Below are 56,915 nucleotides of genomic sequence, written 5' to 3' on the forward strand. Positions count from 1 at the left end.
CGCTGTCGAGGATGTAATTCTCCAGCCCCTGCCACAACTGCTTGCCCTGGTTCAGCAGCGAATGCTGCGGCGCCGCGTTGGTGTAATGGAACGTATCGCTGTCCGCCTGGGCAGCCTCATCGCCCCAGTTCGGGTCTTCGCGACGCACCATGTGACCGCGATCGATGCTCTCGTTCTTGTAGGCCTTCTGCCCGTGCTGGAATGTCTTGTCGATGCGGCCGTCGAAAAACCACTTGTCGCCGACGCGCTTGATACGCACCGACTTCTCGCCGTCGATGTTTACGGCGGTCAGGACCGGCAGCTTGAACGTATTGGAGAACTTCACCCCGAAATGGGTGTAGCGCAGTTCGTTCGGGCGAGCCGCGGTGGCGTCGGACGGCTTGGCCAGATCGGCTTCGATCGAAGCGGGCAGCGTTGGCCACGGCGCGGCGAGATCGGGCCCTAGAAAATCCGGATCGAAACCTTGACGATCGGCGAAATCGCCGGGGTTGTGAAGACCATCTGCGGCGGCTTCGGTGGCCGCCGGGCTTTCCATGCCCCCGACCGGCACCAGCGAGCCTTTGAGGAGCTGCTTGATTGTTGTAACTCCCACGGCGCTGTTCGAGATGCCGTAGGAGCCGGCGAAATGCAGGCCGACCGCGGCCTTCTGCTCAAGGCTTATCAGCGAGGAGCCGGAATTGCCGCCCAGCGACGTGCAATCATGGCTCAGCACGCTGTCCACAGTGGTTTTCATGACGCGACCGGGAGCGAACCGCTTGACGTCATAAAGGTCGCGAAAATAGCGATCCATGACGTTGGCGTCATTGCGCGAATCGTAGGCCGGATAGCCGACCAGCGCCACCAGTTCCTGATCCACCGCCTCCTTGACCGCGAGCGGGACCGGGTCGGGCATCGACCACACGCCATCGGCGACCTTTTTGATCTTCAGCAGCGACATGTCGGCGCCGACATCGTCGGCGAGATAGACGATCTCGAAAGCTTGTGCGACGCGAGCGTCGGTCGGCTTGGCGCCGACTTCCTCGTTGAAGTCGACCTGCGCGCCATATTTTACGCCGGTGACCGGCGAACGCATGTATACGGCCTTGCCGTCCGCGCTGCGCTTTGCCACGAGTTTGGCGACGTGGCGGTTGGTCAGTACGATATGTCCGTCAGCTTTCTTGTCGACCACCCAGGCCGTGCCGCCCCATGGCATGTTGTAATTGATGAATTCGACGCGCCCGATTGAGGGCACGAACGGCTCAACGGCCTTGATCATGACGTCGGTGCCGACGGGAAAGTCCTCCAGCGGTTCAAGCACCACGGCATTGTTCTCCACCAGCAGGGGTGGCCTGCCTGTGAGCTTGACGATGGCCTCCAGGGCCATCGAGTTCACGGCCATCGATTCCAGCTTGTTCGGCGGCGCTGTAATCGCATCGGCGAGCTGTTGCTTGGACAAACCAAAGCGCTGCGGATCGACCCGGCCTTCGGCCACGGCCTTACTGGCGGCCTTCAGCATGCCCGGCTTGGTAGCACGGATGGCTTCGAGACGATTGATGCTGTCTTCTTGCATGATGTTCTTCCTCATGGATCTTGTTTCAGGGCAGCAAGGGTAGCGAGTGCCGGAACGAACGCCGCCGGCGCCCCGTAGCGCGTCAGCGCGCGCGCAGCCGCAAGCGCGCGCTCAACGCCTCTGCGGCGTGCTGTCGCTGCTTTGGCGCGCGCAGCGAGTGTTGTCAGCCGGGCGCGGAGCTTGTCGGGCAATTGGTCTTTCTGCCCTGTCCACGCCACGAGGAACGCCCGGCTCGACGCGACCGGGTCTTCGGCGGCGGCCAATTCCAGCACCCGCGCCCAAACCGAGGCGTCGAGCTCGTCGGCATAGGTGGCGCCGCTCCAGTTGGGGGGTGAACGACCGTAATCCCAACGCCCCGCCGTTACCCGCCGCCAGCCTTCCGAACGCTTGGCGACCAGGGCCAGATCGCCGCTACGCAGTGAGAAAGCGGCGGCTGCGGCCCACTCCGCGGCCAGCCCGAGGTCGGCGAGCATCTGGATCGATGCCGGCGATTCGTCGCTGAACGGAAGTTCGCCGCCGCGATTGGCGCCATTCCACCATCCCGTGGCGCGGGTCAGTCCCGCCAGCGTCGCTCGGGCATGCGGCGCGAGTTCATGGCTGGCGTCAAATTGCGCCAACAGCTTAAGCGGACTCGCATAGGGCGAATGCACCGCCAATTGCCGGGCCGCCGTCGTTGTCCTGAACGCATCCGGGTCGGTCATGAAGCCGGGCGGCTCGATCGGCTCGGCCAGCAGCGCCGCGTTCATCATGCGCTCTTGAGCAACGGAGAGGGCGTTCTCGAGCTCAAAGCCGGAAAGACCCGACCACAATTCGCGGGTGGCGCGAACCGGATCGGTGCGACGCGATGAACTCTCGATCGGGATGTTCGCCACGCTCAGCGCAAAGCCCAGCGCGCCGGTGCTCATGTCAGTTTTCGATCCCTGACTGGCGACCTGCTGCGCGCGATTGCGCAACTGGCTGTCGGCCGAGAAGCGACGCACGAGATCCGCGAAGCCGAATTCGGCACGCATTTCGAGACGCACCAAAGCATCGTCCGACCGCAGATCGAACAGGTCGCCGTCGCCGGATTTGATGGCGTCGAGTTGGCGCAGACTGTTGACGGCTTCGGTCCAGCGGCCAACGCGCCAAAGAAACGTGCGGGCGGCATGGGCCACTTCGGATGCCGGCTCCAGTTTCGCCGGCGCGATCGCCCGCGCGTACAAGTCGGCGGCTTCCATCCAGTCGCCGCGCTCGGTGACGGACTGCAGATCCTTTACCGCGCGGGGATCGACCGGTCCCGCCGGACCTGGTCGGCCCTTGACACCGCGGCCGACGGCAGAACGTTGCCCGCGCGTTTGCAGTACGCGGTCTCGTGCCTGGTTGGGAAGTTCGGACAGCGTCGCTTCGTCGAATTGTATCGCTAGATCACGATCGATGCGGGGCGCTGTTCCGCCCCGCCGCATCAATTGCAGGCGGTGGTACAATGCTTCAATCGCCAGCGGAGGTTCGGACCGATTCTCGAACCAGGCAGCGGCAGCGCGATCGATCTTCGCGCACTTCGCCGGCTTGCTCGCATAGAACAGCGGCACCAGTTGCGCCCGCATGGCGGGCCGTTGCCGCAGCCAGCCTTCCGCCATCGGATCGCGCTCGACCAGCCAGTTCTGCAGCTCAAGTTCTGCCATCAAGTGCCTGGCGTGCGCATCGCCGATCCGTTTTAGGCCAAGCTCAGGCGCCATTACATCGCGGATCACCTCGAAATTGAGACGCCGCACCAGAAGCCCGGGGTCGGCGATCCTGCGCAAATCGGGATCTGCAATCCGCGATAGCAGGAAGCGATAGAGGTGCGCGGCTGCCAACCCGTCCGAGCGGTGTTTCGATCGTTTTTTTCCCAGTGCCGTTGCGCCGGGTTGCGTGACCGCGGTGCTTGCGAGTTGCAAAAGCAGCGGATTGCCCTTGGCGAAGCTATGAATATCGGCGCGTGCGGTTTCCGGAACACCCTTCTGGTCCAGAATCTGGTCAACGGCGGCCGGCGTAAGGCCACCAAGGTCAAGCCGCTGTCCGATTCGCGCGGCGACAGTGTCCAAGGCGTCGCCGCGTCCGGCGGCAATCACCGCCATCGGCGCGAGACCGAACGCGAACAGTTGATCGAGCCACTCGAACAGCCGCTGAGGATGCGTCTCGCCGCGACCGCGCAGCACCTCGCAGGTATCCAGCACCATTACTACAACCCGGCCAGACGACGTCACGATCCGTCCAAGCGCGGAGGCGAGATTCGAAGGGACCATGTCCCGGCCGCGGCCCTTGAGCTCTTCGTCGCGGGCGCCCGACGCCTTCAGCCGCATGTCGCGCATGTCGCTTGCAAGATCGGGAAGCTGAGCCGCGATCTGCCGCGCCGCCTCCAGCGTAAGGCCGACCTGGTCCAACACATCAAGCACCGGCCGGTCGAAATCGAGGCGCACGACCAGCGGTGCATGCGCGCCGGATGCGGCTTCGCGGATCGCGATCTCCAGCAGCGCCGACTTACCGATCCCCGGCAGCCCGGTAACGAAAAGCGCCTTTACCGGGGCCGTTCCCGCAGCATTGGCGATCCAGTCGGTCAGCACTTTACGCTGGTCCTCGCGGCCGTCAACGCCGTGCGCAAGAATGGTCTCGGTTCGCAGCTTGTCGTCGAGCCGGTTCAGCAGCGCGCGAAGCCGTTCGAGTTGCGCGTAGCCGGGTGCGGCCGGTCCGGCCCATTCGAGGGCGTAGGCCAGTTGTTGCAATTCGGCGCGATGCTGATCCGGCAAGTCGGTCGATCCGGCGGCGAGCTTCGCCTCCAGCGCCGCCGGGCTGAACGCATCTGCTCCGCGCAACGCTGCGACGACGTCTCTTGCCGTATCGTCAAAAGGCGTTTGCTCGCTCCGCCATGTCACGGCGTCGGGAAGCCGGCCGCTTTTTTGCAGGCCGTCAATGTCCCAACGGCGTTCGCTGCCACGCATCAGCCATTGCGACCCCGTCGGTCCGGCGTGGGTGTCGCAAGCCGTTGCCAGCCGCGCGGCGACCGCAATCGCGGCGGCGGCCTGGCCGCTTTCGGCCACGCTTGCCTTGAGCGCGTCTTGCGGATCGAACGGTCCCGACAGCGCCGCAAACCACCGCGCCCGTTCCACCGCGGAGGCAAGGTCGGGGGCGTCTGTCATGGTTGCGCTCCAGCTACTTGCTGCAGGGAGGCCAACTGCTGGGTGGCGCGTCCGCCGACTGTCTGCAGGTCGGCGGCCGAATATTGGCCGTTGATCGAATTCAATCCCAGCAGAATTTGGCTGGCGCGGTCAGTGATCACCGCCGGGTCCACCGTCAGGCCGAGATCCTGACAGGCGCGCTTGAGCAGTTGCTCGACGTCACCGCGACTGAACAACCCGAAATACTCCACCACCACCCCCGGCGCGCCGTCGGTGTCCGCCATGCCGGCGTTGACGAACTCTTCGCCGGGCGTGGAGATGGTTTCATAGCCCGCAAGCGCCAGCCGCAGCCGAGGCTGCTTCAAAGCGGCGCCGATAAATCCTTCAAACGTGTATCGCTCGGCGTCGTTCAGTCCGACCGGCGGATTGTCGAACAGGAACCACAATAACTGTCCGCTGCTGTCGGACGCGGCGTTGAGCTGCACAGCTAAATTCCGTGAGCGGTCATTGATCGCCGCTTCCAGCGTGGTTTCGCCCACGCGCGCCCCGGCACCGGCCTCGACGGGTGGAATATCAAGGCCCGCCGCCCGCGCGCGTTGGCGGATATCGTCGATCAAGTCGATATAGGGCGGTTCGAAGTTGATGCGGATCGTGCGGTGCGCGCCGGGATTGCGCGCCAGCACCTGCATCAACATCTCAAGCGAGAAAGCTAGCCCGGTGCTGCCCTGCGTCACGTCCCGCCGTTTGACGCGAACGCCGCGAACCCGGCTGGCGGGACGCGTCGCCGCAGCCACGGCTTCGAAAAATAGGTCGCGCCCGACCACCAGCGGGCCCTGGATGGTGCCGTCGAGCGACCACAATAGCGGCGGCGCGACGTCGCGCTCGACCAGTTGGCGAATGTCATCGGCGAACAGCTTGACCGGTACCAGCCGCCGCTTTGCGACAAACTTGCCCTGATGCAGGCCGACCAGTGCAAAACGGGTGTTGAAGCAAGGCCCCCCTGAGGAGCCGGCATCCGCATCAACGTCATGTGCCCACCTCGCCGTCACCTTGGGAAAAGCTTTTGAAATCTTGCCGAATCCGAATCCAAGGTCGGCGCCTTGGGGAAAATGCAGCAGCATGATCGACGATCGCGATTTGATATCCGGACTAGGGCTCGGTAACGAGGCAAAGCCGAGCCGCGAGCCGTCGGGCCGTTCCAGTTTGATCAGCGCGACATCGTTGAAGCCCTTGAAATCGTCATCCTTGGTCGGGAGATCGCCCAGAAACTCCGCACCCGTGGATGTCGAAACATAATAGGGTTTAGCCGCCGCACGCCGCCTGGTACTATCCGACAGCAGGACTTCGATCAGATGATCGGCAGGATCGGTCTGGCCCGGCGGAGCCGTGGCGATCACATGCCATGCGGTGAGAACGAGGCTCGGTCCGATCAGACACCCTGACCCGGTCACGTTTCGATCGACCGCGATGCGACAGCGGAACGCCTCGCCGCGCGATAGAAATTTTCTCAGCAAATCCGGAGGAAACTGGGTGTCCTTGAGCTCGACATTCTCGATGTCGATCATGACGCCGCGCGCCTTCAAGGCGAGCGCGAATGCCTCGTTCAGATTGAGCCGCTCGATTTCATCGGCGGCAATGGTTTCCACCGGCTGGTGCAGCGCGTCGGCCGCGGCTTTGATCGCGTCCATGCTGACCGGCGCCGCCGACCCGGCTTGAATGGCGAGCAAGGCCGCGGCGGCCTCTCCGGGCGAGTTTTTGATTGCGTCGACGATATCAGCCTTGTCGACCACCTCTCGGCGCTCCTTCTTAAATACGATTTGTCCGATAAATGCGGCAACGTGGCATTGCTCGCTAACGTGCTCGCCTGGGTCGGACGCGTTCCGGCTGAATTAGACAATGATGCGCAAGCAAATAGCGTGTGGCAATATCGGTAAGGTTTCAAATACCAGAGAGGGTGTACATTGAACGAAAATTCAACAGCCCTCAAGGTAGGCAAGACGAGGGGATCGACTTCAATTCACCCCTCCCTTAAGTATTTGAATTATAAAAATAATTTTGAGTATAATGAGTGGTATGCGGTCAATCCTGGTATCCGGCTGGGCCGGATCTTGCATTACAATCATGCGCTCGCCGGCGATCCACAACCCTTGCTTCCAATCAGGCCGGCTCTACCCTATCTATTTCACATCATGTGCGCAGTGCGCCGGCCGTGCGGATCGGACAGTCCGTGGAGACAATGAGTAGGCCATGACAATGGGTAAGGGACTGCAGCCGCGCAATCTTTCGGCGGTCGAACTGCGCGGAAAATATCTGAAGTTCTTCGAAGAGCACGGCCACGCCGTGATTCCGAGCGCCTCCCTTGTGCCCGACCGGGACGGATCGGTCCTGTTCACCACCGCAGGCATGCATCCTTTGGTTCCTTACCTAATGGGCCGCGAGCACATGGCCGGCGTGCGCCTGGTCAACTGCCAGAAATGCGTGCGCACCAGCGATATCGAGGAGGTCGGCGATCTCACCCATCTCACCTTCTTCGAGATGCTTGGGAACTGGTCCTTAGGCGACTATTACAAGCAGGATTCGATCCGCTGGAGCTATGAATTCCTGACGCGCGACGATTTGCTCGCAATTCCACCTGACCTGCTTTGGGTGACGGTATTCGAAGGCAACGACGTGGCCCCGCGCGATGACGAAGCTGCCTCGGTGTGGCGGGCGCTGGGCATTCCGGAAGACCGCATCGTCTTTCTCGGCGTTGAAGATAACTGGTGGGCCGCAGGTCCGGAGGGCCCCTGCGGGCCGGACACCGAAATCTTCGTGGATCGTACCGGAGAGCCCTGCGCGAAGGGCGCCGAGCTTTGCAAGCCCGGACACTGCGGTTGCGGGCGGTTCGTCGAAGTCTGGAATAACGTATTCATGTCGTATGAACGGCAAGGAAACCAGGTCACCGAACTGCCGCGCAAGAATGTCGATACCGGCATGGGCCTGGAGCGCACCCTTGCGATTCTGAACGGGGTCGAGAGTGTCTACGAGACCAGTCAATTCCGGCCTATTCTCGACCGGATTATCGCGCTATCGGGCCTGTCCGAGCAAGCGATCCGGACCGATCCAAAGAAACTCAAGGCGATCCGCGTCCTGGCCGATCACATCCGTGCCTCGACGTTCATCATCGGCGACGAGATGGGCGTGAAACCATCCAATCAAGGACAGGGCTATGTGCTTCGCCGGCTGATCCGGCGCGCCATCCGCTATTGCGAAACGCTGGGAGTCCGTGCCGACGACTGGGTGGACCTGTCGCAGATCGTTATTGAGCAGAATGGCGGGCAATATCCCGAACTGAACTCCAACCGCGATACCATCCTGAGCGAACTCAGGCTGGAAAAAGACCGGTTCGAGAAAACGCTCGCCAAAGGGACCAAGATGCTTGCCAAGGAAATCGAGCGTCTCCAAGAAACTGGCGGCACGATGCTTGAAGGCGAGATCGCCTTCCGCCTCTATGACACCTACGGTTTCCCGGTCGAGTTTACCAACGAACTGCTCAGGGAGGACGGCCTGAGCGTCGACATGCAACGCTTCCATGATTCATTCGCCGAGCACAAGGAGAAGTCGAAAGCCGAAGCCGCCAAAAGCGGTCTTGCGGATGACAGCGAAGAGAGCGTCAAGTACCACACCGCGACTCACCTTCTGCACGCGGCGCTGCGATCGCAGCTCGGCGAGAGCGTCCATCAAAAGGGGTCGAACATCAATCGCGAACGAATGCGCTTCGACTTTACCTTCGATCGCGCGATGAAACCGGACGAGGTCAGACAAATCGAAGGCATGGTCCAACAATGGATCGACGCTGATTTGCCGGTCGAACGCACCGTCATGCCGCTGAAGGAAGCGCGCGCCTCGGGTGCGATCGGCTTGTTCGCAGACCGTTATGGGGATGAAGTGTCGGTCTATAAAATCGGCGACGTGTCGCTGGAATTCTGCGGCGGTCCGCACGTCAACAGGACCTCGGAGATCGGTCGGTTCAAGATCAAGAAAGAACAGTCGTCGTCGGCCGGCGTCCGCCGCATCCGCGCGGAGATTTCCTGACGCCGACCATCGGTCGGTGTTGTCGCAGCGACGGATCCCGTCCCAAGCACGGTGCGGCGTGAAGTGTCGCTTCGCAGAACCAAGGCCCGTGTTTCACGAACATTGGTACGCTTGAGCGGACCCGGCGCGGCATCGCTCCGTGCCGAAGGGGCGATGCGTCAACGTTGTACGATTCTTGGGTAAGACTACCCGCTAAAGTCTGATGTGAAATAGATGGGCAGCCGCAGGGTTATAAATTAACCTGCCAAGAACAGAAACTTCGGGAGATGAAAATGGCATTGGGATTTTGGTCGGCGGCCGTGGCGGCATGTAGCCTCATGGTGGCCGCCCCGGCGTCGGCGCAGGGCGTTAAGATCGGCATTCTCAACGATCAGTCCGGGGTTTATGCCGATTACGGCGGCAAGTGGTCGTTCGAGGCCGCCAAGATGGCGGCTGAGGATTTCGGCGGCAGCGTGCTCGGCCATCCGATTGAAATCATCTCCGCCGACCACCAGAACAAGCCTGATCTGGCAACCAGCATCGCCCGGCGGTGGTATGAGATCGAAAATGTCGACATGATCACCGAACTGACGACCTCCTCGGTCGCGCTGGCGATTCATGATTTGTCGAAGCAGATGAAGAAGATCGACATTGTGGTTGGTGCGGCGACGTCGCGCCTGACCGGCGATGCCTGCCAACCTTATGGCTTTCACTGGGCTTACGATACCCACGCGCTTGCGGTCGGAACCGGCGGCGCGCTGGTAGAGGCGGGCGGTGATACCTGGTTTTTCATGACCGCGGATTACGCGTTCGGCTACGCGCTTGAAAAAGACACCGGAGACCTCGTCAAGGCCAAGGGCGGCAAGGTACTTGGCGCAGTCCGCATCCCCCTGAACTCCTCGGATTTCTCGTCGTTCCTGCTGCAGGCCCAGAGCTCGAAGGCGAAAATCATCGGGCTCGCCAATGCCGGTCTCGACACCACCAACTCGATCAAGCAGGCGGCGGAATTCGGTATCGTCAAGGGCGGACAAAAGCTCGCCGGCCTGCTGCTGACGCTGGCCGAAGTCCACGGCCTCGGTCTGGAAGCCGCGCAAGGCCTGGTGCTGACCGAGGGTTATTACTGGGACCGCGACGACAAGAGCCGGGATCTCGCCGATCGCTTCTTCAAGCGTACCGGCCGGATGCCGAACATGATTCAGGCCGGCACCTATTCAGCGACGCTGCAATATCTCAAGGCCGTCAAGGCCGCCGGCACCAAGGACACCGAAGCCGTCGCCAAGAAGCTGAAGGAGCTTCCGGTGGACGATCTATTCGCGCAGGGCGGCAAGGTGCTCGAAAACGGCCGCATGGTGCATGACCTTTATTTGTTCGAGGTGAAGAAGCCGTCGGAATCCAAAAAGCCGTGGGATTATTACAAGATGCTCGCCACCGTGCCCGGCGACAAGGCGTTTCCGACCGCCAAGGACAGCGTCTGCGCGCTGACGAAGTAGAATATCGACAACAGATCGCCAATGACAGTTGGCTTAATAACCCGTCATCTCAAGATATCCAACGCCGGTGTGGCTGCCGCGAAAGCTGATCGGCCCTTCCCAATAGGGGAAGCTCGTTGCCATCCAGCTCCGCGCATTCAGCGGCGTGCTTTGGATATTCAATCCGCGCGAAGGAATGATGATGGTCCATTGCGTCGGCGCGCTGCGGCCCGCAACGTCCGTCGATGCCGTCGGCGTCATGGTGATTGCATCGGATGCGATCTGAGTGGATTTCCCGTCGTTCGTGATCCAGTTGCCTGAAAAATAATTCTGGCCATCCGTCTGCCGCAGCCGAAACAGCATGAGTTTCTCGCCTTGCTCCAGATGCAGCGAGAACCAGTCCCAGCCGGTCTGGTCCGAGGCCAGCGGCTGGCTGCTCCACTCCCGATCTAACCACGCCAATCCAGCAAGCTGCACGGGTTTGTCGTCGATGGTGGCGATACCCTGAGCTTTGAAGTACGGCTGGCTGTAGTAGTACGACGCTTGGCCGCGTTCCGACTTCCTGCTGAATCCGGCGTCGCCTTGCAGTACCAGCGGCCGCTCAGCGTCGAGGCGCAGCACGTAACTGAAATCCGCGCCCGATGCCTTCAACTCAAGCGGCGCAACCGTTGTGTCCGATATGCCATCGAGCCCGCGCATCTCCCAGGAATCGATCCAGGCGCGAAACGGCTTTGCCTCGACCCCGGCCTGACCGACGCCACCGCGGGCGAATGTCTCGCTGAAGCGATGGGTATCGGCGCGGGTCATGGCGGCATGGCCCATCCAGATCTGCGGACTGGCCCAGCCCTGCTGCTGCGCGCCTGGCGCCAGCGCCTGCCGAAACAGCGTCCACTGCACCCCGTAAGCAGCGTCATTGGAATCTTTAAGATTAGCGGTGATGTACCACCACTCGATGCGAAACTCCGGATGCGGGCCGAGATCGCCGGGAAATGTCAGCCGGTTGCCGGGAACGACGGAGGCAAATCCACCGGCATCAGTGCCTAGTCCGGCAAAGCCTTGCGCGAAGGACGACTTGGCGCTCAACGCCAGAAAGGCCAGTCCTCCGGCAAAACCGCGGCGCGAGAGACGGAAGTCAGCGCTCATTGGAAAAAATCTTCACAAGTGCGGCGGGCTGCATGCGTGCCAGCCTGAGAACAGGGAACAAAGCCGCCAGCAGCGCCGCCAGCATCGCCACTGCCAAAAACTCGATCAAGTACAGCGGAAAGACATGGAACGGCAGTCGCCAGCCGAACGCTTTTACATTCACGATGGCGATCAGACACCACGCCACCAGCAGGCCGAGCGGCAGCGCGAGCACGGCCGTGATCAGCGCCACCGACATGGTCTTCATCAGTTCGATTGCGGCAAGCTTTCGGCGGGTGATCCCGAGCGCCCACAGCGGCGCCAACTGCGGCAGGCGGGAATTGCTCAGCGTGAGCAGACTGGTGAGCAAAGCGACACCGGCGACGCCGAGCGTGAAAGCGTTCAGCGCGGTGGTGACCGCAAAGGTGCGGCTGAAGATTCGCTTCGACTCGGCCTTTAACGCCGCCTGGTCCGCAAGATTTCGGCCGTCAAGACCGAACTTGCCTTGTATGCCGGCGATCAATGCGGGTACCGCGGCGGGCGCAGCACGCAGGCCCATCCTGGTCTGAGGAATCTCCGGAAAACGCCGCAGCATGGCATCGATGTTGACGCCGATCTGGCCCTTCGGATTGCCATAGTCGGCATAAATCGCGGCCACCTCGAGGGGCCAGCCTCCCGCGCGCACCGGCACTGAAATACGATCGCCAAGATTGAGTTTCGCGCGCCGCGCGAATTGCTCGCTGATCAATGCGGCGTCGCCATTACGCACGCGGTCCCAGACGCCAGCGGTAGACTGCAGCAGCGGCCAGTGGTCGCGGTACGTCGCGTGATCGGCGAAGCCGAGAATTTCGATCGGCCAGCCGTCGATCTGCACCTCGGCACGGCCGCCCGGCAGGATCGCATCCACCTCGGGACGCTGACTCAGCCATGCCTTGATCTCCACGGCTTGCGCGTCGTCGGCGGCGTTGAGATAAACATCTGCCGCCAGCCGGCCATCCAGCCAGCCGGTGAACGTCCGGCTGAAACTTTCCACCATGGTGCCGACGCCTACATTGACCGCCAGCGCCAGCAGCAACGCCATCAAGGCCAGCGACAGTCCGGACAATTGCTGGCGGCTGTCGGCCCAGAACCACGCCGCAAGCGGCCGGCGCGTGCTGCGCTGGCCGAGGTACAGCGCAAAGCCCAACAGCACCGGCAGACCGAGCGCCGCACCCAGCAGCAACGCCGCCAGCACCGCAAATCCCGCAATCAGCGAGTCGCCGCACCACAGGAAAGCGGCTGCGGCGGCGAATATTGCGACTGCAAGCGCGCCTTGAAACGTCAGCCACCGGTGCTGTGCCCGCTGCCAGGCATAGGGCTGCGCGGCCGCGAGCACGGGAAGACGAATTGCCTTGATCAGGCTTGTTGCGGCCGCCGCCAGCGCGCCGAGCACGCTGATGGCGAGGCCGGCAGCCCACCATTCGGGTTTGAGCGTCAACTGTCCTGGAATCTGCGCACCGTAAAGTCCGCGCAGGCTCGCCGCGACGTCGGGCAGCAACGATGCCGCGATCAGGTACCCGCAGACCAGTCCGATACATCCCGATACCAGAGCGATCGTCACCAACTCGATCAGCAGCACGGTGTTCAGCAGGCGCGACGACACCCCGCAGGCGCGCAACGTGCGCAGCATCGGCAAACGCTGTTCGAAGGCAAGGCCGATCGCCGAGTTGACGATGAAGAGTCCGACCAGGAATGACAGCAGGCCGAATGCCGTCAGGTTCAAATGGAAACTGTCCGTGAGTCGTTCGAGATCGCTTTCGGCATCCGGTTCGACCAAACGGAGCCGGTCTCCGGCGACCGTTTCGAACGGAACCCGGTTGCCTTTGGCCTTGCCGATCAACAGCCGCGAAACCTGATCCGGCATCTTCAAGATGCGCTGGGCGAAGCCGATATCAACCACCAGCACCTCCGGCACGAGTTGCGGCTGTAGCTTCAGCGGAGGCAACGGGATTGCGCCCGCGGCTGGAGTTGCGCCTTCCGGCAGGCTAAGATCGGATAAGGTTTCCGGAGCGATCAACGTTTCACCCGGCGGCAGAACAAATGATTGCAGCGCCGTCCTTCCGATTGCCGGCGCCGACGACGCTTCCGCGGGAAAGGTGACCGGCTCGATGCCCAATAGTCGCAACGATCGCCCGCCGATCTGGACGCGGCCTTCCAGAACGGGAGATACCGGCCAGCCGGCGCGACGCAGATCAACGAAGAGCTGTTGCGGAAAAATCGTGCCTTCCCGGCTGACAAGCATCGCTGTTCGCGCGCTGCCGAACGTCGCCGCGGCGCGGTCATAGCTCAGCCGCGCCTGCTGGTTCAGCGCCTGCACCCCGCTCCACAGCGCGGTCGCCGAGATAAGCCCGACCAGCAAGGTCGCAAGCTGCATCGGATGTCGTCGCCAGTGGCTCAACAACACCTGAAGAATCCAGCTTGCGCGAGTCATGCGACGAGTCCGGCGTGGAGATTTACCTGCCGGTCCAGCGTGGCGGCGAGACGCACGCTGTGGGTGACCATCAGGAAGCCGCATCCGGTTCGCGCCACCAGATCATGGGCAAGGCTGAGGACCTCGTCTGCCGTCGTCTCGTCGAGATTTCCGGTGGGCTCGTCCGCCAGCAGCAGAAGCGGTTTTATCGCCAGCGCGCGGCCGATCGCGACCCGCTGCTGCTGACCGCCGGACAATTGCTCGGGATAACGTTTTAATAAAGCGCCCAACCCCAGCCGTTCCACAAGCTCAGACTGCCAGGCGGCGTCGTGGCGCGCCGCGATACGCGATTGAAATGCGAGATTATCGGCAACGTTCAGGCTCGGGATCAGGTTGAATTGCTGAAATACCAAGCCGAGCCGATCCCGGCGCAATGCTGCGCGACCGGCATCGGACAGTCCCGAAACCAGCGTTTCGTCGAGCCAGATCTCGCCGCCATCGGCCTGATCGAGGCCGGCGATCAGATGCAGCAGGGTACTTTTGCCGCTGCCGGATTCTCCGGTCAGCGCGACGCTCTCGCCGGCGGCGATGTCAAGATCGACGCCATGCAATACCGCCAGCGGTTCGCCGGCCGAGCGATAGGATTTGTTCAGATTTCGAATGCGCAGCATATGTCAACCATTCGCAATAGGCAGAAAACACATCAGACGATGCCTTGAATTGACGGAGCCGCGAGGACGCCCGCGCCATGCAAGATATCCTCATGTTGCAGCCCAACATATCGATGCGGCTGCAACAACGCGGTTTATGGTCAAAATGTCCGATTGCATTCGCGTCGATGCAACGGGTAGCATTGTGGCAGGCTCGCTCACAGGGCTGCGAAGCAGAAAAAACGCGACTTTCGGGGGTTTCGATCATGACTGCGCAACCGACGCCAAAAGGCGCCTGGAAGATCACATTTCTGCTGTTCCTTTTCATGCTGGTGAATTTCGCAGATAAGATCGTAGTCGGGCTGGCCGGCGTGCCGATCATGACCGAGCTGAAACTCGAGCCGGAACAATTCGGACTGCTGGGATCGTCGTTCTTCTTCCTGTTCTCTATCGCCGCCATCATCGTCGGCTTCATCGTCAATCGCGTCGCGGCGCGCTGGGTGCTTCTGGCGCTCGCTCTGATCTGGGCACTGGCGCAGTTTCCGATGGTCGGCACCGTTGGCTTCACCACGCTTTTGATCTGCCGCATCATCCTCGGCGCCGGCGAGGGGCCGGCCTTTTCGGTCGCGGTTCACGCTGTCTACAAGTGGTTTCCCGACGAAAAGCGGACCTTTCCCACCGCCGTCCTCTCGCAAGGTTCGGCGTTTGGCGTCATTCTCGCCGTGCCGGCGCTGAATTGGGTGATCGTCAATTATTCCTGGCATCATGCTTTTGGCGTGCTCGGAGTGGTCGGGCTGATGTGGGTGGTAGCGTGGCTGATCCTCGGCAAGGAAGGGCCGCTGGTACATACCGTTGCCATGACCGAGGCCGATCCTCGCGTGCCTTACTTTCAGCTCCTGACGTCGCGCACCTTCATCGGCTGCTGCGCGGCGACCTTCGGTGCCTATTGGGCGCTGTCACTCGGCCTGACCTGGTTCACGCCATTCATTGTCAAAGGCCTGGGCTTTTCGCAAAGGGACGCGGGATGGATTTCCATCCTGCCCTGGGTGTTCGGCGCAGTCGTGGTGTTGCTGACCGGCTGGATCTCGCAGGTGCTGATGGCGCGCGGCATGTCCACCCGAAGCGCGCGCGGCGTGCTTGGCGCGACACCGTTGGTGATCGGAGGCTTGTTCCTGGCGGCGCTGCCGCATGCCGAAGGGATCGGCTTGCGGATCGCGCTGCTGGTGATCGGCTCCGGACTTTGCGGATCGATCTATGTCGTCTGCCCGCCGATGCTCGGCGAATTCACCCCGGTGGCGCAGCGCGGCGCCGTGATTTCGATCTACGGAGCGATCTATACGCTCGCAGGCGTCCTTGCGCCATTCGTGATGGGCAGCGTGATACAGCGTGCCGCGGTGCCGCTTGACGGTTACATGACCGGATTCACGATCAACGCCGTCATCCTCGTGGTATCGGGGTTGCTCGGGTTGCTGCTGCTATGGCCCAACACCGAACGCGCGCGGCTACTGCTGCAGAAACCGCAGCCGAAGTTCGCCTGACGATTGAAAAGGCAGGGCACGAGTTGTTCGTATCGTACCGACGGTTCAATGGCCTTGTCGCATGCACCGGCCATGACATTGATCGAGGAGGCACCGCCGATGGACCCGATCAGACGTACCATACTGACGACCGGCGCCGCGGCGACGGCCATGGCGGCAGCGCCCCGCGTGCTCGCGCAAGCTGCCGGGCAAGGAGGAACTGCGATGAGCGTTTTCGAGGAAGGTGGCGTACGCATCCACTTTGAGGAGGTCGGTTCCGGCTTCCCATTACTGCTGATCGCAGGCGGCGGATTGAACTCGACGATATCAGGATTTTCCGGCAGCAGTTCGCCCTTCAATCCGATCGAGGAGTTCAAGGCGGAGTACCGCTGCATCGCGTCGGACCTGCGCAATGCCAACGCCGGTCAGTCCACCGGCCCGCTCGAGATCGACCGGCCGTGGGATGCATATTCCGACGACCATCTCGGTTTGATGGACCACCTCGGCATCGGCAAGTTCATGGTGTTGGGTTTCTGTATCGGCGGTCCCTTCATCTGGAATCTGTTGCGGCGGGCCCCCGATCGCATCGTCGCGGCCGTGCTGGCGCAGCCCAGCGGATCGCGTCCTGAGATGCGCGACTTGTTCTACGACAACAATATGAAAGGCTGGGGTCCGGAATTGGTCAAGCGCCGGCCCGATATCACGATGGAAATGGTCGACAAATTCCTGACCAGGATGTATCGCACCAATCCCGACTTCGTGTTCACCGTGACGCGCGACTTCGTGCGCAGTTGCCAGACGCCCGTGTTGATCCTGCCGGACGACATCCCGGCGCATCCCTACACCGTCGCCATGGAAGCAGCAATGCTGGCGCCGAAGGCCGAGGTAAGCATGTTTCCATGGAAGGAGCCAAAGGAGCGGATTCCGCTGGCGGTGCGCCAAATCCATTCCTTCCTTCGCGCGCACCGGCCTGTTTCGGCTTAACAGTCCTGGCTAACCGGCTGCCGCGCCGAATTGCCTTGTAACGCCCCGTGCGCCGCGCACCAGACGGCCCGGGCGCGCGCCCGTCGCTAGGCCCTCGCGTTGAGTTACCACGCCGGAGACGACGGTGGCGTCATAGCCGTTGATCTGCTGCAACAGCCGTCGGCCGCCGACCGGAAGATCGTAGTGTACTTTCGGCGGGTGCATATGCAGCCTGTCGTAGTCGATGATGTTGACATCGGCCTTGTAGCCGGGCGCGATGACGCCGCGGTCTTCCAGTCCGACCGATAGCGCGGTTTTGCGCGACTGTGCAGCGACCACGAACGGGATCGACAGCTTTTCGCCACGGCTGCGGTCGCGGGTCCAGTGGGTCAGCAGATAAGTCGGGAAGCTGGCGTCGCAGATAATGCCGCAATGCGCGCCGCCGTCGCTCAAGCCCGGCACGGAATGCGGATCGCGCAGCATCTCATGCACGGCGTCGAGATTGCCGTCGGCGTAGTTCAGAAATGGCACATAGAGCATACCGCGGCCGTCATTGGCGAGCATCGCCTCGTACGCCAGTTGTACGGGCTGCCGACCCTGACGGCGCGCCTGCGCGCCGAGCGCATTTTCCGGCGGTTGCTCATAATCCGGGGGATCGCCAAGCAGGTACATCTTGTCGTAATTGGGACGGAAGAATAGCGGATCATCGGTTGAGGTCGGCGTCTCGCTCAGAATCGCTGAACGCACATCGGGCTGATGCAGGCGTGCGAGCCGTTCGGCCAGAGGCAGGTGCGCGATCGCCTTGTAAGTCGGATGGGTCTGGAACGGATTGCGCGACAGCTCCAGTCCAAGCAGCAGTCCGACCGGTCGCGCGGCGATTTGCGCCGTGATCGACAGCCCGCGCGCGGACGCCTCATTGATGCTTTCCAGCGTCTGCCGCCAGCGCTGCGGCGCCTTGTCGGCCTGCGTAACCGAGAATGAAATCGGGCACCTTGTATTCTCGGCCACCCGCAGCATCATTGGTAGGTCTTCATGGATGCTGTCCTGGTCCAGCACGAATTGCAGTACGCTGCGACCGACTTTGTGCATGGCGCCAGCGATGGCGGTCAACTCATCCTCGCCGGCCTTCAGCGTCGGCGTGTAGTCACCTGTGCTGGTGCGGTGGTTGAGCGTGCGCGAGGTCGAAAACCCCAGCGCGCCCGCGCGCACGGCATCCGCGGCGAGCGCCGCCATTGCGCGGTTATCCTCAGGCGTCGCCGGATCCCGACCTGCGCCGCGTTCCCCCATCACGTAGACGCGCAGCGCCGCGTGCGGGAGTTGCGCGCCGATATCGATGTCGAACGGCCGCCGCGACAGCCATTCCATGTAATCCGGAAAACTCTCCCAGGCCCATGGAATACCTGCGCTGAGCACCGGCTCCGGAATATCTTCGACACCTTCCATAAGTTGAATCAGCCGCTGGTGGTCGGCGGGTTTGCATGGCGCGAAACCGACGCCGCAATTGCCCATGATGGCGGTGGTAACGCCGTTCTGCGACGACGGCGAGATGTCGTTGGCCCAGGTAACCTGACCGTCGTAATGAGTGTGCAGGTCGACGAAGCCCGGCGTGACCAGCTTGCCCTTGGCGTCGATCTCTTCCGCGCCCCTGGCTGAAACCTTGCCGACCTCGACAATACGGCCGTCGGCGATTGCCACATCCGCCTCAAACAACTCGCCGCCAAAGCCGTCAGCGACGGTGCCGCCGCGGATCACGAGGCTTGGGCGTTCGGCCATGACGTTTCATCCCAAAGCAGAGTTTCGATCGTGATTTGCTGCCGCATCATGCGTTCGCGCCGGCTCAAGTCAACCGCCGCATCTGAGGATCAGAGCTGCATCAGCCGTGCATCGACCGTTCCGATGCCGGGTTTTGGGTTCCGGTCGGTGACCAGCGCCAGCAGAACGGTAAAAGCCATGAACGCCACCGAAGCGCCGAATACCCAATGCGGCATGTCCTGATCCATGATCCAGCCGAACAGCAGCGGGCTGATGATGCCGCCGATATTGAAGCCGGTGGAGACGATGCCGAACGCCCGTCCGGCTGCCCCGGGAGGTGCCGCGTTGCGGACCAGCATGTCGCGCGAGGGCGCGATCACGCCGCCAAGAAATCCCGCCGAACCCATCGCCACGATGAGCGGCAACGCCGGCAACGCAACAATCGCGATAACCAGCACGACGGCGGCGTTGAGTGCGAAGCATACAGCGGCGAGCTGTCCATGCCGTTGGGTCCAATCGGCGAGAAAGCCGCCGGCCAGCACGCCAACGGCGCTAAAGCCCAGGAATGCCGTCAACGCGACGTTGGCGGTCGAGAACGAACTGCCGTAGCCGCTCATTAGCGCGACGACGCCAAAATTGCCGATCCCCGCGTTGGAAAGGCTGAGCAGCATAAAGAAAGCCGTCAGCACGATAATTGCCGGCGTTACGATGCCCGGTTGCAGCGCTCGGGCGCCGTCGGCCTCTCCGCGATCGGCTGCGCTTGCATCGGGTACATTGGCCAGCAGCAACAGCAGCGCCACAAGCGGTCCTACCGCGCCGGTGACGATCAACGCTCCGTGTCCGCCAATCGCTGCAACCAGTGCGGCAACGGTAGCGGGGGCGATGGCGCCGCCAAGGAATCCGGCGAAGGTGTGAATCGAAAAGGCGCGGCCCATGCGCGCCTCATCCATATGGGCCGACAGGATCGCATAGTCGGCCGGATGATAGACGCTGTTGGCGAGCCCGAGCAGCGCGGCGCTGCCGATCAGCCAGGAATAGCTCAAATGGGTGCCGAGCATGATGAGGGCGGCGCCGCCCGCAGTCAGGCCCATCAGCAGGATTTTGCGGGCGCCGATCCGGTCGCCGATATAACCCATCGGCGCCTGCGTCAGGCCCGACACGACGGCGAATACCGCCAGTGCAAATCCGAGCTCAACGTAGCCGACGCCGAGCTGCTCCTTGAGAAAGGGAAACAGCATCGGCAACACGAACAGGTGGAAATGGCTGACCCAATGCGCCACCGAGATCGCAGTCAACGTGCGCAGCGGGGTATCCGTCTTCGACTGCCGCGATGCGGCCAGTATGTCGACCATTTGATATTGGCCCCGGGTTTTTGCTGTAACGCTAGGCAAGACAGCTGAAATTACCGGTTCTGCGGGTTATTTGTCTATGAATACCGGTGCATGAAGCCCCTGCGATCGGCGCTGCAGTATGGCGGATGGGTCATTTTAGCTGGAGACAACTGGTCGGGCGCGGCATGATGGCTGACATGGCGGATCAACTGCATGATGAAAAACCGCTCCGGGTGCTGCTGTCCGAAGGCTCCAGCACATCGGCACGCGAGGCCATCACCATGCTGGGGCTGGCCGGGCATATCGTCGAGGTTTGCGATCCGTCGCCGGTCTGCCTCGGCAGGTTTTCGCGATTTGTCGGAAAATTTCACCGTTGTCCGGCTCTCGGCGACGATCCGGCAGGCTATCTGTCGTTCATCGAGACCCTGCTGGCGGAGCGGCCATTCGATGTCCTGCTGCCGATCCACGAACAGGGATTTCTGTTCGCGCGGGTCAGCGAACGCTTTAAGGGTTGCACCGGGCTGGCGCTGCCCAGCTTCGAAAGTTATCGCGCCGCGCACAGCAAAGCCGGATTCAACCGGCTGCTGGGTGAACTGGACCTGCCGCAGCCGCCGACCCGAATCGTGAAATCTGCAGGCGAACTGCGCGATGCCGCTTACTTTCCATGCGTGGTCAAGACTTCCATCGGCACGGCAAGCCGCGGCATCTGGTTTGTGCGTAACGATGCCGGACTGGAGCACGCGGCGCAGGATCTCGAAGCAAGCCAAGGGTTCGCCGACGAAGTGCTGGTGCAGGATCTGGTCGCAGGCACCACCGAAAAAGCGCAGGCGGTATTTTGCCGCGGCAAACTGCTCGGCTTTCACGCCTCCAAGCAACTTGCCGGCGGTGCCGGCGGCGGCGAAGCGATCAAGCAAAGCGTGCGGCGACCGCTCGTGCGCGCCCATGTCGCAACGATCGGCGAAAGGCTCGGCTGGCACGGCGCTTTGTCGGTTGACACCATCGTGCCGGACGGGGGCACGCACCTCTTCATCGATTGCAACCCGCGCCTGGTCGAACCGATGAGCGCCGGGCTCGCCGGACTCGATCTGGTCGAATTACTGCTTCAGGTTTCGCAGGGAAAGGCACCACAGCCTGCTCCGGAAAGCCGCGAGGGTTTACGGACCCATCTTGCCATGCAGGCCGTACTTGGCTGCGCGGTCCAGTGCGGCACGCGCCGGGAGATTTTTCGCCAATGCGTGGCTATCGCCGCCGGACACGAACCCTATGCCGACAGCGTCGAGGAATTGACACCGCTGCGCCACGACTGGATCAGCGCCATACCGCTTGCAATGACCGCCTTTGCTTTGCTGGCCAATCCACGGCTGGGGTCTAAGCTATCGAAAAAAGGTTGGGGCACGCATCTGCTTGGTGCGCGAAGTATCCGCTTCATCGAAAGCGAGAACTTTCCCGAACCGCCAGAAAAATCTTACGGCGCTTCATTCTCCGGGTAGTCGCGATCGAGTTTCGGCGTGGTGATGTCGCCGTCCTCGCTTTCGTCTTCAACGGTTCTGGGCGGAGATTTCTTGCCGTCGTCCTTGGTCTTTCTGGCTTTCTCGGGCCTGTTGCCGGCTTATCCATCTGCATATTCCTGCTTTGAACGAATTTTACCGCAATCTGACCGCCATTGACGGACATATTACTGCCAGATGCTCGACCCTCACTGGCTTTCTTTTTCGATCATTCAGTGTAAAGCAAGGCGAAGATTCGAGAAGCTATTCGAGGCGATACGGAGTGAAGTGTGAAAAAACCTAAACTGGAAATCGAAGAACCGCAGCCCCGCAAAATCGTGCGCGCCGACAAGGCGCCGACCGAGGGCTATTCGCTGGTCGTGGACGGTCACTTCAAGTCGCATCACGCCACGGTCGAAGCCGCCGAAGAGGCAGGAATGGCACTGAAGAACCAGTACCAGATGCTTCAGGTGCAGGTTTACGACGCCGCGACCAAGACGCGGTCGATGATCGAGTGGCCCGCGCCGGTCTAAGACGCTAGGTTCTGCGCCCTCCGCTCTGTTGAGCGGACAGCCAGTCGGCCAAAGCCGGGGCTTTAGCTCCCGGTTTCGTCGCGGGTTTGCCGCGCGCTTTTCTGACCGGCCCGGCTGCATGCACAGGTTCGGCGGCTTCCTTGGCAAGACGCAAGGCTTTCAGCCGCGCCATGTTGTCGAGAACGGCTTTGGCGGTCGCATCGCGGTCTTTTTTACCGGTCTTGGCATCATCGGCGGCTTTTGCGGCCTTGTTGAAGCGCGCTTCGGCGCGGTCACGATCGTCTTTTGTCATGTCAGGTCGATTTCTTTTTTTTGGCTTTGGACTTGGCTTCTGCCGGCTTGGCGCGGTCGGCGGCTTCCTTTGCGAGCCTGATCTCGCGCAGGTTTGCCGTACGCTTGCGGATCGCGATATCGGCGGCAGCGATATCGGCCATGGCCTTGATGCCTTCGGCGTCCTGCGCGAGCTTTCTGTTTAGCCGGATTTCTTTCATCTCGGCCGCGGTTTTTGGTTCGTCGTTCATAAAGCACCTCGAGCGGGGCAGGTGGAACGCTTGACGCGGTTCCTGGTGCGTCCATGGTATCACGTACCGGCGGTCGCGGCACCCTCAACGACTCCCGGAAATGTCATTCTGCGTGCCGAGGCAGAGCGTCATTCTCACCGTCGGCAGAGGTTGTGTGGTCAAATTCAGCAATCCACAATTGTAATACGGGCGGCGCCATTCCTGCGGCCTCCAACTGCCGCAAGGCAATTCGGACGTTGGCGCGGCTGTGGCGATCTTGCGCGACCGCCCGGGACCAGGGCGGCTCGCCAAACCTGATCGCGTCCGCGACCTGCCGCTTGACTGCTAGATATTCCGGCAGTCCGAAACGCTCGACCGCGCGCTGAAACGAATCATGGCTTGCGGCGTCGAACGATCCGTCGCGCACTGGATGGCGGGGATACAGATGCGCGCATGGAATCCACCCGTCGGGGATCGGCTCCGTTGCGGCATGCGTTCGTCGGCTTTTCAGCAGTTTAGGCAGGACATGCGTATGCGGCCCGTCCGGGCTCTTGCCCGTCGCGGGTGGAATGGCCTGATAGACCTCGATCCGGCCGATCCGGCTGATGAAAACGCGATGCGGATTGGTTTCCAGCAGCAAGCCCATCGCGGGGTTGGCGGGTGCGAACAGGGAACGCCCGCAATGCCTGCGCAATCGGGTTACCATGTCATAATCATCGATTCTCACGCATAGATCGGCCTGCAGCGCGCCGAGGCCGAGGTCGAACAGGATCGACTCGCGGTGTTGCGGTTTCAAGGCTTCACGATCAGGGCCGAGTTCGGTGAGCACGGCCCGCCCGTTCATCGCGCAGCTATCGATCGGCAAACAAAAGGCAACCTTTTGGCTCCAGCTCGTTTTAGTGATGGTTTCGAACGCGAACGGGCGGCAATCGTCAAAAAGATCGATCGCGATGCCGCCGCGCGCCGTGACGGCCGCGGCACCGCTTGCCGATTGCGTCAGGCTGACCTTCTCGTCACCGTCGCGCGCGAACTCCGCGATGCCGCCGAACGTGCCCAGACTCCATTGCGTTTCCGCATCGGCAATGTGCCGGTGCAGCAGTTCGATCGTCACGCTCGGTATGGACATGGACCATTGTCTCCCGGTGCTTAGCCGGGACAATACCGTCTTGCGCGTCCGGAACAAGCCGGCCGGTCGGCGGACCGGCCGGCCTGTCAGAACGTCGCGCCAGCCTTGACCAGGAAGGTTCTGCCCGGGAGCGGATAGGCATTGAAGCGATCTTGGGTGAACGCGCTGGCGATGGCGTAGTCGTAATACAGCACGTTGAAGACGTTGTTCACGCTCAACGACCAGAAATACCTGTCATATTCGCCGCTCAGCTTGAAATCGACCGTGGCGTTGGCAGGAATGAGCGGCTGGGTGTTGGGCTGGTCATTGTCCATGCGCCGGCTGCTCCAGTAACGCACCGTGGCATCGACCACGAGGTACTTTTGCCAAGCGTTCCAGGTGACGCCGCCGCTCGCGGTGTAGCGCGACACCAGCGGCACGTCGTTGCCAGTGAAAGACCCTTCGCGGAATACCGCGCGGGTATAGGCAAAGCCGCCGCGAAACAGCACGGCGTCGGTCGCCCGGAACGTCGCGCTGGTCTCGGAACCATAGCGGCGGGTAGGATCCAGGTTGTAGTTGAAGAAACCTACCGGATTGAAAAGAATCTCGTTGGTAAGCTCCATGTTGTAGATGCTGGACTGTATCGCGAACGCGCCGGCCTTAATACGAAAGCCGCCTTCGACGTCGTTTGAGGTTTGCGTTTTCAGCGTGAAGTTCCCGGGGATGGCCATGAAAGAGGCAGGATCGAATGTAGGTCCTGATGAGACCCGCTCGTCGACATTAGGCCTGCGGAATGCATGCGCGGCGCGCCCAAAGATCGCAAACACGTCGTTGAAGCGGTGCTCAAGACCGATATGCAATGCGTGCTGGGTTTCGCCGCTGTCGAACGGTGCCGCCTGCGCGTCGCCGAAATAGTTCGGAGCGGTTGGGTTTAGCGCATCGGTCGCCGTCAGGCTGAAGTGCTGAACCCTCCCGCCGTAGGAGAAATCGGTGGTCGGCAGAAAGCCGATGGTCTGCTGCCAATAGGCAGCAACGGTTTGCTGCGACAGGTCGTACATGTGAATCGGCGGTGCGCCGTTAAACGCGCCCCTATTCTGATGGAAAGTCGCATCGTAGTAATCGATGCCGGTCAGGATGTTCGAAGGCATGCCGAACACGACATTCTTGATACTGAGGCGCGGCGTCAGCGACCAGGTCTGCAATTTGGCGTCGACATAGGTGAAGTTGAATTGCGACAATGGTACGCCGCCCAAGAAGGTGCCCTGCTGCTTCTTGTCACGGACGCCGCCGTCGACGATCAGCTCGGCGCCGTAGCCCAGTGACTTGATGAATCCCGCGGTAGCGTTGGCGCCCTGTTTCTCGGCATTATCGAACGGGGTGGCCGCACCCTTGCGATCGGTGGCCAGTTGATTGATGCCGATGGAGCGGTCGACCAGTCTTCCGCCGGGGAACCCAAGCCGCTGGTCGTCGCCGGACAGAGTGAGGTAAGCCGTCAGGTCCGGTGTGGTGTAGCGGATATCGCCGACGGCGTCACGTTGCGCGAGCTTGTTGTTGACGCGGTAGCCATCGGAATTGATCTGGTTGCCGTAGAACGATGTTGACCACGGCCCAGCATTCGATGACGCCGAAGCTGCGACCTGGCGCTGGCCGAGGGATCCGACGCCGGCCTCGACACGAGCCGCCAGCGGCAGACCCGTCACGCCGGTCTTGGTGACGATGTTGATAACGCCACCCATGGCATTGTCACCGTAGAGCACCGCGCCGCTGTTGCCTTTGGTGATTTCAATACGCTGGATCGAATCGCGGGGAATCGTGGAGAGGTCCACGCCCTGCATATCGATGTCGTTCACCCGGCGACCATTGATGAGGATCAGGGTATTGGAGACAGCGGTGGCGCCGAAGCCTCGCAGATCGACCGTGGTTTGTGCGCCATTCACGCCGCCGTAAAGTGATGTAAGTTGCACTCCGGGCACTTGGGCGATGATCTCCTGCACCGTGGAGGCAGACGAACGCGCAATCTCTTCGGCAGTGATGATCGCGGAGGAAGCCCCGGCCATAATGCTCGGAGCTGCGGTCGTGGCGGCAGGCGTGGGTCCACCCGATGGCTGCGTGACAGGGGTCGGCTGTTGCGTTTGGGTGCGGGTAACCCGACCCAAGCGCGAAGCCCATTCAGGGGAAGGCTCGACGCGATTGCGCTCCATCGGCTTCGGCGGGTTTACTTCGATGGCGGGCAAGCGGTCTGACGATGCGGACTGCTGCGCGCGAGCGGCAGAGATGCTCAACGAAACGACGGGCACGAAAAAAAGCGAAACAAGCAGAAAGGCGCGGCGCCGCTTTGCGGCTCTGAAGATGGAAGACATGGTTCTAACCTCGGTATGACGTCAGTGGCACGTCACAGCGAACCAAGTCTCACTGATGTGCTTGTCGCACCTCCGTGAAGCTAATGTCTGTACTCCCCGACCGACATCTTCGCGTGTGACCACGGCTGACGGCAGGTCTCCTGGCTCGCGGGTCGATACCTTGCGTCGCCTTCCCAGGACCGAGATTCCCAGTGGCATATGACGAAAGATTCACCGCTCACAGTTGCGGGGGCAGCCGCGGTATTGGAGGAAGCCCCCCGCACCGCATTCCCTTTTGATCCCCAACGAGGGAACCGTCATGCTCAGTAAGAACGATGTCCTGCTTTCGAGTCAATCAGGTCGCTTTCATGCCAGCGCTTTGTCCATGACTGTGCCAGAAAAGCAACGTTACATGGTTCTTGTATCGAGACGTCACAGCCGGGCTTGACCCGGCCATCCATCTTCCTCGAACAGACATTTGCGAAGACGGATGGATACGCGGGTCAAGCCCGCGTATGACGCAATCCGGAGCGGCGAGGGTGGGCTTGCACTCAAATGAACGTTGAAAGCCTCGGGCTTGCAGGTGAAGGCGCCGCGCGCCGGCGCGCGAGCGTCGGGGTTGTGCTTGTCCTCCTCGTGCTGCTGCTCGTGCTGATCTCGCTCGGGATCGGACCGGTACGGCTGTCGCCGCTGGCCGTGATCGATGCCTTGTTCGGCGGCGGCAGCGACGTGCAGCAGATCATCGTGCTGGAAATCCGTCTACCGCGGACTATTTTGGGACTTGCGATCGGCGGTATCCTTGGGTTGTCAGGTGCGGCGCTGCAGGGATTGTTGCGCAATCCGCTGGCGTCGCCGTCGCTGTTCGGCGCCCCGCAATCCGCCGCCTTCGGCGCGGTGCTGGTGATCTCGCTCGGGCTTGCCGATGTGCGATCCTATGCGCTGCCGGTTGCGGCGATCGCAATGGCGTTCGCTTCGGTATTCGTGCTGCTGGCCATCGCGGGCCGCAACGCCGGACTGTTGATTCTGATTCTGGCGGGGCTTGCGATCTCCAGCCTTGCGGGCGCCCTGACGGCGCTGGTGATGAACCTGTCCGGCAACCCTTTCGTGGTGCTGGAAATTGCATTCTGGCTGCTCGGCTCGTTGGAGGACCGCAGTTTCAGACATGTGATGCTGGCGCTGCCGTTCATCGCCGCGGGGGCCGTCATCCTGATGAGCCACCGCAACGCTTTTCGAGCGCTCACGCTTGGCGAAGAGACGGCACAAAGCCTGGGCGTCGATGTCGGCCGGTTGCGGCTCATGGTGATCGCTGGCGTCGCGCTCGGAGTCGGCGGCGCGGTCGCAGTCGCCGGCACCATCGGTTTCATCGGTCTGGTTGCGCCGCATCTGATGCGGCCGCTGATCGGCCACGATCCGGCGCGGCTGCTGGGGCCGAGCGCGCTCACCGGCTCCGCGCTGCTGCTGGCCGCGGATATTGCGGTGCGCATCATTCCGTCGACCAGCGACATCAAGGTGGGGGTACTGACCTCGATCATCGGCGTACCGTTCTTCCTCTATCTGATCATGCGCGAACGCCGCGCGTTCGATGGAGGCGCCGCATGAGCGCAAACGCGTTTCTCGTTGCGCAAGCTCTTGGCGTGACGCTCGGCGGCCGCGCCGTCCTGACGGATGTATCGCTGTCGTTGTCGTCGAGGCATCTGGTGGCGTTGGTAGGACCGAACGGCGCCGGCAAGACCACGCTGCTGCGCGCGCTGGCCGGCCTGCAGCCGTCGCACGGTACGGTTCACGTCGGCGGCGAGGCGCTGTCGTCGCTGCCGTTGCACGAGCGCGCGCGTCGCTTCGCCTATCTGCCGCAGGGCCATGTGGTGCACTGGCCGTTACCGGCGCGGGATATCGTGGCGCTCGGCCGCATCCCACATGGCGCCACCGACCCGACGCGGTTGACGGTTGCAGATGCCGAGGCGGTGCATCGGGCGATGCAGGCAGCCGAGGTGGTTGAATTCAGCGAACGCCGCGTTACCGAGTTGTCCGGCGGCGAGCGCAGCCGCGTCGCACTGGCCCGGGTACTGGCGGTAGAAGCGCCGGTCATGCTTGCCGATGAACCGACCGCGTCGCTCGATCCGCGCTATCAGATCGACGTCATGGCAAACCTGCGCAATGCCGCCGATCGGGGCATGCTGGTGATCCTGGTGACGCACGACCTCGGCCTCGCCGCAAGGTTTGCGGACATCGTCCTGGTATTGTCGGAAGGCCGTCTGGTCGCGGTGGGTCCGCCAACCGACGCTCTGTCGGAAAAAGTCATGGCCGAAGTGTTCCGGATCAGCGCCTATCGCGCCGAGCATCGGCGCGAAGCCGTGATCGTGCCGTGGTCGGGGATTTGAAGCTTATGAGCAGGCGCCTGATGTCCCGGTGTGCATGCATCGTTGTCGCGATGATCGGCAGCGCCGCACCCGCCGCCGAACGGCCGCGCCTTGCCTCCATGAATGTCTGCACCGACCAGTTGCTGCTGAACCTGGCGGACCCTGAGCAAATCCTTGGCGTTAGCCGCTACGCACGCGATGCGTCGCAATCCTGGGCGGCGGCCGATGCGCGCCGGCATCGAATCCTTTCCGGGGGCGCCGAAGACATTCTGGTGCTCAGCCCTGATGTCGTAGTGGCGAGCTTGTTCGACAAACGTTCGACCCGCGAGCTTCTGAAAGAGAAGGGTATCCGCCTTGCCGAGTTCGACGTGCCGCGCTCGGTCGGCGAGGTCAGGGAGCAGATCCGCCGGATGGGCGATATCACCGAGCATTCCGATCGGGCGGCGGCGGAAATCGCCAAGCTCGATGCCGCGGTCGGGCATGCGCGCCGGACTGTTGCGCATAAGCGCTATCGGGTACTGCCGCTGTCGCGTCGCGGCTGGGTGTCCGGCAGCGACAGTCTGCTCAGTTCACTGCTGACCGAGGTCGGCCTTTTCAATGCAGCAGGCGACCTCGGCGTCGCCTTTGGCGGATTTGCCTCGCTCGAAGCGATCGTGAATCTGAAGCCCGATTTCATCGTGGTATCGGACGCCGTCGATCATGCCGAGGATGATGGTCGCGCTTTCCTGCTGCATCCGGCGCTGCAACGTCTCTATCCGCCGTCGAGACGCATCGTGATTCCGGACCGGATGACGGTGTGCGGCGGCGGCATGCTGGCGGATGCGCTCGACGTGCTGACTACGGAGCTGGAGCGGGTCAAGCCTGTCATTGCCGGCGAAGCGAAGCAATCCGGACCGCAGTTGCCGTAATCTGGATTGCTTGCTCGCTTCGCTCATCGCAACGAAATCCCTAACCTGCCACCACCGGACCACCGGCTTTCTTCCACGCATCGATGCCGCCTTCGATGTGGGCGGTATTGGCCAGACCGGCGGCTTTCGCCGCTTTCACGGCCATTGCCGAGCGCTCGCCGAACGCGCAGAAGAACACAATGCGGCGTCCGCTCGCGGTCGCAACTTCGCGCAGCATGCCGCCCGGCTGCAGGCTTTGTTCGATGGCGGGATATGGCGCATGCAGGGCGCCGGACAGCATCCCGTACTTGGCACGCTCACTGTTCTCGCGCAGGTCGACGAGTAAAAGCTCCGGCCGCCCGAGGCTCTGGATGGCATCCCGCGCACTGAGCGCAAGCCCCTGTTTTGCGAGATCGTTCTGATGCAGGCCGACATGCATGTTGGCGGGCACCACTACGTCCATCAGTTTCGGGTTTGGCAGCTTCAGACTGTTCATCAGCTCGACATATTCGTCCACCGTGCGGACCTGGAGCCGCGGGTTGAACCGTTTTTCTTCGCCGATGGTAGAGACAGTATCGCCTTTATAGTCGTGCGCGGGAAACACCATCGTCTCATCAGGCAGTTTGAGCAGCCTGCCAAAAATCGAATCATATTGCATGCGCGCGCTGCCGTTCTGGAAATCGGTGCGGCCGGTGCCCCGGATCAGCAGCGTGTCGCCAGTGAACACGCGGTCGGCCATCAGATAACTGTACGAATCGTCGGTATGGCCGGGTGTGTACATCACGCCGAGGCTGAGACCTTCTATCATCACCTTGTCACCGTCACTCACCCGCATCGCGACCACATCCGCCTTGCTTTGCTCGCCCATGATGGTGATGCAATGCGTGCGGTCGCGCAGTTCGCCCAAGCCGGTGACGTGATCGGCATGCAGATGGGTATCGACGGCTTTCACCAGTCTCAAATCGAGCTCACGCAGCAACTGGCAGTAGCGATCGACCTTCTCCAGTACCGGATCGAGGATCAGCGCCTCGCCGCCGGCGCGGCTCGCCAGCAGATAGCTGTAAGTTCCCGATGTGCTGTCGAACAACTGGCGAAAGATCATGGTACATTACCCTTCGTCATTCCGGGACGCGTCCCTTGGCGCGGGCCCGGAATCCATACACTCCGTCGTGGTCGTGGATTCCGGGCTCGCGGCTACGCCTCGCCCCGGAATGACGACTTATATCGCGCCTAAAAATCAATCCTGTCCCTCACTCCATCGAGTCCCGCCTTAGCGCATTCTTCGTCCTTGTCGCCGCCGGGCGCGCCGGATACGCCGATGCCGCCCAGCAGCGTACCGGCGGTCTCGATCACTAGGCCCCCGGCCAGCATTGCGATGCGCGGCATCCGCGCCAGGCCGGCATCCATCTGGCCGTCGCGGACCATTTTTGCCAGATCGGCAGTGCTACGACGAAAGCTCAACGCGGTGTAGGCCTTGGCGGTCGCAATATCGGCGGCGGGAAGGCCGGCGTAGCGGTCGCGTAGCAATACCTGCGGCTGGCCGAAGCGGTCGACCACGACGACCGCGACCTGAAAGCCATTGTCGCGGCATTTCTTCATGGCACCCTGCGCGGCTTCCAACGCTACTTCGGGCGACAGCGATTTATAGGTGACAAGCGCGTCGTCGCCGGCGATGGCGGGCGTGCAAAACAAAGCGAGCGCCGCAAATAAAAGCCGTCGTCCGCGCGAAAACGAGGACCCAGAACCACCGCCGTTTGTTTCGATCCCCGACCCTGCCACCGTCACTAAACCGAACCTTCCGTGTGTATGGGTCCTCGCTGCGCGGGAACGACGTTGGGGATAACGGCTTATGGCCGAACATAACTCCAGCCCCGTTCCTGCAATTCCATCAGCCGGACGACACCCGAAGGAACGAGGGTAGCATCGGACAAGACCGAGATGGCGTGACCTTCGGCCTTTTCCATGCCCTGCTTGGTGTTGTTGCAGGCCGAAAACTGAACCTTGCCGGGAAACGCAAGCTCCTTGAGACGCTTGATCCGATCCTGCACCGGCGAGGTATCGGCGCGCAGCATATGCAGGCCAGGGCCATAGGTGATGATATCGACCTCCACGTCTTCATTTTTGGCGCGATAATATTCAATCACGTTGGCGGCATTGTTGAGCGCGAGGTTCATCACTTGCGGGTCGTTCTGGTCGACCTGAATGGCGAGGCGATGCGGTTTTGAGTCCGCAGTGAGGCCCGCTGACATCAGCGACATTGATACCAGTGACGCGGCCAGCAAATAACGAAACAATCCGCCCATATCGAATCTCCCTAAGGTCGCACCAAGGTATAGCCATTCTCGGTCAGCGCCAGAATTTGTCCGACGCCGACCTGAACCGGAATTGCCGCCGGAATGATCTCAGGCCGCTTGCCGGTTTCACGCTCGATGGTATCGACGGTGTTCAGGCAGACGTCGAACCTGACGCCCTGCGCGATCAAGCTTTCGACGCGCTGCCGATTGGGATTTCCGGAACGCAGCAGGTCGATGCCCGGGCCGAACGTCACCACCTCGATGGCAATCCTGTCGGGATCATAAGCCTTCAGTAGATTATTGGCGATGCTGATCACCAGTCCCTCCTTCCTGGAGTCATTGTCCGAAAGCTGCAAGGCGATACGGTGCTCCGCGAAAGGTTTGTCGGGCAGCGGCGCCGGCTGCGCGTTTGCAACAATCGGCGCGGTTGCCAGCACCAATGCTGCGATCATCGCGCGGGCAAGGCCGCCGGTTCTCCGACGCGCATGTTTCCCGAATTTTTTCATCCTGGTTCCGCAATGCCAGGATTGTCGGCAACGCCTTTCAGCGTGACGCCGCTCCCGCGCCGATCCAACATTTTTCCGGCGCGAAGATGCCTGGCAAACACATCCCACACAGGCAAGCCTTTCTGCTCGTTGACCGAAGCCCATCCGGCCACTTTGTAGCTCTTGCCGGGCTCTATCGATCGTCCGTTATCCAATTTCAGCTCCGAAATGCGCCGCCCGACGGCTTCCGCCGGCGCGCAGGTGTAGGCCATGCCGCCGACGCGGACCATGTCTCCGCCTTGCTGATAATAGGGGTCGGCGTTGAACAGATTGTCGCAGACGTCTTCCAGAATATCCTTGATCTGACCGCCGGTCATGCTCTGGAGATAGGTTTCCGGATAGGTGACCGCGGTCTCCGAGAGCACGTCTTCCATCGTTACTGGCTGGCCCGGCAGCACGCTGGTGCCCCAGCGAAAACCGGGCGACAGCGCGATCTCGGCGTCGAATTCTCCACGCAATGCATCGCAGATCAACTGATCCATGGTGCCGTTGAAATTATCGCGGCGGTACAGCAGCCGGTCGGTGGTTGCTATCTTTTCCGCATAGTTTGCGGCATACGGCGCGCGAACGCGCTCTATCAGCGTCTGCATCGCAGCGTCCGGTTTCAGCAGTTCCGAAAATACCGGCAGCAGCCGATAGCGCGCGTCGCGCAGCTTGCCTTTGGCAAGATCGAGATCCAGCACGCCCAGAAATTTTCCGTTGGATCCGGCATTGGTGACCAGCGTGATACCGCCGGGATTGCTCACAGCAATTGGCCGCGGTACCGCGTCGTGGGTATGGCCGCCGAGAATGGCGTCGATACCCGTGACGCGGCTGGCGAGTTTCAGATCGACGTCCATGCCGTTGTGCGACAGCAATATTACGGCGTCGACCTTGTCGCTATTGCGCAGGGAGTTTACCAGCTTCTGCAGCTCGTCGTCGCGGATGCCGAACGTCCAGTCCGGCGTGAAGCGTTTCGGATGCGCGATCGGGACGTAAGGAAACGCTTGGCCTATCACGGCGATGCGATAGCCGCCGATTTCCTTGATAGTGGCTGGCTTGAACACGCGGCCCGATGCGGCGTCGTAAGCCGGGGCGTCGTTGAAGGCCGCTTCTTCAGTAAGGAAGACGTTCTGCGCGAGGAATTCACCTTTGAAGCGATCGAGGTTGCCGCGCAACGCTTTTTCGCCGTAGGTGAATTCCCAATGACCGGTCATGGCTTCGATGCCGAGCAGGTTTGCCGCCTCGACCATGTCGGCGCCTTGCATGGCATTGGCGAGGCCGCTGCCCTGCCACAGGTCGCCGCCGTCGAGCAGCAGCGCATTGTCGGGTCCGACGTCAGCGCGCAACCGATCGATCAGTGTCTTCAGATGCGCAAAGCCGCCGAGCTTGCCGAAGCGCGCGGCGGATCTTTTAAAATCCAGACAGGTAAAGGCATAGGCATTGGCGCTGTCGGGCTTTATCTCAAAGCGATCCAGAAAGGCGCGGCCGACCAGGTGCGGAGGGCGGCCCTGCATCACGCCGATACCGAGATTGACGCTGGGCTCGCGGAAATAAACCGGCAGCAACTGCGCATGGGTATCGGTCATGTGAAGGATGCGGGCATTGCCGAAGCGTTCGAGATCGTAAACGCCAGGGCCGTCGGCAGAATGGCCGATGCGCGGCAAGCCGCTTGTAAGCACGGCGGCACCCGCGAATTTCAGCAGGTCGCGGCGGCGGATCGTCATGTCGCATTCCCGCTGACATCAAGTACGCGTCGGTCATGGCCGGGCTTGTCCCGCCTGCGGCGCCGCATGCCCCTCGGCGCGGCGAAGGCCCGGGCATCCACGTCTTTCCGTCCAGCGTGAGCCCAAGACGTGGATGGCCGGGACAAGCCCGGCCATGACGATGAAATGATAGGTTCGATCGGAATTCTCTGCATCTATCTCACGTCGCGGGCTCAGCGAATTTCCATATCTTTCCAGAGCTCTTTCTCGCTTTTGGCCTGGAAGATCGAGGCCCTTGCCAGCGCCTCGGCTTCCCTCGAGGATGCAACTGCGGCATCGAAATTGCCTTCTGCAGCAGCTTTCTTGGCGGCCGCCAACGTCGCCGCGGTTGTGGTCCATTGATTGCGGATCGCGCCAGCCTCTTTGTTCGCGGCTTCGGCGGCGGAATAGGCCGCGGTGAAATCGGCTTCGGAGGCGGCTTGCAATGAGGCCGTGCCCGCACTCAACCAGATAAGTGACAGAAGGATCGATATTCGCATTTCAATCCTCATGGCCGCGCTCCCGGACCGGAAATCGGCAGTCCGTTGCTCACATATGAGAGATAATATTCGAGGTCTCGGTATTCGTCGTCCTGCGGATTGAGCGGCACGCCGCGGATCTGGCTGTTGCAGGTGGTGAAACGCCGGCTGGTCGTGCCCATGCCGCTCCATTCAGAACGATAAATCGGCATTGCATTCAATATGCCGAGCGCGGGCGCCAGCACCTCGGCGCGGATTCGCTCGCCCGGGCTTTGCACGTGGCAAGTCGCGCAGGAGAAATTGAGTTGGCCGCGCCGTGTGTAGAAGTACTCTTTGCCTTTCTGATAGGCCTGAAGTGCGCGGGGGTCGTCGGGAATCTTGATATCGAAGGGTTTTCCCCGCGAGGTGAATGCCATGTAGGCGGTCAGCGCTGCCATCTCGTCTCTGACGTAGGAAAAAGGCGGCTCGCCATTGGCCTCGCGGCAGCGATTTAACGCCAGTTCAAGCGTAACAACCTTGCCTTCCTTGGTGTCGAAATAGGGATAGTCCTGCCGGATGCCGATACCCTGGTTCGGGAAGCAGTCGGCGTAGCTCTTGCCGTTCTTGAACTGCTTTGAAAACATCTCCTTGCCCATGTCGACCGAGAATTCGTAAGGCGGGAACTGTTCTTTCTCCTGCCACTGCCGATGCAAGCCCTCGTCCATGGAATAGGGTCCGTTGACGAAATCTTCCAACTTCACCTTTGGAAACTTGTCGGTGAAGAATTTCTTGAACGCCGCAGCGTCGGCCGGCGGGTTCGGCGTGTCGGCCGCAACCGCAGGCATTGCGCCGATCAGCGCAGCCAAAGCCAGACCGGCAAAAGCGAAACGGGCCGCAGACCGCATGTTGTTTCTCCGTCGACCGCGATCGGCCGCTACTGAATCTTTGCCGTGGTAGCGTCGGTGGCGCCCTTGTTGTCGACCCAGCTTATCTTGAGGTCGTCGCCCTTCTTGCCTCCCTTGAAGCTGAACTTGACGTAAGGGTCCTTGGAAACGGCGCCGCCCCAATCCGCGACGAACACGCTCTTGCCGTCAACTTCGAATGTCAGTTCCTGTATGAAGTGCGGCGGTATCAACTCGCCTTTGGCGTCCTTGACGAAGCCGGAATCCATCGGATGCTGAATTAGCGCCTGGACCTCGGTGATTTCACCGCTGGACGTTGCGCGGACGCGAATGGTCGATGCCATCGGAATTCTCCTTTAACCGCCGCAGCCGCCGACGGTGACTTTGACTTCCTTGCTCGCGCTGTAGAGCTTGCCGCCGGCCTCCACAACCGCGATCACGTTGCTGGTCTTCGCCATCTTCAGCCGGTTGGCGACGTTCGGAATGGTACCTGGCGGAATCCTGTAGGTGGCCGCCAGCGCGTTCGGATTTTCCGTCACCAGAATCGAGATCGAAGTGACATCGGCGAGCGTCGAACTCACGGAGATCGGCACCACCGCGCCGTTCTCCGCGATCTCGGGCGCGTCGAGCTTCACCTTGTCGGATAGTTCGGCGGTCTTGCCGTAAAGTGTTTTGATCGCGTCATCGCTGCTCTTCTGCTTGAACGCATCTTCCGGATACTTGTCGTTGGCTGCGGCAAGCGCGGGCGTCAGGTCAAAACGGATACCTGCAACACCCATCAGCGCAAGTATTGCCGCGCCTTTGAGGATCAATCGCCGCTTTAAATCAACGGGTTCGATCGACTTAATCATTTGATTCTCCTTCGAAGCAATGGCGCTGATCACAGCGTTTGCAGAAAATCCACCACCGCGCTGATCTCCTTGTCGGTCAGAATGCGATTACGGCCGAACGGGGGCATTACGGTTAGCGGGTTGCGTTTGGTTTCGTCGAATACGATTGCGACGAGTTCGTCGCGGTTTGGATATTTGGCTTTGATGCCGACGAGTTCGGGACCGATGCTGCCCGGCAGGTCGCCGCCCTTGATCACGTGGCAGGTAAGGCAATTGCCCTTGCCGCGATCGAAAGCGAGTTTTTGGCCATCGGCTGCAGCCGATTGGGCGCGCGCGGGCGTTGGCACCGCCAGCACGCCGAACAGCGCCGCGGCAAACGCCATCAGCAAGGTGGCCTTGGTCGGGGGAGTGAGTGTCAACGGCGGTGTCCCCAAGTTTCTATTTCGGCTGCATGGTATCGAGCGGTCCGGTTGTCCGTGGCGTCAGGTTCCTGTCTTCTGCCGTAGACAGGATCTTGATGTCCTTGGGATCGGCGCAGGCGCTCATGCACGGCTTGGCCATGGTATCAGGTCTCGGATCGCTCCAGACGAAACTGTCGCGATTAGGCATTTTGACTTGCGGCAAAGTACCCCGGTCGGCGACGAAATCACTCGGAACGACGTCGTTCAGGTTCAGAATATAGGCGGTCAAAGCATAAACGTCATCGGCTGACAATGTGTGCGGCGCCGGCATCGGCATCGCGCGGTTAATGTAGTCCCACAAGGTCGGCGCGAACGGCCAGTAGCTGCCCACCGTTAGTTCCGGCCGGTCATGTTTCAACGTCCCGATACCCCCCACAAGCTTGGGAAAGCGGCCTTCGCCCTCACCGAACGTACCATGACAAGTCGCGCATTGTTCCGCATAGACCTCCGCGCCCCTGTGAACCGTGCCGGTGCCGAAAGGTAAGCCGGCACCGTCCTCGCCGCGCACGTCGATGTCCCAGCCGGCGACTTCAGCCGGGGAGGCAGGTTTGCCGTAGCCGTAATGGCCGGGCTCGGCGGCGAAAGCGTGGGAAGTAGCGAACGATGCTACTGAAATCGTGATTGTGAGAACCAAAGCGACCAGGCAATCCAGTCTGTTTCTTATTCTGGATTGCTTTGCGGAGCCTGTCATCGGGCGGCGCTTTTTGCCGATCAGCTCGCTGGCAATGTCGCTTTCACGAGAGCTGAACATCGAACACGCTGCCGTCGGGCTTCACCTGCCAGGTCTGGATCGAATTGTTGTGATAGACCGAATTCAGTCCACGCTGTGTTCGCAATTGCGTAATGGTTGGCTGCACGTACCCAGTTTCGTCAACCACGCGGGATTCCAGCAACGCTGGCTGGCCATCCCAGCGCCACGGCAGCGTAAACCGCGTAAGCGCTTTCGGCAGCACCGGGTCATGCAGCCGCGCGCGTTGCCAGTTGACCCCACCGTTGGCGGAAACATCGACCTGCGTCACTTTGCCGTTGCCGCTCCATGCTAGCCCCCGAATCTCATAGAGGCCTGGGCCGCTCAGCGGCTTTTCCGGGCAGGGAAAAGTAATGACCGACTTGGCCTCGATCAGCCAGGTGAAACCGCGTGAGGTGCCGTCCGGCATCAGGTCGGTGTATTTCGAAGTTTCCTCGCGCGAATACCACGGTCTGTCGCCGAGTTTGATGCGGCGCAGCCACTTGATGCTGACGTTGCCCTCCCAGCCCGGCACCACCAGCCGCAACGGATAGCCCTGCTCCGGTCGCAGCGCCTCGCCGTTCTGCGCGTAAACCACGAGGCAATCGTCCAGGCATTTGTCGAGCGGCAGACTGCGGTTCATGTGCGCGCCATCAGCGCCTTCGACCATCGCCCACCGCGCGTCCTTCTTGAGGCCGACTTCCTCAAGCAAGGTCGAGAGCCTGACGCCGGTCCATTCGGCGCAGCTGATCATGCCGTGATTGAACTGTAGCGAATTCAATTGCGCCGCGCGCCATTCCATGCCGCCATTGGCCGGGCATTCAATGAAATGGATGCGCGAGACGGCAGGAAAGCGTATGATGTCTTTCATGGTGAGGATCAATGGGCGTTCCACCAGCCCGTGAATCATCAGCTTGTGCTTCTCCGGATCGACGTCCGGGCGGCCTGCGTGATAGCGCTCGAAGAACAGGCCGTTCGGCGTGATGATGCCGTGCAGGTCCTGCAGCGGCGAGAAGCTGATAGAAGATTCGGTGCCGGCGGTGAGCCACGGCACGTTGCGCCGGATGATACCGGCCTCGGTGTCCGCGGGCCTGCCGTAGGGGCGATCGACCACGCCGGGCCCAATCGATTGCGACCACGGCGCGTCGGCGGGCGGAGAGGAGATCGGAGTTTCCGCACAACCCGGTCTTGGGCCGAAGGGGCCAAGGGCGACTCCGCCGCTCAATGCCGCCCCCAGCCTAAGAAAAGAGCGCCGGCCCAGCAGTGGGTTGCGTAAACCCGCGAGCCTCGATGCCACCGGCATACCGCGCCAGAATTCGGGCCGCACGTTTCCTCGCTTCGCGGCTTGGGCCGCATGGTTCCCTGGCTGTTTCAGCCCTATCGGCGTTATCTAATTTAGTCAATGCTAAATAACTGTAAGGGATGTAGAATGCGACGAGCCTGTGCCTCGTCAGGGTTGAAATCATGAGAGCTGTTGCAATCGCGAAAAAGATGCCGGCCGCGCCGGCCGACGTTGCCGCGCTGAAGAAGCTGGCGAAGCAGGCCGGCGAGGCCGCGCAGCTTTTGAAGCTGCTGGGCAACGAGAAGCGGCTGCTGATGCTTTGTTTTCTCGCGGTGCGCGGCGAAATGACGGTAGGGGAGCTGGTCAACGTCGTAAAACTCAGTCAATCGGCGCTGTCGCAGCATCTGGCCCGATTGCGTCAAGACGGTCTGGTGGTATTCCGCCGCACCTCGCAGACGTTGCATTATCGCGTCTCCGACGCGCGCGCATTGCGCGTGCTGCAGGTGCTCAAGGAGATCTATTGCGGAGACGTGAAGTGACGCGCTTGGCTGTCACGATGCTGGTTGTTGCGGCCTGTGCCGCGACTTCAGTTCATGCCGAGGATGCTTCGCCCTATGCGGCGATCACCATTCCTCTGAACATCGATCAGGTGCCGGGCAAACCGGTTTATTTCAGCACCGGCAATCCCGGCGTCCCCGGCAAGGACAATGAGGGCAATACCTCCAACGCCGGCTTTGTCATCACCTCCGACGGTGTCTTGGTGTTCGACGCGCTGGGCACGCCGAGTCTCGGATGGGCGATGCTGCGGGAAATCCGGAAAGTAACCGACAAGAAGGTGCGTTACGTGATCGCAAGCCACTATCATGCCGATCACATCTACGGACTGCAGTCGTTCAAGGATCACACCGACGCCATCATCGTCGCGCAGGAGCGCGCCGGCGAATACAGGGAGAACCAGGAAACCGCTGACGAAAAGGCCGGCCAGCGGCTCGACCAGCGCCGCGGCGCGCTGTTTCCGTGGGTCGACAAAGATACCCGCGTGGTGCCGCCGGACATCACCTTCAGGGACCGCATGACGATCGCGCTCGGCGACAAGCGCTTGACGCTGCTTTATGCCGGACCGGCGCATTCCTCCAGCGACATTATGATGCTGGTCGAACCCGATAGCGTGCTGTTCGCCGGAGACATCGTGCAGAACGGCCGCATTCCGCACATGAACAGCGACGACGTCTCGACCACGCAGTGGCTGGCGGCGCTGGGCGAGGTGGAGCAACTCAATCCGAAATTCGTCATTCCCGGACACGGCAAGGCATCGGTCCAGGCGAAGCAGGCGATCACCTTCACCCGCGATTACATCCAGACGGTACGCAGCGCGATGGAAACGGCGGTGCAGAACTGGACCGATTTCGACGTGGCTTATGAGCAGGCCGACTGGTCGAAATACCGTGACATGCCGGCCTTCGCAGCCAACAATCGCGGCAATGCCTACCGGATTTACCTGGAACTGGAGCAATCCCGCTTCAAAGCTGATAAGCAATGATTCAAACAGCCGTCATTCCGGAGCGAGGCGTCGAACCCCGACTCCAGAAACGCATCTGTATTCTGGTCTGCGCCAAGTGCATCCCGGATTGACGGCGGCAACAACGAAGCGCCTTGAAATCAAGAGTGTACGCCATGGCTGAATATGTTGTGGAATACGGCCGGAACGGCCAGTCGACCGAACCGGATGGCCGCCTCGATGCGGCGGCGTTTCACCGCAATCACCAGCCGATCCGGGCAACCCTGCAAATGTTCCTCAATGGCAAATGCGGGGACGTGCTCGAAGCCGGTAGCGGTACCGGGCAGCATGTGATCGATTTCGCCCGTCATATGCCGCAGATTACCTGGTGGCCAAGCGATCTCAACCAGACGCATCTGAAGAGCATTCGAGCGTGGCGAACCCATGCGCAGCTTTCGAACGTGCGCGCGCCGCTGCGGATCGATCTGTCCGATCCGGCATGGTGCCCGGAGATGCAGGATGGGAGCGGCCCCGGCAAATTGCTGGCGGTGTTCTGCGCCAACGTGATCCACATCGCGCCGTGGCGCGTTGCTGAAGGGCTGTTTGCCGGGGCGGCGCGTTATGTGCGCTCGGACGGGCGGTTGTTGCTTTATGGCCCGTTCAAACGCGACGGCAACCACACCGCCCCGAGCAACGCGGCATTCGACGCCAGTCTGCGAGCCAACAATCCCGAATGGGGCGTGCGGGATATCGGTGATCTGAATACGCTCGCCGGAAGTGCGGGCTTTGATCTGACCGAAATCGTGGATATGCCCGCCAATAATCTTGTTGTCGTATTCGCACGGCGATAGCGGCCGAACGGCGATGCATGGCGCGCCCCCATTGGCATTGGTTGATTGCGCCTCTGCCGCCCTTCATAGTGCGGTGAATCGATACAGGCGGTTGCAACGGCCGTCTTTTGGGAATGAAATGCTGATGATCGAGGTAAGCGCGACCGAGGACATGGCCGACGACGCCCGCGCGCGCTCCAACGTGGTACGTCTCGCCGCGGCGCAGGCGCTGACCGGCGCGAATTCCGCGGTCATCTTTGCAACCGGCTCGATTGTCGGTGCGATGCTGGCGCCCGACATCTCGCTCGCGACCGTCCCGCTCTCTGTCTATGTGGTCGGGCTTGCCGCCGGCACGCTGCCGACCGGCGCTATCTCTCGCGCATATGGCCGGCGCGCCGCCTTCATCATCGGCACCGGTTGCGGCGTGCTGACCGGTGTGCTCGGGGCTTTCGCCATCCTGCGCGCCTCGTTCGGGCTGTTTTGCTGCGCGACATTCCTCGGCGGGCTTTACGGGTCGGTGTCGCAATCCTATCGCTTCGCCGCGGCCGATGGTGCAAGTGCTGCGTATCGTCCCAAGGCGGTATCGTGGGTGATGGCCGGCGGCGTATTCGCTGGCGTGCTCGGGCCGCAGCTCGTGCAGTGGACCATGGATATTTGGCCGCCGTATCTGTTTGCCTTCAGCTTCGCGGCGCAGGCGGTGGTCGCGCTGATTGCGATGGGGGTGCTGGCGGGTGTCGATACGCCGAGACCTGCGGCGGCCGATCTTCATGGCGGTCGGCCGCTGTTTACGATTGCGCGACAACCGCTATTCATTGCGGCGGCGCTGTGCGGCGTGATCTCCTATCCGATGATGAACCTGGTGATGACGTCGGCGCCGCTGGCGATGAAGATGTGCGGCTTGAGTGTGAGCGATTCCAACTTCGGCATTCAGTGGCATATCGTGGCGATGTATGGGCCGAGCTTTTTTACCGGCGCACTGATCGTCCGCTTCGGTGCGCCCGTCATTGTCGCGCTTGGGCTGTCACTCGAGGCCGTCGCGGCCGGCATCGGGCTTTCCGGCATCACCGCGATGCATTTCTGGACCGCCCTGGTGGTGCTCGGCGTCGGCTGGAACTTCAGTTTCATCGGAGCTTCCGCGCTGGTGCTGGAAACGCATCGGCCGCAGGAGCGCAACAAGGTCCAGGCTTTCAACGATTTTCTGGTGTTCGGCGTAATGGCGCTGGGATCGTTTTCGTCGGGTCAGTTGCTGGCGAGTTATGGCTGGTCGGCGGTCAACATCGTGGTGTTTCCGCCGGTGCTGCTGGGGTTGGCGGTGCTGGCGCTCGCATCGTTGGCCAGGCGGCGGCGATTGCAGCCGGTATCCGAATTTCCCGATCAGAGCATCTGATCGGCCGCCTTGTCGCATCTGTCTATTTGGAGGTTTGATGCCGTCGCGAGCTCTGCTGGATGAATTCATCGCCGTCGTCGAAAGCGGTGATCATGCCGGCGCCATTGAACGCTATTATAGCGAAGACGCCAGCATGCAGGAGAACGCCGCGCCGCCGCGGTTCGGTCGCGATGCACTGGTTGCGTACGAACGCGGCATACTTGCGCGGACATCCAACGTCTATTCGAAGGCGATGTCTTCGGTGGTCGAAGGCGATCGGGTTGCGATCCACTGGATATTCGAACTCACCAGCCTTTCCGGCAAAGTGCGTCGCGTCGATGAGGTCGCCATGCAGGAGTGGCGTGGCGACAGGATTTTTCGCGAGCGGTTCTTTTACGACCCCGGCCCGCCGAAATGATATTTCGGCATTCATCGAGGCGTCGAAACTGGTCGTTCTGCTAACAATTGTCGTCATGGCCGGGCTTGTCCCGGCCATCCACGTCTTAGCACTCGAGACAGAAGACGTGGATGCCGGGACAAGTTCGGGCATGACGAGTTTCAAAATAACCGGGGCAAACATTGGAAACATCGACCGGCACCATCAACGAAACCTCAATCCGGTACAGTGGCTGGCGCATTGTCGCGGTCTGCTTCCTGGTGGCGACCTTCGGCTGGGCATTTGGTTTTTACGGCCAAAGCGTCTACCTCGCCGAGCTGCATCGTATTTACGGTTGGCCTACGTCGCTGATTTCGACGGCGACGACGTTCTTCTATCTGTCGGGCGCGCTGCTGGTCGTCTTCGTCAGCGAAGCGGTCCGCAGGTTCGGCCCGCGCAACTGCCTGCTGGCCGGCGTGTTTACGATGGCGGCGGCCGCCGCGCTGATCGGTCAGGTCAAAGCGCCGTGGCAGCTATACGCGGTAAATGCGCTGCTGGCGTTCGGCTGGGCCGGGACAAGCCTCGGCATCATCACCAATACGCTGGGCCTCTGGTTTGACAACAAGCGGGGCATGGCGATCAGCCTCGCCTTGAACGGGGCGAGCTGCGGCGGCATTATCGGGGTGCCGCTGATGGTCGCGGCGATCGGAAGCTTTGGCTTCTCCCGCGCCATGGTCGCCGCCGCCATCGTCGGCGTGGTGGTGCTGTTGCCGGTCATTGTGATGTTGGTCGGATTTCCTCCCGGTTGTACCGCTGCCGCGGCCACGCCCGTCCTTGTGGATGCGTCGCCCACACGGATACGCGCGCGGGCATTCCGCGATCCGGCTTTCCTGTCGGTGTCGATTGCATTCGCGCTGGTGCTGTTCGCGCAGGTCGGTTTTATCGTTCACCTGATCTCGTTCCTCGATCCGTTGATCGGACGCGAGCGCGCCGCCGTCGCCGTTGCATTGATGACGGCAATGGCGGTAGCCGGCCGTGTGCTGTTCTCGACGGTGATCGACCGTCTGAACCAGCGGCTGGCCTCGGCAATATCATTCGTCAGTCAAGCCGTCGCGCTGATTGTCATCATCAATCTGCAGAACGATATTGCGCTGATGGCGGCTTGTGCGCTGTTCGGGTTTTCGGTCGGCAATCTGATCACTCTGCCGGCGCTGATCGTGCAGCGCGAGTTCGATCCGCGCTTGTTCGGCGTGCTGGTCAGCCTGATCACCGGGATCAATCAGATCACCTATGCGTTCGGTCCCGGCGTGGTCGGATTGCTGCGCGACGCGTCAGGGAGTTATTCCCTGCCGTTTTATGGCTGCATCGGGCTGGAATTGGCCGCCGCGGCACTGATCATGGTGCACGGGATACGCGCCCGGTCCTAGCAGTTCGTCATTGCGAGGAGCCCCTTGCGAGGAAGCAATCCAGTTCTTTGCATCGCTGGATTGCTTCGCTTCGTTCGCAATGACGTGAAACTAGGCTTTAGGTTCCCGCATCAGATCGTCGAGATCGAGCTTGCGCGTAAACATCGCCAGCGATCCATCCGGCTTGCACGGCCATTCCTGTTGCGGCCGATCCCGGTATAGTTCAACGCCGTTCTGATCGGGATCGCGCAAGTACAACGCCTCGCTGACGCCGTGATCACTGGCGCCGTCGAGCTGTATGCCCGCCTGCAACACGCGGTGCAAGGCATCCGCCAGCGCAATGCGGCTCGGATAGAGAATCGCGGTGTGAAACAGGCCGGTGGTGCCCGGCGCCGGCGGATGGCCCCCCTTGCTCTCCCACGTGTTCAGCCCGATGTGGTGATGATAGCCGCCCGCAGAGATGAATGCAGCCTGATCGCCGTGGCGCTGCATGACTTCAAATCCGAGCACGCCGCAGTAGAATCCCAATGCGCGGTCGAGGTCGGCGACTTTCAGATGGACATGTCCGATCCGGGTGCCAGCAATGATAGGGATATTAGACATGATCGCCTCTATTACTTCGTCATGGCAAGGCTTGGCACGGCCATCCGCATCTTTCTTGCTTAGCGACCGGTAAGGCGTGGATGCCCGGCACAAGGCCAGGGATGACGGCCCATTTTTCGTGCCTTACGAAGCCAATTCCGACACTTCGCCCTCGGGAAGCTCGAACTCGAATGTATTCAGCGTCATCGATACCATGGTGTAATAGCCGCATAGCCCGATGATCTCGACCAGTCCACGCTCGCCCAGCAGGTTCACCGCCTCGTCGTAGAGGCCTTTGGCCACGCCATGGCCTTCGTGCAGCGACTTGGCTACGTCGTAGATCATCTGTCCTTTCGGATCGTCAAACTTTGGCGTGCGGCGTTGACGGATATCTTCGATGATATCGGGGCTCATGCCGCCTTTCAGCGCAAGCCGCTTGTGGGCGTACCATTCGTAATGCGAGGTCCAGTGCCGCGCGGTGACCAGAATCGCAATTTCGGACAGCTTTGCCGGAAATACCGTGTCGAAGCGCAGAAACGCACCGAGGCGGGTAGCATGCTTTGCCATTTCCGGGCTGTTGAGCCAGGCCATCATCGGCGGCGGCGGGCTGCCGCGCTTGCTGGCGATCGATTCATCGTAGGTTTTTTTCTGATCGTCGTTCATTTCGCCAGGCGAAAGCAGCTTCAGGCGCATCTCGGTTTCCTCTTATTTTTCGGTCCTTGCGGCGCGCGTGACGCCGGATCGCAGAAGCTCTACCATATCCCGCAACAACGCGGCACACGCCAGAGATATATTGAATTTCGCGACGCGGCCGGTAAGGTCCGCCCGGTAACGATGCATGGATGGAAACGCCCTGATGTCCGACCTCAATCAATTCCGCCGCGAAACCCGTGCATGGCTGGAAAGTAACTGTCCGCCCGAGATGCGGCGGCCAATGACATCAGACGAAGATACCTTCTGGGGTGGTCGCAATACCAAATTCTCCTCCGAACCGCAGCGCATCTGGTTCGAGCGGATGCGCGACGAGGGCTGGACCGTCCCGCACTGGCCGAAGGAATTTGGCGGCGGTGGTCTTGATCCGGAGCAAGCCAAGATCGTGCGCCAGGAAATGGCCGCGATCGGCGCGCGCCCGCCGCTGACCAGTTTCGGCATCTCGATGCTCGGACCGGCGCTGCTGAAATACGGTACCGAGGCGCAGAAGAAAGAGCATCTGCCGAAAATCGCCGCCGGCCTGATCCGCTGGTGCCAGGGGTATTCTGAGCCGAATGCGGGCTCCGATCTTGCTTCGCTGCAGACCCGGGCGGAAAGCGACGGCGACGACTTCGTCATCAACGGCCAGAAGATCTGGACTTCCTATGCGAATTTTGCCGACTGGATTTTTTGTCTGGTACGCACCGATGCTTCCGGGAAAAAGCACGATGGCATCAGCTTCATCCTGTTCGACATGGCTTCGAAAGGAGTTTCGACTAAACCGATCTTGCTGATTTCCGGCAAGTCACCGTTCTGCGAAACCTTTTTCGACAATGTACGTGTTCCGAAAGCTAACGTGGTCGGCACGGTCAATCGCGGCTGGGACGTGGCAAAATATCTGCTGCAGCACGAGCGCGCGATGATTTCGGGCATGGGCGAACGCGGCGTCGGCCGGCCGCTCGGGCAGTTGGCGGCCGACTCGGTCGGTACCGACGAGCACGGTCGACTCGAAGACCCGATGCTGCGCGGACAGATCGCGACGTTCGAGATCGACGAGGCGGCCCTGGCCTGCGCCGCCGAGCGCGCGGTCGATCTGGCAAAGGCCGGCCAGGCGCATCCGGCGTTTTCCTCGGCGATGAAATATTACGGTACCGAGTTGAACAAGCGCCGCTACGAGATACTGATGTCCGCCGGCGGCGCCGACGCGCTGGAATGGGAGAGCGAGCGCTCGAATCAGGGTGCGCGTCCGCGCGCCTGGCTGCGCACCAAGGCCAATTCGATCGAGGGCGGTACCTCCGAGGTGATGCTCGGCATCGTCGCCAAGCGCATTCTCGATCTGCCGGGGGCGTAGCATCACCGAATATCGTTATGCGCGGGCTTGACCCGCGCATCCACCTCTCCTTACGACAGCCTCTCGAAGAGGAGGAATTGCCGGGTCGAGCCCGGCAATGACGCTGAAACATAGACATCTTTAAAACCGGACCCTCTCATGGCCCTCGTCCTCAACGAAGAACAATCCATGCTGCGCGATAGCGCGCGCGGCCTTATCAGCGACAAGGCGCCGGTGTCACACCTGCGGCAGCTGCGCGACTCCAGGGATGCGACCGGTTTCTCCCGCGAGTTGTGGCGCAGCTTCGCCGAGATGGGATTTTCCGGCCTTCTGGTGCCGGAGGATTTTGGCGGCAGCGGGCTCGGCTGCGTCGAGGCCGGCGTGGTGATGGAGGAAATCGGCCGCACGCTGATGCCGTCGCCGTTTTTGTCTACCGCCGTGCTGGCGGCGTCGGCTCTGGCGCGCGGCGGCAGTGCCGCGCAACAATCTGAGCACCTGCCGAAGATCGCCGATGGTTCACTGCTGGCAGCATTAGCAGTGGATGAGGGCGCAAAACATCGCCCGCTGCAGACCAAAATGCAGGCGACACGGTCCGGCAACGGGTTCAAGCTCAACGGCGCCAAAGCGTTCGTGGTCGATGGCCACGCCGCCGATCTGCTGATCGTTGCGGCGCGGTCCGCGGGTGCCGCGGGTGAGCGCGACGGGCTGACGCTGTTTCTGGTCGATCCCAACAGCAAAGGCATCCAGACCGAGCGCACCGCGATGGTGGATTCGCACAACGCGGCGCGTATCACGTTCGACAATGTCGAGGTCAATGCCGACGGCGTGCTCGGCGAAGTTGATCAGGGCGGCGGGTTGCTGGAAGGCATCCTCAATATCGGTCGCGGCGCGGTGGCATCGGAAATGGTCGGCGTCAGCGAGGAGGTGTTCGGCCGCACCGTCGGCTACCTCAAGGAGCGCAGGCAGTTCGGCAGGCTGATCGGCGAATTTCAGGCGCTGCAGCACCGTGCCGCGCATCTGTATGTCGAGATCGAGATCACCCGTGCCGCGGTGCTGAAGGCGCTGCAGACCCTCGACGCCGATTTCGAGAATGCCGCGGGCGCGGTCGCGGTCGCCAAGGCGCGGGCCGGCTCAACCGCGACGCTTGCGGTGCAGGAGGGCGTGCAGATGCATGGCGGCATGGGCATGACCGACCAGTTCGACATCGGTTTTTTCATGAAGCGCGCGCGGGTGTGCCAGGAGTTGTTCGGCGATGCCAATTTCCACGCCGACCAACTGGCAAGATTGAAGGGGTACTAAATACCACCGTCATTCCGGGGCGCGCGCAGCGCGAGCCCGGAATGACGGTGCTTAGATTTGCCCTACCTGATCGGCGGCGCGTACTGGATGCCGCCGGCGCTCCATAGCTGGTTGAGACCGCGCGGAATGCCGAGCTTCGATCCCGCGCCGACGTTGCGCTCGTAAACTTCTCCGTAGTTGCCGACGTGTCTGATGATGCGCGCGGCCCAATCCCTGGTCAGGCCGAGGTCTTCGCCATAAGCGCCCTCGGTGCCGACCAGCCGCATCACGCCGGGCTTCTTCGATTTCAGCGCCTCGTCGATATTCTTCGAGCTGATGCCCAGTTCTTCGGCATTGATCATCGCGTACAATGTCCACTTCACGATCATCATCCAGTCGTCGTCCCGTTGGCGGACAACCGGCGCGAGCGGCTCCTTCGAAATCACGTCGGGCAGGATGACGTGATCGTTCGGCTTGGAATGGTTGAGCCGCAGCGCGTAAAGTTGGGACACGTCCGCGGTGAAGGTGTCGCATTGCCCGGCTTCATAGGCCTTGAAAACCTCGTCGAGTTTGCCGAATTTCAGCTCCTGGTATTTGATGTTGTTGTCGCGGAAGTAGTCGGCGAGGTTGAGCTGCGTAGTGGTGCCGTCCTGCACGCACACTTTGCTGCCGTCGAGTTCCAGCGCCGAATCGATGTTGCGTGACTTCGGAATCATGAAGCCTTGGCCGTCGTAATAGGCGACCGCCGGAAAATACAGATCGTAATTGGTCTCGCGTGACATGCTCCATGTGGAGTTGCGGGACAGAATATCGACCTTGCGGCTTTGCAGCTCCTTGAACCGTTCGGTGGTATCGAGCGGAACGAATTTTACCTTTTTCGGATCGTCAAAGATCGCCGCCGCCACTGCGCGGCAGAAATCGACATCGAAGCCGGACCAGCTTCCCCTGTCGTCGGGGATGGAAAAACCGGGCAGGCCGGTGTTGACGCCGCACAGCACGTCGCCACGCCGGATTGTCCGCTTCAGCGTTTTGGTGTCGTAGCGTTCATAGGCAACGGCGGCTGCGCCGACCGCGACCGCAATCGCAAGGCCGATCAAAAGCCCGGATCTAAATGTCCGCATCGCTGTATCCTAAACAAGAAATCGGAAAAGTTATGCGCGTGTTCAAATCACCGCCGCGTTACAGCGACGGTTTTTGCCGCACGATCACCTTGGTACCGACGGGGATGCGGTCGTAGAGGTCGGTAACATCGGCATTAACCAGCCGGAAGCAGCCTGACGAAACCGCGGTACCGATCGTGTCCGGCCGGTTGGTGCCGTGAATGCGGTATACGGTGGCGCCGAGATAAAGCGCACGGGCGCCGAGCGGGTTGCCGGGGCCGCCGGCCATGAAACGCGGCAGATAGGGCTGCCGCGCTATCATCTCCGGCGGCGGCGTCCAGTCCGGCCATTCCGCCTTGCGCGAAATCGTCAGCAGGCCCTGCCACTGAAACCCATCGCGTCCGACACCGATGCCATAGCGAATGGCGCGTCCGTTGCCCTGCACCACATAGAGATGCCGCTCCGAGGTCTGGATGATGATGGTGCCCGGCGCCTCGGTGGTGCGGTAGAGCACCATGGTACGCCTGAATTCCCGATCCAGTTCTACGGAATCGTCAGCGATCAGACCGGGCTGGTCGCCGGGATCGTTTTGCTGTGCGAAGCTTTGCGAGGCCGAAAGCGACAGACCGACCGCTGCAATGAAGATCCAGATCAGATGCCGAAACGGGATCATCGAAAGCCCTCCTGTCGACGTTCGCGACGGTATCTATCACCTGCGCCTAACCACGGGAACCATCAAAATGCGCTAAAGATGCCATGCGGCAAGGCAGCTATTTTGGCGCGATCCACAGTTTTAGTCCGTACGCGACGATGGTGAGCGTGCCGACGCCACCGAGCCAGAGCGCGCCGAACCACAGCAGGCGCCGCATGAGCGGCGCCGGTTTCCGCTGTGGGAACGTCAATGGTAGCCGCTCTCGGGGTTGACCTTGCCGCGAAAGATCCAATAGGACCAGCCGGTGTAGCCGAGGATCAGCGGGACCATGATGGCGACGCCAACCAGCATCAGGATCTGACTGTTTTCAGGCGCGGCGGCCTGCCAGATGTCGATGCTCTGCGGCACGATGTACGGATACATGCTGATGCCGAGTCCGGCATAGGACAATCCGAATAACGCCAGCGTCAGAAAGAACGGCCGGTAGTCCTGCCTGTTGGCAAGACTGCGCAGCAACAGCGCGGTGACGACGGCAACCGCGATCGGCACCGGCGCAGTCAGAAGCATGCCCGGCCAGGCGAACCAGCGCGTGGTGTACTGGATGTGCAGGAACGGAGTGGCGAGGCTGACCACGACGATCGCGGCCAGCATCGCCATCAACAGCCACCAGCTCAGCCGATAGGCCTCATCGCGCAACTCATCCTCGGTTTTCATCACCAACCATGTCGCGCCGAGCAGTGCATAACCAATCACAACCGCGACGCCGGTCAGGATGCTGAACGGCGTCAGCCAGTCCCACCAGCCGCCGGCATAATGGCGCCCCTCGACGTGGACGCCCTGCAGCATCGCGCCGAGTGCGACCCCCTGCGCCAGCGCCGCGAGCAACGATCCGCCAAAGAACGCAATATCCCACAAATTGCGCTCGCGTGTCGTTCGCCAACGAAACTCGAACGCGACGCCACGAAAGATCAGGCCGATCAGCATGGCGATGATCGGCGTGTACAGTGCCGGCATTAGTATGGCGTAAGCCAGAGGAAACGCCGCGAACAAACCGCCGCCGCCCAGCACAAGCCAGGTCTCGTTGCCGTCCCAGACCGGCGCCACCGAATTCATCATGACATTGCGGTCCGCCTTCTTGGGAAACAGCGGAAACAAGATGCCCAGACCGAGATCGAATCCGTCCATCACCACATAGACAAATACCGCGAACGCGATGATGAAGGCCCAAATGGTGGCGAGGTCAGGGGCGATGCTCATGAGGCACGTCCCTTTGCTACCGTGCCGGCCGCCGGCGTGATGCCTGCGGTCCGTGTCGGCGCGTCGCGCTGCGGTCCCTGTTCGCCGTGATGGGGCGGTACCGCCATCAGCCGCAGGATATAGACAATGCCGGCGGCAAATATAGCGAAGTACACGATGACGAAGGCGGTCAGCGACGAGGCGACCGCGGGCGTCGCCAGCGGCGACGCGGAGTCCGTGGTGCGGAGCAGCCCATAGACCGTAAAGGGTTGGCGGCCAACCTCGGTCGTAAACCAGCCCGCCAGCACTGCGATGAAACCGGCAGGACCCATCGCGAGCGCATAAAGATGCAGCGGGCGCGATTGATAGAGCGTACCGCGCCAGCGCATCCACAGGCTGAGCAATCCGACGCCCAGCATCAGAAACCCGATGCCGACCATGGTGCGGAACGACCAGAATATCACCGCCACAGGCGGCCAGTTTTCCCGCGGCACGGTATCGAGGCCCTTCAGCGGCGTGTTCAGCGAATGTTCGAGAATGAGCGACGATGCTTTTGGGATCTCGATTGCGTATTTCATTTTCCCGGCTGCCTGATCGGGCACGCCGAACAGGATCAGCGGCGCACCATTCGGATGGCTGGTGAAATGGCCTTCGATTGCCATAACCTTCACGGGCTGATGCTGCAGCGTGTTGAGGCCGTGCTGGTCGCCGGCGAAAATCTGGATCGGCGCGACCAGCGCTGCCATCCACATCGCCATGGAAAACATCACGCGCGCGCCGGGCAGATGCTGATCTCGCAGCAGGTGCCAAGCGCCGACCGCGCCCACCACGAAAGCGGTGGTGAGGTAGGCCGCCAGCACCATGTGCACGAGGCGATAGGGAAACGACGGGTTGAAAATCACTTTCAGCCAGCTGGCGGCCACGAATTGCCCGTCTGCGTTGACGGCGTAACCCGCAGGCGTTTGCATCCACGAATTGGCCGAGAGTATCCAGAACGCGGAAACCAGCGTGCCGATAGCGACCATTAGCGTCGCGAAGAAATGCAGTCCGTGGCCGACCCGCTCGAGGCCGAACAGCATGACACCCAGAAAGCCTGCCTCGAGAAAGAATGCGGTAAGCACCTCATAGGCCATCAACGGGCCCAGAACGGGACCGGTCTTGTCGGAGAATGTCGACCAGTTGGTGCCGAACTGATAGGACATCACGATACCGGATACGACGCCCATGCCGAAGGCGATGGCGAAAATCTTCAGCCAGTAATTGAAGACGTTGACGTAGACCTCGCGCCCGGTCCACAGCCAGAGCCCTTCAAGCACGGCGAGATAGCTGGCGAGCCCGATCGAAAACGCGGGGAATACGATGTGAAACGACATTGTGAATGCGAATTGCGCCCGGGCCAAAACGGTCGCGTCCAACCCTTCAAACATCGAAGCATCCGGCGTTGTTGTATCCGGGTGGACGATAACACGCACCGTTGCCTGGGGATATCGCGGCGGCGCGACCTCAACCTGGCTCCAGACGCAGATCGACCCGGAAGGGGGGCATCCCGTCCGGGTCGTTGGAGGTACTTGCTGGTTAGAAACGTTAGGTCAGCGGACGGTTTCGTCCTCGGTGGAGATCACGCAGACCTCCGAAGGATTCTTGCCGCTGCAATCCACGACCTGCTGTCGCACGATCATCGAGCCGGTCTCATGCTGGCCGCGGGGTGCGGCATTCTGGCTGGACAGCGAAGCAAGGGTGCAGATCGCGCCGAGCGGGATGATGAAAAAGCGGAAGGAGGGTTTCAGCATTGTCGTCGTCCCGTTTGGCGTCTCGTTAAAGATTGGTTTACCCGCCAATTTTTTCCGCTTGATGTCGTCAATTGTTTCATTGGTTTCGTGGCGTCGATTTGGCGAGCAGGCTATGGCCCGCTTTTAAGGCAATAATCGCGACTAACTAATTGATTATGCATGAATTCTTGACTCATGCCGCAATATTCTCGACGCCGGCGCCCTTGAGCAGGTCGGCCAGTTGCTTGCGGGCATAAAACATCCGGGTCTTTACGGTACTCTGTGGAATGCCGATGATCTCGCCGGCCTCTTCAACCGACTTCTCATGGTAATAGACGAGATTGATGATCTCGCGGTGGGCCGGGGACAGCTTGGCGACGCAAGCACGCAGGATAGCGCTAGTGTTGCTGCGGTCGAGCGACGCTTCCGGGGTGTCCGCCTCATCGGCGATTTCAAGCACGTCTTCCTGGTCGATATCCTCGTGCCGGCGCTGGCGCAGCGCCGTCAGGGCTTTAAAGCGGGCAATCGACAGCAGCCAGGTCGAAACCTGCGCCCGGCCCTGGAACTGGCCGGCGGTGCGCCAGACGTCCAGGAAAACCTGGCTGACCAGATCTTCCGCGGTGGTGGTGTCGCGGACCATGCGAAGGATGAACCGGTAAACCCGCACATTGTGACGGGAGTACAAGATGTGCATCGCGGTCCTGTCGCCTTCGGCAATACCTTCCAGCAGCATCTCGTCCGAGGTCGCCTGGGCGGCAAGGATGCCTTGGCGTGCGGCGGCGCTGATGGCGATCACGTTCTGCATGATAGTCTCCCGTTATTCACCGCCTGGGCGGTTTTTGTTGGGAGAACTGTTAATCGGCGCGCGTTTCAAGATGTCTGCGCGAAAAGCCCAAAATGGTTTCATCCTGGAAAGATTTGTTTCGTCGCCGTCCTGCCGATGAAACAATCGTGGTCAAAACACCAATAATTTGAATTAGATGGCTCGATTTTGTATCAGGATTTTTCGCCGGCGGGTGAGAACAGATAGCCACCGCCCCTGATCGTGCGGATCACCGCCGGCCGTGTCGGATCCGGCTCGATCTTGCGCCGGATTCGCATAATCCGCAAATCTACGGCGCGATCGAATGCCTCGCTGTCGCGCGCATTGGCCAATTCCAGCAGCCGTTCGCGCGACAGCACGCGTTTCGGATTAGCGGCGAAAACCTTGAGCAGGCCGAATTCGGACGCCGTCAGCGGGTGTTCGTTGCCTTCGTCGTCACGCAGGGCCTGTGCTTCGAGGTCGAGCCATTTGGTGCCGAACCGCACCAGCTGATCCTTGGCCGCCTTCTCCGCGGCTGATTCCGGTGCGGCGGCCGGGGTTTGCCTGGCCGGAGCGCTTCGCCGCAGCACCGAACGGATGCGCGCCATCAATTCGCGCAGTTCGCAGGGCTTGGCAATGTAGTCGTCGGCGCCGAGTTCAAGGCCGACGACCCGGTCGATCGGGCTCGCGGTAGCAGTGAGCATGATCACCGGCACATTAATGCGGCTCTTGAGGTCGCGGATGATGGAAAGGCCGTCTTCCTCCGGCATATTCAGATCGAGCACCACCAGATCTGGTACGCCGATGTCGATCGCGCTGCGCAGGCTTTTGCCGCCGTCGCACAGCGTGATGGTGAAGCCGTGCATTCTCAGATAGTCGCCGACCATTTCGCGGGCCGGCGCTTCGTCGTCGACAATGATGATGTGGGGGCTCTGGCTCATGTCAGGATACGGCCGTCGCGGGCAATACGATGGCGAAGGTCGAACCTTGTCCCGGCCCGGGACTGTCGGCGGTGACCTTGCCGCCATGCATGTCGATGATGCGTTTGACGATGGAAAGGCCGAGCCCGGTCGAACTTTCGCCGGCGGTCGGTTTTGCCGAGAGCCGCTGAAAACGGCCGAACAGGCGTCCGAGATCCTCCGGTGACAGGCCCGCGCCTTCGTCGGTGATGCGGATGATGGTGTGGACGTCGTCGTGGGTCACCAGCAGTGCAATCTTGCCGCCGATCGGGCTGTACTTGATGGCGTTGCTGATCAGATTGTCGATCGCTTCCCGTATCCGGTCTGAATCGCACATCGTAAAACGATCCGGCAGCGCCGAAACCGTGATGACCTGCTGTTTGTTCATGGCCGAAGGCTTGTTCGCTTCCGCGACTTCGCTCACCAAGGCTGCGATATCGACCGGTTCGCGGCGGATGGTGATGTCGAAGGCGTCGGCCATGGCGTCGGAAATCAGGTGGTCGACCATCGACGTGAGGCGCTTGGTGGCGTCGCGGATGTGTTCGACCTGTGTGGTGACGCTTTCCTTGGAGGCGCTTGCCCCGATCAGTTCCGTCAGCATTTCGGTACGGCCCAGGATAACGCCGAGCGGATTTTTCAGGTCATGCGCCACGGTCCCAAGAATTTCATTCTTGAAGCCGTTGGCGCGCTGCAACCGCAGCCACTGCGCCGAAAGCCGACGATTAGCCTGCATCAGCGCGCGGGTGCGCTGCGCGACGCGATCCTCGAGCTGGGTGTTGGCCTCATTCAGCTGCTGGTAGAGAATGACATTGTCGAATGCGATCGAAAGCCGGCTGCCGAAGATTTCCACCAGCGACCTATCGGTGTCGGACAATTGCCGTTCCGACTGCAGCAGCACCACGACTTCGCGTCCGCTGCCGGTTCTGACGTAGAGAACGCTGCGATGGTCGGCGAACTCATGCTTGCGGCGGAGAAAGGCTGCTTCCACCATGTGCCGCAGGTCGGTATCGAGAGATCGCGAGCCGGCGGCGCCGATGAAGCGGCTGTAGCAGCCGGATCCGGCCAGCACCGAAAAATCGTCGCCGGAGGTGCCGCCGTCACGCAACACCAGGATTCCGGCACAATCGACATTCAGCAATGACGCGATCTGCGTCAGCACGCCTTCGGCAAGACGTTGCATCGATTTGAAATCGTACAGCGTCGAAGCGGCGTCGATGATGATTTCGAGGCCGCGCCGGGTCTGCACCATGCGTTCGAGTTGCTGATAGCTGCGCAACGCAGCGGTCAGGGACGTGAATAGCTTGTCGGCGGTCAGTTCGGTTTTGGCTTTGTAGTCGTTGATGTCGTAGTCGACGATGACGCGGCGTTCGGGCGCCTGTCCGGGTTGTCCGGTGCGCAGAATGATGCGAACGGTTTCGTTTTTGATCTCGTTGCGGATGAATTCGACCAGATCGAGGCCCGCCGCATCGGTTTCCATGATGACGTCGAGCAGCACGGCCGCGATGTCGGGGTGCGCGCGCATCAACGTCCGGCCCTCGGCGGCGGAATACGCCGACAGGATTTCGAGGGTCTGTCCGTTGAGATTGTAATCGCTCAGCGCAAAGCGCGTGCCCTCATGAACGGCGTGGTCGTCGTCGATCACGGCGACCTTCCACTTGCGCGCGGTGGACGCCTCCGGAACGCGGCCCGAATCTTCGATTAGTTGGAGGACATCGTCCTGGTCGGCCATTGCGTGGTCCCGTGGCTTTCTGTGGCAGTGTCTGTCGAACCGCGCCTGGCGGCGCGCGGCATGATAATGCGAAACGTGGTGCCTTGTCCCAGCCTTGACTCGAGCATCATCCGTCCGCCGAGCTGCTGGGTTACGAGATTATAGACGATATGCAGGCCGAGACCGGTGCCGCCCTCATTACGGCGCGTGGTGAAGAAGGGATCGAATGCCTGTCGCTGCACGTCCGGGGTCATTCCGGCGCCATTGTCGGCAAAAATGATCTCAATGTCATCATTGCCGCGCGGCCTGGCCGAAATGGCGATAGCCCCTGATCGCCCGTCGGGAAACGCGTGATTTGCGGCATTGAGGAACAGATTTGTCAAAATCTGCCCATAGGAGCCGGGAAAACCGTCAACCACGAGGCCCTCGGGCACATCCACTGACAAGGTAATCGTCGACCTCTTCAGCACCGGCCTCAGGCTGGCAATGATCTGATCGGTGGCTTCGCTGAGGTTGAATTGCCGGCGTTCCGCATGGGAGCGGTCCACCGCGACCTGCTTGAAGGACTGGATCAGCTCGGCAGCGCGATGCAGGTTCGCCACCAGTTGCTGCGAGGCGTCGCGGGAACTGCGGACGAATTCCTCGAGTTGCGATCGACGCAACGGCGTGCCGGCTCTCATCTCGGCATCAAACTGATCGGTGCGGCGGGCAAAACTCGATGCCACGGTCAAACTGATGCCGATCGGATTGTTCACCTCGTGAGCGACCCCGGCGACCAGACCGCCCAGCGCCGCCAGTCGTTCGGCATCGATCAGGTTTTGCTGGGCGGCGTTCAATTCCAGCAGCGCGGACTCGGCCTTTTCCTTGGATGTCCGCAGCCCGTCTTCCGCATCGCGCTTGGCAATGGCGTTTT

General features: G+C 61.5%; 53 protein-coding genes and 1 riboswitch (2 of these 54 running past the window's edge). Of the genes, 17 read left to right on the top strand and 36 right to left on the bottom strand.

The genetic code is table 11. From position 1 onward, the window contains the following. The 3 genes in view from ACFE72_RS05945 to ACFE72_RS05955 are tightly spaced (at most 11 nt apart) and all read right to left on the bottom strand, a layout consistent with a single transcriptional unit that may run on beyond the window. Positions 1 to 1,549 carry the 5' portion of a DNA/RNA non-specific endonuclease gene (locus ACFE72_RS05945; protein WP_375412140.1) on the bottom strand. It extends 413 nt beyond the left edge of the window, so only the first 1,549 of its 1,962 coding nucleotides appear in the window; its start codon is at positions 1,547 to 1,549; its stop codon lies beyond the left edge, outside the window. Between the two features lie 11 nt (positions 1,550 to 1,560). After that, positions 1,561 to 4,704 (bottom strand): AAA family ATPase, encoded by a 3,144-nt coding sequence (locus ACFE72_RS05950; RefSeq protein WP_375412141.1) that lies wholly within the window; start codon positions 4,702 to 4,704, stop codon positions 1,561 to 1,563. Further along, positions 4,701 to 6,473 (bottom strand): trypsin-like serine peptidase, encoded by a 1,773-nt coding sequence (locus tag ACFE72_RS05955; RefSeq protein WP_375412142.1) that lies wholly within the window; start codon positions 6,471 to 6,473, stop codon positions 4,701 to 4,703. The genes ACFE72_RS05950 and ACFE72_RS05955 overlap by 4 nt, the downstream gene beginning before the upstream one ends. A 457-nt stretch (positions 6,474 to 6,930) precedes the next feature. Here ACFE72_RS05955 and ACFE72_RS05960 point away from each other — a divergent pair, with 457 nt between their 5' ends. Continuing rightward, positions 6,931 to 8,757: an alanine--tRNA ligase gene (locus ACFE72_RS05960; protein ID WP_375412143.1), complete on the top strand. Its 1,827-nt coding sequence runs from the start codon at positions 6,931 to 6,933 to the stop codon at positions 8,755 to 8,757. A gap of 272 nt (positions 8,758 to 9,029) precedes the next feature. After that, complete coding sequence (locus ACFE72_RS05965; protein WP_375412144.1) at positions 9,030 to 10,226, top strand: ABC transporter substrate-binding protein; 1,197 nt, start codon at positions 9,030 to 9,032, stop codon at positions 10,224 to 10,226. A gap of 33 nt (positions 10,227 to 10,259) precedes the next feature. Here the strand turns inward: ACFE72_RS05965 and ACFE72_RS05970 are convergent, their stop codons facing one another. The 3 genes from ACFE72_RS05970 to ACFE72_RS05980 are packed head-to-tail and all read right to left on the bottom strand — an operon-like array spanning position 10,260 to position 14,447. After that, positions 10,260 to 11,348, bottom strand: a complete 1,089-nt coding sequence (locus ACFE72_RS05970; protein WP_375412145.1) for a lipocalin-like domain-containing protein — start codon at positions 11,346 to 11,348, stop codon at positions 10,260 to 10,262. Next, positions 11,338 to 13,797: an FtsX-like permease family protein gene (locus tag ACFE72_RS05975; RefSeq protein WP_375412146.1), complete on the bottom strand. Its 2,460-nt coding sequence runs from the start codon at positions 13,795 to 13,797 to the stop codon at positions 11,338 to 11,340. Before ACFE72_RS05975 ends, ACFE72_RS05970 begins: the two co-directional genes overlap by 11 nt. Next, positions 13,794 to 14,447, bottom strand: a complete 654-nt coding sequence (locus ACFE72_RS05980; protein WP_375412147.1) for an ABC transporter ATP-binding protein — start codon at positions 14,445 to 14,447, stop codon at positions 13,794 to 13,796. Before ACFE72_RS05980 ends, ACFE72_RS05975 begins: the two co-directional genes overlap by 4 nt. 245 nt (positions 14,448 to 14,692) lie before the next feature. On the opposite strand from ACFE72_RS05980, the gene ACFE72_RS05985 reads away from it, so the two are divergent. Continuing rightward, positions 14,693 to 15,964, top strand: coding sequence for an MFS transporter (locus ACFE72_RS05985; RefSeq protein ID WP_375412148.1), 1,272 nt, complete (start codon positions 14,693 to 14,695; stop codon positions 15,962 to 15,964). 99 nt (positions 15,965 to 16,063) lie between these two features. Further along, complete coding sequence (locus ACFE72_RS05990) at positions 16,064 to 16,927, top strand: alpha/beta fold hydrolase (RefSeq protein ID WP_375412149.1); 864 nt, start codon at positions 16,064 to 16,066, stop codon at positions 16,925 to 16,927. A 9-nt stretch (positions 16,928 to 16,936) separates the two neighbouring features. On the opposite strand, the gene ACFE72_RS05995 is transcribed toward ACFE72_RS05990, so the two are convergent. Together ACFE72_RS05995 and ACFE72_RS06000 are read right to left on the bottom strand one after the other, a co-directional pair. Continuing rightward, the gene (locus tag ACFE72_RS05995) at positions 16,937 to 18,679 is read right to left on the bottom strand and encodes an amidohydrolase family protein (protein ID WP_375412150.1); all 1,743 of its coding nucleotides are present in this window, start codon (positions 18,677 to 18,679) and stop codon (positions 16,937 to 16,939) included. An 89-nt stretch (positions 18,680 to 18,768) separates the two neighbouring features. Next, positions 18,769 to 20,010 carry an MFS transporter gene (locus ACFE72_RS06000; protein ID WP_375412151.1) on the bottom strand — a complete coding sequence of 414 codons (1,242 nt, stop codon included), beginning with the start codon at positions 20,008 to 20,010 and terminating at the stop codon, positions 18,769 to 18,771. Between the two features lie 176 nt (positions 20,011 to 20,186). On the opposite strand from ACFE72_RS06000, the gene ACFE72_RS06005 reads away from it, so the two are divergent. Both ACFE72_RS06005 and ACFE72_RS06010 read left to right on the top strand, forming a co-directional pair. Continuing rightward, a complete protein-coding gene (locus ACFE72_RS06005) occupies positions 20,187 to 21,479 on the top strand; it encodes a hypothetical protein (protein WP_375412152.1) in 1,293 nt (430 codons plus the stop codon). 287 nt (positions 21,480 to 21,766) lie between these two features. After that, entirely contained in the window at positions 21,767 to 22,009 is a 243-nt protein-coding gene (locus ACFE72_RS06010) for a hypothetical protein (protein WP_375412153.1), read from the top strand. A 4-nt stretch (positions 22,010 to 22,013) separates the two neighbouring features. Here ACFE72_RS06010 and ACFE72_RS06015 read toward each other — a convergent pair whose 3' ends face one another. From ACFE72_RS06015 to ACFE72_RS06030, 4 genes are all read right to left on the bottom strand, one after another. Then, on the bottom strand, positions 22,014 to 22,301 hold the full coding sequence (locus ACFE72_RS06015) for a hypothetical protein (RefSeq protein WP_375412154.1): 288 nt from the start codon (positions 22,299 to 22,301) through the stop codon (positions 22,014 to 22,016). A gap of 1 nt (position 22,302) precedes the next feature. After that, positions 22,303 to 22,530, bottom strand: a complete 228-nt coding sequence (locus ACFE72_RS06020; protein ID WP_375412155.1) for a transcriptional regulator — start codon at positions 22,528 to 22,530, stop codon at positions 22,303 to 22,305. 103 nt (positions 22,531 to 22,633) lie between these two features. Further along, positions 22,634 to 23,635, bottom strand: a complete 1,002-nt coding sequence (locus tag ACFE72_RS06025; RefSeq protein ID WP_375412156.1) for a DUF6925 family protein — start codon at positions 23,633 to 23,635, stop codon at positions 22,634 to 22,636. A gap of 86 nt (positions 23,636 to 23,721) precedes the next feature. Next, entirely contained in the window at positions 23,722 to 25,974 is a 2,253-nt protein-coding gene (locus tag ACFE72_RS06030) for a TonB-dependent receptor (RefSeq protein ID WP_375412157.1), read from the bottom strand. 112 nt (positions 25,975 to 26,086) lie between these two features. Further along, positions 26,087 to 26,287, bottom strand: a riboswitch (cobalamin riboswitch). A 221-nt stretch (positions 26,288 to 26,508) separates the two neighbouring features. Here ACFE72_RS06030 and ACFE72_RS06035 point away from each other — a divergent pair. From ACFE72_RS06035 to ACFE72_RS06045, 3 genes are read left to right on the top strand one after another with little or no spacing between them, the layout of a single operon-like run. Continuing rightward, positions 26,509 to 27,552, top strand: a complete 1,044-nt coding sequence (locus tag ACFE72_RS06035) for a FecCD family ABC transporter permease (RefSeq protein WP_375412158.1) — start codon at positions 26,509 to 26,511, stop codon at positions 27,550 to 27,552. Then, complete coding sequence (locus tag ACFE72_RS06040; protein WP_375412159.1) at positions 27,549 to 28,331, top strand: ABC transporter ATP-binding protein; 783 nt, start codon at positions 27,549 to 27,551, stop codon at positions 28,329 to 28,331. The genes ACFE72_RS06035 and ACFE72_RS06040 overlap by 4 nt, the downstream gene beginning before the upstream one ends. Before the next feature lie 20 nt (positions 28,332 to 28,351). After that, positions 28,352 to 29,218 carry an ABC transporter substrate-binding protein gene (locus ACFE72_RS06045; RefSeq protein ID WP_375412160.1) on the top strand — a complete coding sequence of 289 codons (867 nt, stop codon included), beginning with the start codon at positions 28,352 to 28,354 and terminating at the stop codon, positions 29,216 to 29,218. 40 nt (positions 29,219 to 29,258) lie between these two features. Here ACFE72_RS06045 and ACFE72_RS06050 read toward each other — a convergent pair whose 3' ends face one another. From ACFE72_RS06050 to soxC, 12 genes are all read right to left on the bottom strand, one after another. Then, positions 29,259 to 30,299 carry an MBL fold metallo-hydrolase gene (locus ACFE72_RS06050; RefSeq protein WP_375412161.1) on the bottom strand — a complete coding sequence of 347 codons (1,041 nt, stop codon included), beginning with the start codon at positions 30,297 to 30,299 and terminating at the stop codon, positions 29,259 to 29,261. A 128-nt stretch (positions 30,300 to 30,427) separates the two neighbouring features. After that, positions 30,428 to 30,889 (bottom strand): heme-binding protein, encoded by a 462-nt coding sequence (locus ACFE72_RS06055; protein ID WP_375412162.1) that lies wholly within the window; start codon positions 30,887 to 30,889, stop codon positions 30,428 to 30,430. 155 nt (positions 30,890 to 31,044) lie between these two features. Further along, positions 31,045 to 31,500, bottom strand: coding sequence for a DsrE family protein (locus ACFE72_RS06060; RefSeq protein ID WP_375412163.1), 456 nt, complete (start codon positions 31,498 to 31,500; stop codon positions 31,045 to 31,047). A gap of 11 nt (positions 31,501 to 31,511) precedes the next feature. Further along, positions 31,512 to 31,997, bottom strand: coding sequence for a hypothetical protein (locus ACFE72_RS06065; RefSeq protein WP_375412164.1), 486 nt, complete (start codon positions 31,995 to 31,997; stop codon positions 31,512 to 31,514). Further along, positions 31,994 to 33,742, bottom strand: coding sequence for a thiosulfohydrolase SoxB (soxB, locus tag ACFE72_RS06070; RefSeq protein ID WP_375412165.1), 1,749 nt, complete (start codon positions 33,740 to 33,742; stop codon positions 31,994 to 31,996). Before soxB ends, ACFE72_RS06065 begins: the two co-directional genes overlap by 4 nt. Before the next feature lie 212 nt (positions 33,743 to 33,954). After that, entirely contained in the window at positions 33,955 to 34,260 is a 306-nt protein-coding gene (locus ACFE72_RS06075; protein ID WP_375412205.1) for a hypothetical protein, read from the bottom strand. 8 nt (positions 34,261 to 34,268) lie between these two features. Next, a complete protein-coding gene (soxA, locus tag ACFE72_RS06080; protein WP_375412206.1) occupies positions 34,269 to 35,063 on the bottom strand; it encodes a sulfur oxidation c-type cytochrome SoxA in 795 nt (264 codons plus the stop codon). 89 nt (positions 35,064 to 35,152) lie between these two features. Next, on the bottom strand, positions 35,153 to 35,464 hold the full coding sequence (gene soxZ / locus ACFE72_RS06085; protein WP_375412166.1) for a thiosulfate oxidation carrier complex protein SoxZ: 312 nt from the start codon (positions 35,462 to 35,464) through the stop codon (positions 35,153 to 35,155). Between the two features lie 12 nt (positions 35,465 to 35,476). Further along, positions 35,477 to 35,971, bottom strand: a complete 495-nt coding sequence (gene soxY / locus ACFE72_RS06090; protein ID WP_375412167.1) for a thiosulfate oxidation carrier protein SoxY — start codon at positions 35,969 to 35,971, stop codon at positions 35,477 to 35,479. Between the two features lie 29 nt (positions 35,972 to 36,000). Next, a complete protein-coding gene (gene soxX, locus ACFE72_RS06095; RefSeq protein ID WP_375412207.1) occupies positions 36,001 to 36,333 on the bottom strand; it encodes a sulfur oxidation c-type cytochrome SoxX in 333 nt (110 codons plus the stop codon). 55 nt (positions 36,334 to 36,388) lie between these two features. Then, positions 36,389 to 37,162, bottom strand: coding sequence for a c-type cytochrome (locus ACFE72_RS06100; RefSeq protein ID WP_375412168.1), 774 nt, complete (start codon positions 37,160 to 37,162; stop codon positions 36,389 to 36,391). Then, complete coding sequence (gene soxC, locus ACFE72_RS06105; RefSeq protein WP_375412208.1) at positions 37,146 to 38,441, bottom strand: sulfite dehydrogenase; 1,296 nt, start codon at positions 38,439 to 38,441, stop codon at positions 37,146 to 37,148. Before soxC ends, ACFE72_RS06100 begins: the two co-directional genes overlap by 17 nt. 188 nt (positions 38,442 to 38,629) lie before the next feature. Between soxC and ACFE72_RS06110 the strand changes: the two genes are divergently transcribed. The 6 genes from ACFE72_RS06110 (at position 38,630) to ACFE72_RS06135 (ending at position 43,917) form a co-directional block, all read left to right on the top strand. Further along, positions 38,630 to 38,959, top strand: coding sequence for an ArsR/SmtB family transcription factor (locus ACFE72_RS06110; protein WP_375412209.1), 330 nt, complete (start codon positions 38,630 to 38,632; stop codon positions 38,957 to 38,959). Then, a complete protein-coding gene (locus tag ACFE72_RS06115) occupies positions 38,956 to 39,960 on the top strand; it encodes an MBL fold metallo-hydrolase (RefSeq protein WP_375412169.1) in 1,005 nt (334 codons plus the stop codon). Before ACFE72_RS06110 ends, ACFE72_RS06115 begins: the two co-directional genes overlap by 4 nt. A 134-nt stretch (positions 39,961 to 40,094) precedes the next feature. Continuing rightward, a complete protein-coding gene (locus ACFE72_RS06120; protein WP_375412170.1) occupies positions 40,095 to 40,769 on the top strand; it encodes a DUF938 domain-containing protein in 675 nt (224 codons plus the stop codon). 124 nt (positions 40,770 to 40,893) lie between these two features. Beyond that, positions 40,894 to 42,135: an MFS transporter gene (locus ACFE72_RS06125; RefSeq protein WP_375412171.1), complete on the top strand. Its 1,242-nt coding sequence runs from the start codon at positions 40,894 to 40,896 to the stop codon at positions 42,133 to 42,135. Between the two features lie 37 nt (positions 42,136 to 42,172). Continuing rightward, positions 42,173 to 42,532: a nuclear transport factor 2 family protein gene (locus ACFE72_RS06130; protein WP_375412172.1), complete on the top strand. Its 360-nt coding sequence runs from the start codon at positions 42,173 to 42,175 to the stop codon at positions 42,530 to 42,532. 161 nt (positions 42,533 to 42,693) lie between these two features. Next, complete coding sequence (locus ACFE72_RS06135; RefSeq protein WP_375412173.1) at positions 42,694 to 43,917, top strand: MFS transporter; 1,224 nt, start codon at positions 42,694 to 42,696, stop codon at positions 43,915 to 43,917. A gap of 90 nt (positions 43,918 to 44,007) precedes the next feature. Here ACFE72_RS06135 and ACFE72_RS06140 read toward each other — a convergent pair whose 3' ends face one another. Then, positions 44,008 to 44,499, bottom strand: coding sequence for a VOC family protein (locus tag ACFE72_RS06140; RefSeq protein ID WP_375412174.1), 492 nt, complete (start codon positions 44,497 to 44,499; stop codon positions 44,008 to 44,010). Between the two features lie 123 nt (positions 44,500 to 44,622). Continuing rightward, entirely contained in the window at positions 44,623 to 45,171 is a 549-nt protein-coding gene (locus ACFE72_RS06145; RefSeq protein WP_375412175.1) for a carboxymuconolactone decarboxylase family protein, read from the bottom strand. A gap of 163 nt (positions 45,172 to 45,334) precedes the next feature. Between ACFE72_RS06145 and ACFE72_RS06150 the strand changes: the two genes are divergently transcribed. Further along, on the top strand, positions 45,335 to 46,519 hold the full coding sequence (locus tag ACFE72_RS06150) for an acyl-CoA dehydrogenase family protein (RefSeq protein WP_375412176.1): 1,185 nt from the start codon (positions 45,335 to 45,337) through the stop codon (positions 46,517 to 46,519). A gap of 138 nt (positions 46,520 to 46,657) precedes the next feature. Then, positions 46,658 to 47,797, top strand: a complete 1,140-nt coding sequence (locus ACFE72_RS06155; protein WP_375412177.1) for an acyl-CoA dehydrogenase family protein — start codon at positions 46,658 to 46,660, stop codon at positions 47,795 to 47,797. A 62-nt stretch (positions 47,798 to 47,859) separates the two neighbouring features. Here the strand turns inward: ACFE72_RS06155 and ACFE72_RS06160 are convergent, their stop codons facing one another. The 10 genes from ACFE72_RS06160 to ACFE72_RS06205 form a co-directional block, all read right to left on the bottom strand. After that, positions 47,860 to 48,897, bottom strand: coding sequence for an amino acid ABC transporter substrate-binding protein (locus ACFE72_RS06160; protein ID WP_375412178.1), 1,038 nt, complete (start codon positions 48,895 to 48,897; stop codon positions 47,860 to 47,862). A 58-nt stretch (positions 48,898 to 48,955) separates the two neighbouring features. Then, positions 48,956 to 49,549, bottom strand: a complete 594-nt coding sequence (locus ACFE72_RS06165) for a L,D-transpeptidase (protein WP_375412179.1) — start codon at positions 49,547 to 49,549, stop codon at positions 48,956 to 48,958. 97 nt (positions 49,550 to 49,646) lie between these two features. Further along, a complete protein-coding gene (locus ACFE72_RS06170; RefSeq protein WP_375412180.1) occupies positions 49,647 to 49,778 on the bottom strand; it encodes a DUF2474 domain-containing protein in 132 nt (43 codons plus the stop codon). After that, entirely contained in the window at positions 49,775 to 50,785 is a 1,011-nt protein-coding gene (gene cydB, locus ACFE72_RS06175; protein WP_375412181.1) for a cytochrome d ubiquinol oxidase subunit II, read from the bottom strand. The genes ACFE72_RS06170 and cydB overlap by 4 nt, the downstream gene beginning before the upstream one ends. Next, a complete protein-coding gene (locus ACFE72_RS06180; protein WP_375412182.1) occupies positions 50,782 to 52,191 on the bottom strand; it encodes a cytochrome ubiquinol oxidase subunit I in 1,410 nt (469 codons plus the stop codon). The genes cydB and ACFE72_RS06180 overlap by 4 nt, the downstream gene beginning before the upstream one ends. Before the next feature lie 162 nt (positions 52,192 to 52,353). Then, positions 52,354 to 52,554: a hypothetical protein gene (locus tag ACFE72_RS06185; RefSeq protein ID WP_375412183.1), complete on the bottom strand. Its 201-nt coding sequence runs from the start codon at positions 52,552 to 52,554 to the stop codon at positions 52,354 to 52,356. Between the two features lie 172 nt (positions 52,555 to 52,726). After that, the gene (locus tag ACFE72_RS06190) at positions 52,727 to 53,338 is read right to left on the bottom strand and encodes a sigma-70 family RNA polymerase sigma factor (protein WP_375412184.1); all 612 of its coding nucleotides are present in this window, start codon (positions 53,336 to 53,338) and stop codon (positions 52,727 to 52,729) included. Positions 53,339 to 53,529: 191 nt separating this feature from the next. After that, a complete protein-coding gene (locus tag ACFE72_RS06195) occupies positions 53,530 to 54,276 on the bottom strand; it encodes a response regulator (RefSeq protein ID WP_375412185.1) in 747 nt (248 codons plus the stop codon). A gap of 1 nt (position 54,277) precedes the next feature. Beyond that, the gene (locus ACFE72_RS06200; RefSeq protein WP_375412186.1) at positions 54,278 to 56,023 is read right to left on the bottom strand and encodes a DUF3369 domain-containing protein; all 1,746 of its coding nucleotides are present in this window, start codon (positions 56,021 to 56,023) and stop codon (positions 54,278 to 54,280) included. Further along, positions 55,993 to 56,915, bottom strand: the final stretch of a protein-coding gene (locus ACFE72_RS06205) for an ATP-binding protein (RefSeq protein WP_375412187.1). It continues 1,159 nt past the right edge of the window; the window shows 923 of its 2,082 coding nt (coding positions 1,160–2,082); the start codon falls outside the window, past its right edge — the gene reads right to left on this strand; the stop codon is at positions 55,993 to 55,995. The genes ACFE72_RS06200 and ACFE72_RS06205 overlap by 31 nt, the downstream gene beginning before the upstream one ends.

It is taken from the genome of uncultured Bradyrhizobium sp., assembly GCF_964252615.1.
GTDB lineage: Bacteria > Pseudomonadota > Alphaproteobacteria > Rhizobiales > Xanthobacteraceae > Bradyrhizobium.

Bases quoted from the DNA above. Each gene is read 5' to 3' on its own strand.
- ACFE72_RS06165 (WP_375412179.1), bottom strand. From the start codon at position 49,549: ATGATCCCGTTTCGGCATCTGATCTGGATCTTCATTGCAGCGGTCGGT.
- ACFE72_RS06195 (WP_375412185.1), bottom strand. From the start codon at position 54,276: ATGAGCCAGAGCCCCCACATCATCATTGTCGACGACGAAGCGCCGGCC.
- ACFE72_RS06145 (WP_375412175.1), bottom strand. From the start codon at position 45,171: ATGCGCCTGAAGCTGCTTTCGCCTGGCGAAATGAACGACGATCAGAAA.
- ACFE72_RS05990 (WP_375412149.1), top strand. From the start codon at position 16,064: ATGGACCCGATCAGACGTACCATACTGACGACCGGCGCCGCGGCGACG.
- ACFE72_RS06015 (WP_375412154.1), bottom strand. From the start codon at position 22,301: ATGACAAAAGACGATCGTGACCGCGCCGAAGCGCGCTTCAACAAGGCC.
- ACFE72_RS06040 (WP_375412159.1), top strand. From the start codon at position 27,549: ATGAGCGCAAACGCGTTTCTCGTTGCGCAAGCTCTTGGCGTGACGCTC.
- ACFE72_RS06125 (WP_375412171.1), top strand. From the start codon at position 40,894: ATGATCGAGGTAAGCGCGACCGAGGACATGGCCGACGACGCCCGCGCG.
- ACFE72_RS06190 (WP_375412184.1), bottom strand. From the start codon at position 53,338: ATGCAGAACGTGATCGCCATCAGCGCCGCCGCACGCCAAGGCATCCTT.
- ACFE72_RS05960 (WP_375412143.1), top strand. From the start codon at position 6,931: ATGACAATGGGTAAGGGACTGCAGCCGCGCAATCTTTCGGCGGTCGAA.
- ACFE72_RS06045 (WP_375412160.1), top strand. From the start codon at position 28,352: ATGTCCCGGTGTGCATGCATCGTTGTCGCGATGATCGGCAGCGCCGCA.
- ACFE72_RS06120 (WP_375412170.1), top strand. From the start codon at position 40,095: ATGGCTGAATATGTTGTGGAATACGGCCGGAACGGCCAGTCGACCGAA.
- ACFE72_RS06110 (WP_375412209.1), top strand. From the start codon at position 38,630: ATGCCGGCCGCGCCGGCCGACGTTGCCGCGCTGAAGAAGCTGGCGAAG.
- ACFE72_RS06100 (WP_375412168.1), bottom strand. From the start codon at position 37,162: ATGTTCAGCTCTCGTGAAAGCGACATTGCCAGCGAGCTGATCGGCAAA.
- soxX (WP_375412207.1), bottom strand. From the start codon at position 36,333: ATGGCGTTTGCCGCGGCGCTGTTCGGCGTGCTGGCGGTGCCAACGCCC.
- ACFE72_RS05965 (WP_375412144.1), top strand. From the start codon at position 9,030: ATGGCATTGGGATTTTGGTCGGCGGCCGTGGCGGCATGTAGCCTCATG.
- ACFE72_RS06180 (WP_375412182.1), bottom strand. From the start codon at position 52,191: ATGTTTGAAGGGTTGGACGCGACCGTTTTGGCCCGGGCGCAATTCGCA.
- ACFE72_RS05975 (WP_375412146.1), bottom strand. From the start codon at position 13,797: ATGACTCGCGCAAGCTGGATTCTTCAGGTGTTGTTGAGCCACTGGCGA.
- soxA (WP_375412206.1), bottom strand. From the start codon at position 35,063: ATGCCTGCGGTTGCGGCCGACACGCCGAACCCGCCGGCCGACGCTGCG.
- ACFE72_RS06000 (WP_375412151.1), bottom strand. From the start codon at position 20,010: ATGGTCGACATACTGGCCGCATCGCGGCAGTCGAAGACGGATACCCCG.
- soxZ (WP_375412166.1), bottom strand. From the start codon at position 35,464: ATGGCATCGACCATTCGCGTCCGCGCAACGTCCAGCGGTGAAATCACC.
- ACFE72_RS05980 (WP_375412147.1), bottom strand. From the start codon at position 14,447: ATGCTGCGCATTCGAAATCTGAACAAATCCTATCGCTCGGCCGGCGAA.
- ACFE72_RS06065 (WP_375412164.1), bottom strand. From the start codon at position 31,997: ATGAAAAAATTCGGGAAACATGCGCGTCGGAGAACCGGCGGCCTTGCC.
- ACFE72_RS05950 (WP_375412141.1), bottom strand. From the start codon at position 4,704: ATGACAGACGCCCCCGACCTTGCCTCCGCGGTGGAACGGGCGCGGTGG.
- ACFE72_RS06005 (WP_375412152.1), top strand. From the start codon at position 20,187: ATGGCGGATCAACTGCATGATGAAAAACCGCTCCGGGTGCTGCTGTCC.
- ACFE72_RS06075 (WP_375412205.1), bottom strand. From the start codon at position 34,260: ATGCGAATATCGATCCTTCTGTCACTTATCTGGTTGAGTGCGGGCACG.
- ACFE72_RS06155 (WP_375412177.1), top strand. From the start codon at position 46,658: ATGGCCCTCGTCCTCAACGAAGAACAATCCATGCTGCGCGATAGCGCG.
- soxY (WP_375412167.1), bottom strand. From the start codon at position 35,971: ATGATTAAGTCGATCGAACCCGTTGATTTAAAGCGGCGATTGATCCTC.
- ACFE72_RS06035 (WP_375412158.1), top strand. From the start codon at position 26,509: ATGAACGTTGAAAGCCTCGGGCTTGCAGGTGAAGGCGCCGCGCGCCGG.
- ACFE72_RS06060 (WP_375412163.1), bottom strand. From the start codon at position 31,500: ATGGGCGGATTGTTTCGTTATTTGCTGGCCGCGTCACTGGTATCAATG.
- ACFE72_RS06130 (WP_375412172.1), top strand. From the start codon at position 42,173: ATGCCGTCGCGAGCTCTGCTGGATGAATTCATCGCCGTCGTCGAAAGC.
- ACFE72_RS06025 (WP_375412156.1), bottom strand. From the start codon at position 23,635: ATGTCCATACCGAGCGTGACGATCGAACTGCTGCACCGGCACATTGCC.
- ACFE72_RS06200 (WP_375412186.1), bottom strand. From the start codon at position 56,023: ATGGCCGACCAGGACGATGTCCTCCAACTAATCGAAGATTCGGGCCGC.
- ACFE72_RS06140 (WP_375412174.1), bottom strand. From the start codon at position 44,499: ATGTCTAATATCCCTATCATTGCTGGCACCCGGATCGGACATGTCCAT.
- soxC (WP_375412208.1), bottom strand. From the start codon at position 38,441: ATGCCGGTGGCATCGAGGCTCGCGGGTTTACGCAACCCACTGCTGGGC.
- ACFE72_RS05995 (WP_375412150.1), bottom strand. From the start codon at position 18,679: ATGGCCGAACGCCCAAGCCTCGTGATCCGCGGCGGCACCGTCGCTGAC.
- ACFE72_RS06160 (WP_375412178.1), bottom strand. From the start codon at position 48,897: ATGCGGACATTTAGATCCGGGCTTTTGATCGGCCTTGCGATTGCGGTC.
- ACFE72_RS05985 (WP_375412148.1), top strand. From the start codon at position 14,693: ATGACTGCGCAACCGACGCCAAAAGGCGCCTGGAAGATCACATTTCTG.
- soxB (WP_375412165.1), bottom strand. From the start codon at position 33,742: ATGACGATCCGCCGCCGCGACCTGCTGAAATTCGCGGGTGCCGCCGTG.
- ACFE72_RS06020 (WP_375412155.1), bottom strand. From the start codon at position 22,530: ATGAACGACGAACCAAAAACCGCGGCCGAGATGAAAGAAATCCGGCTA.
- ACFE72_RS06150 (WP_375412176.1), top strand. From the start codon at position 45,335: ATGTCCGACCTCAATCAATTCCGCCGCGAAACCCGTGCATGGCTGGAA.
- ACFE72_RS06050 (WP_375412161.1), bottom strand. From the start codon at position 30,299: ATGATCTTTCGCCAGTTGTTCGACAGCACATCGGGAACTTACAGCTAT.
- ACFE72_RS05970 (WP_375412145.1), bottom strand. From the start codon at position 11,348: ATGAGCGCTGACTTCCGTCTCTCGCGCCGCGGTTTTGCCGGAGGACTG.
- ACFE72_RS06185 (WP_375412183.1), bottom strand. From the start codon at position 52,554: ATGCTGAAACCCTCCTTCCGCTTTTTCATCATCCCGCTCGGCGCGATC.
- ACFE72_RS06030 (WP_375412157.1), bottom strand. From the start codon at position 25,974: ATGTCTTCCATCTTCAGAGCCGCAAAGCGGCGCCGCGCCTTTCTGCTT.
- cydB (WP_375412181.1), bottom strand. From the start codon at position 50,785: ATGAGCATCGCCCCTGACCTCGCCACCATTTGGGCCTTCATCATCGCG.